Here is a 57458-nt window from a genome sequence, read left to right as displayed (position 1 = left end):
CTTCGTGGTGCAGATCGATCGGACGAGCGGCCAGTCGATCCAGCACCCCGGCGAGGACGTGACGCTGGAACAGGGCGACAAGGTCATGCTCGTCGTTCGCGGCAGCAGGCTGTCAGCCGGGGCGGTGTTCAGTGCCGCGAAGGCACCGGTGCGGCATGGGCGTTCGTTTGTGGGGTAATTGAACGCCCACCCCTTTCCCGCAGGCGGAAGGGGTCGGGGGTGGGCTTTTTCCTGTTACCCGTGGGCGCCGAAGTAGTTGGCAATGGCTACGGCGACGCGGATGTTGAGGGCGTGGGCGCGGTCGATCGGGTCTATGAAGCGGGCGCGGATGGCGCCGTAGTCCTCGCCGCGATGGTCCGGATAGTCGGTCGGCTCGTCCACCGGGAAATCGGTGATCTCGGGCTCGATCACCGGATAGGCGCGGCGCAGCTGGGCCAGCGCATCGTCGACGCGCAGCGAGAGGACCATCTCCAGCACGTCCTCGCGGCTGACGTCGTTCGAACGGGCGAAGGGCGGGACCTGCACGGCGCGAATGAACATGTGCATCAACAGGGCGAGACGCACCGATTGAAGCAGGCCGATGTTGCGGCGGTCAGCGTCCTGCGCGGCATCGCGCCCGGCCTTCTGCCCCGGCACCAGCGAGAGCAGGCGGTGGAGCTTCATCCAATCGACCCGCAGGCGCGAGGTCAGGCGGCGGAATACTCCGGCCCTGTCATCCTTGGTTAGATATTCGGCAAGCGCGAGGCACGCGCCCTCAAGCGCCGTTTCGGTGCCACGATAGGGGCGGCTGGCCCAGTAGGCGGAGTTGAACAGTTCACCGTACGCAGCCACGGTCTTGATCGAGGCGAGACCGTTGGCAGCGCGCAGCAGGCGGACCAGCTGGTTGCCGCGTTCAGACCGTCCGAGCAGTTCGGCGACCGATTCCATCTCCTCGCCAGCCGCAGTCCCCGCCCCGGCGACAACGTTCACCGGGTAGCCGATCTGCTGAAGGATGGCGTTGTGCGGGATCGCCCGGATCTGGCGCAGGCTCATCGTGCGGTCGGCGCCGATATCGGACTGGCGGCGCGAGACGCGGCTGCCGGTGCCCTTGAGCAGGCCGAGGCCGAAGGCGGTCAGAGCGCGCGAGTACGTGGCGCTTTCGAGATGTTCGCGCTGAACGCGGCGGATCGAGCGATAGAAATCGAGGCTGAGATCGGTGCGATCGTAGAACGGGTCCTTGGCCGACAGGTCCTGATCGCGTGCCTCGTGCTCGGCAATGCGGGTGAGCGTGGCGAGGGCGAGTTCATCGTTGCGGAAGAACAGGTAGCCGTCACCACCCTGGAAGCTGGCTTCCGGCTCGATCGTCACGCCTGCGCGGGCGAAGCGACGGCGGGCCCAGCCGGAGAGCGGCCACGTGAGACGGTCGGCAAAGCCCGAGGGATGCGCGCCGCGGCCCATGGATTCGCCATGAGTGTTGAAGATCAGCGCGGCGACGTCTGTCAGGCCATTGGCCTTCATCGCTTCGGCAAGGCGGCCCTGCAGGCGTTCGATGGCGAGCGCGGCGGGGATCTGGCCCATGAAGCGGCCGGCGTCGGAAAAGCCGGTCTGGATCGAGACGCGGCCGCGCAGGCGGGCGTAGCTGCGGTAGGATTCTTCCGAAAGCAGCGCTTCGAGGAAACGACCGCCATGTTCCAGCGCGGCCTCTGTCTCGAACAGGGGCGAGACATCGACCTTGCCTTCGATGCCGAACAGCTTGGCGAAATAGAGCGCGGCAAGCACTGTCTGCGGCTGCTCGCATTCGGCGATCAGCATGCGGATCGGCGCGTCGGCGTCGATGTGCTGGAGCATCTTCGCCATGACCAGAAACTGGCGCATCGCGGTGCTGGTTTCGATCGCCAAAGCAGCGAAGTTGACGCGCAGCGGCTTCACGTCGGCCAGCAGCTCGCGCAGACGCGACAGCGCGCTCTTGCTGCCGAGGTCCAGCGTGCCTTCGGGGTCGATCCGGCGGCGCAAGGCGTTGAGCAGCTGCGACGAGTTCACGCGGAAGTGGATCCAGCCGATGCCGAGGCCATCGGCGCGCATGGCAGCAGCGAGCGTGGCAAGCGGGATGGCCTTGGCCTCGTCCGCATTCCGTGCCTCGGTTTCCAGCGCCTCGATCAGCGGAGCAAGGCTGAGAAGCTTGGCCTCGTGGTCCGCGCTCAGGCGGTTGGCGGCAGCGGCAAGCGCTTCGGGGCTGTCGAGCGGCGAGGAGAACAGCTCGGCCATTTCCGCCGAATGGGCGTGCGCCGCATCGAGCGTGGCGAGGAGCGGGTGTGCCTCGTCGATGCCGCGCAGGGAGGCGGCGTAGCTGCCAAGGCGCAGCGCCTTTTCGCGCAGGCGGAAGGCGATGGAAGTGGTCCAGCCAATGTCGGTGCGGCCGTCCATGTCGTAGCCGACCCACGTGGCGAAGCGGAACGGCAAAGGCTTGAAATCCAGCCAGCGCCCGGGCCAGCGCTGGCGGGCGTGGCCGAGAAGCGTGGCGTTGATCGCGTCACGTGCCTTGGCGGCACGCTCGATCGCGTTGCACACCTCGACATGCTCGAATTCGAGCGTGATCTTCGGCCCCTCGTGCGGGACGGTGCAGACGGTCGAGGCCTGCGGATCGTCGGACAGGGCGGCCGTCGCCACCGCATCGGACTGTGCCGGGCTGAGCAGGAAAGTCGGGTGCGCTGTGAACACCGCGTGGAGCAGCGGCTTTTCCCAACGCTGGCGGAATTCCGAAAAGCCCGCCTCTTCCGGGTTCAGCGCCTCGATAGTGGCAAGGTTCTCGGTAGCCGCTGTGGGCGCGACGAGACGCTTGAGCCGGGCCGCGCGGCTCTTCAGCGCCTCGCATTCCAGTTCCGCGACAAGGGCATCGATGTCTGACAGCGAAAGGTCGCCACCCTCCAGCGACCGCGAAAGATCGTGGCTGAGCTGGAAGACCGGGTTGAACAGCGGCGTTTCCGCCGTCCGCTCATGGAGTTTCTGCAACCTGGCCTTGAGCTTGGCGACCGTCTTCATGGCCCTTGTATTCCCTTGAATTCGTTACTTCCCCAAAGCCGAGGCTTCGCGCGCTGCGGCTTCGATCGCTGCTTCATCGGGCGTGCCCTTGCCGACCACCCAGCTGCCACCGACACACAGGACCGGGTCGAAACCCAGCCAATCAGGCGCGGTGGCGGCGGTAATGCCGCCGGTGGGGCAGAACTTGCACTGATAGAACGGCGCAGCGAGCGCCTTGAGCGCGGGAAGTCCACCCGACGTGGAAGCCGGGAAGAACTTGAAGTGGTTCAGGCCGAGGTCGAGACCGCGCATGATGTCGCCCGCAGAGGAAATGCCGGGCAGGAAGGGGATGCCCGATGCCACGGCGGCCTTGCCAAGATTCTCGGTCAGGCCGGGGGAGACGATGAATTCCGCGCCTGCGTCGATCGCGGCCTTCAACTCATCGGGGTTGGTGACAGTGCCCGCCCCGACGATGGCGCCTTCAACCGCCTTCATCGCATGGATGACGTCGAGAGCGGCGGGCGTGCGCAAGGTAACCTCGAGCACGCGCAGGCCGCCCTTCACGAGCGCGCGGGCGACAGGAAGCGCGTGGTCGACGTCCTCGATCACCAGAACCGGGATGACCGGCGCGGTGCGCATGATGGATTCGATCGGCTTCATGGCGTCTCCCCTGGCGCAGAACGGTTGCGCGCTTCGTTTGGTGAAGCGGACTTAACGCGACTCAGCCGGATTGTGCACCTGCTAAGGGCAGGCGCATAGCTATTCTTGGGGAACGCAGAACAACTGGAACTTCACACTGCCGAGCTGAATTGCCGCTCACCGGTGCGATAGGCGTCGAACACCGAGGCGATCGAACGGGCGTAGGGCTCGTTGCCCGACAACAGGCTCAGCACGTTGCCTTCGAGACGGGCGAGGCCGCGTGCGATAAATGGCTCCAGCCGGCTGCGGTTCATGGCCAGAAGATCGGAGTCGATCTGCGCCCTGCCCCGGCAGAGGATGTCGTTGATGATCGCGCCGCGGCGGTGATCCTCGGCCGTGCGGACCACGCCCTTCCGTCCCGGCAACTGATCGGCGCCGACCAGCATGCGATAGCGGCCGGCGTTCTTCTCGGTCTGCACGTAAAGCTCGGGGAATTCGCTGATCGATGATGCGCCAAGGCCGATGAGCACTTCGGACTGGTCTTCGGTGAAGCCCTGGAAATTGCGGCGCAGGGTGCCCGCGCGCGAGGCGATGGCAAGGTCATCGTCCGGCAGGGCGAAGTGATCGAAGCCGACGGCCTGGTACCCGGCACTGATCAGGCGCTGATAGCCTTCGGCGGCCATGCGGAAGCGCGCGCGCTGGTCTGGCAGTTCGCTGGCATCGATCCGCTGCTGGCGCGGGATCATGTGGGGCACATGGGCATAGCCAAACAAGGCGAAGCGATCGGCACCCATGGCGATCGACTGGTCCAGCGTCTGGCTGAGGATATCGTCGTTCTGGAACGGCAGGCCGTACATGAGGTCAAAATTGATGGAATCGACGCCGGCCTTGCGCAAGCCTGCAACCGCGCGATCGATATCGTCACGCGGCTGAACGCGGCCAATCGCCTGCTGGACGCGGGCATCGAGCGTCTGCACGCCGAGGCTGGCCTTGATCACGCCGATGCCGCGGATCGCCATGAACCAGCCGGGCTCGAGCGTGCGCGGATCGAGCTCGATCGACAGCACCGGATTGGCGAGGCGGAAGCTGAGGGTCAACTTGTCGACGAGGCGGACGAAATCGGTCGGCTTGATGGCGTTGGGGCTGCCGCCGCCGAAGGCGATGCGCGAAACCTTGACCGACGAGTGCAGCAAGCGCGAGACCAAGTCGATCTCGTGATGCAGCGCTTCCATGTAGGCGGCGAGGCGCTGGGTCTTGTTGGCTGCGCCAGTGTTGCAGCCACAGTACCAGCATATCTCACGGCAATAAGGGATGTGGAGATAGAGCGAGACCGTGCCGCGCAGGGCCTTCAACGCTTCACGCTGCCGGTCCTCGAAGCTCTCCTCGACGAACTCGGCAGCGGTGGGATAGCTGGTGTAGCGCGGAACCGGGCGTTCGAGCAGCTCTGGCCAGTAGGTCCATTGGCCGAAGACTTCAGGCCCCGTCATCATGTCAGCAGCCATCGCCTTCACCTTCTCCGTCGTCTCCATTTCCGCAACAGCTATCGGTGCCCGTGCGCTTGCGCATTGAGATATGACAAACCTTGCAGCAGGGCAGATTTTTGCTGCCATCATCCTTGGCAGGGATGCGGATCGGTATCGGTGCGCCGGTTCCGCCGCACGACGCAACCATCATGACGCTGGCGTGGCCGGGCGACGGCATGGCCATCTGCAGCACGGCCAATGGCGCGAACAGGCGCATGAGGCGGTTCATGGCTGATCCTCTTCCTCGATCAGGATGCGCGCGGCGGCGCCATCGAGATCGCTGAATTGCCCGCGCTTCAAGGCCCAGAAGAACCCGGCCAGTCCGAACAGCCCCATGCCGAGTGCGATGGGGAGCATGAAGGCGATGCCGTTCATTTCGTCTCTCCGGCAAGGCGCAGCGAATTGGCGACGACGATCAGCGAGCTGGTCGACATGGCGACGGCGGCGATCAGCGGGGTGACGTGGCCGAGGATAGCCAGCGGCACAGCCAGCACATTGTAGCCGATGGCGAGCGCGAAGTTCTGCCGGACCACGCGCATGGTCGCCCGCGAGACGCGGATCGCGCGAGGGACGGCGAGGAGCGAGTCTCCGGTGAACACCATGTCCGCCGCCTGCCGCCCGACATCGCTGGCCGAACCGGGCGCGATGGAGGCGTTTGCTGCCGCGAGCGCCGGGCCGTCGTTCAGGCCGTCGCCGGCCATCATCACCTTCCAGCCGACGCGTTGCAGGCGCTGGAGAGCCTCCTGCTTGTCGGCAGGAGAAGCTGCGGCTTGCGCCGTCAGACCGGTGGCGCGGGCTACCGCCGCCACTGCCGGGACCGAGTCTCCGGAAAGGATCGAAGGATCGACATTCAGAGCCTTCAACTGCGCCAGAGCCTCATCTGCATCGGGGCGAAGACGGTCAGCAAAGGGAATGACGCGGACGGCATCGCCTTCGATGCGGAACGCCGTGGCCATGCCCTGCGACGAGGCAGGACGGCCCAGCGCGACCGCCAGACCGTTCCAGCGGGCGGTGATGCCCTGCCCTGCTTCCTCGCGCACATCTTCGACAACTGCGGCCCGCACGCCGCGGGCACCAAGGGCTTGCACCAGGCCGAGCGACAGCGGGTGGCGGCTATGGCTGGCAAGGGCCATGACGACCGAGCCTTGCGCTTCCGTCAATGCGCCGAGCGCGACTTCGTCCGGCACGGGGCGTCCGAGCGTGAGCGTACCGGTCTTGTCGAGCAGGATACGGTTGACCTCGGCCATGCGTTCGAGCGCGGAGCCGTCCTTGACCAGAATGCCGCGCTTCAGCAGCGCGCCTGCCGCTACGACTTGCGCTACCGGGACGGCAAGGCCGAGCGCGCAAGGGCAGGTGATGATCAGCACCGCAATGGCGATGACCAGCGACTGGTAGACGCCAGCGCCCGCGATCATCCATCCGGCAAAGGTGAGCGCCGCCAGCGTGTGGACAGCAGGGGCATAGAGGCGCGAGGCGCGATCGGCGATGCGCACGAACTTCGAGCGCGATTGCCCGGCCGCCTCCATCAGGCGGGCGATTTCGGACAGGGCGGTATCTTGCCCGATGGCGGTAACGCGCACGTCGACCGGTGCATCGACGTTCAGTGTCCCGGCGTGAACGACCGTGCCGGGCGCGGCTTCGACGGGCGCACTTTCGCCGGTCAGCAGCGACTGGTCGAAGCGCGTGGTGCCGCGCAGGACTTCCCCATCGGCGGCAAGACGCTCGCCCGCCGCGACGCGCATGAGCATGCCGGGCTGCAGGGCTTTCGTGTCGAGCCAGCGGGTTGCGCCATCCGCCTCAACGACCATCGTGCCACTGGCGACCTGGCGCAACAGGGCATCGACGCCCGAACGCGCGCGATCGCGCATCATCGCATCGAGCACGCGCCCTGCCAGCAGGAACATCAGCAGCATGAGCACGCCGTCGAACCAGGCCTCTGCCCCGCCGGTCAGGGTTTCGTAGAACGACAATCCGGTGGCGATGGTCACGCCGATGGAGATCGGCACGTCCATGTTGGTCCTGCCATGGCGCAGCACCTTCCAGGCCGAAGCGAAGAACGGGCGGCCGGCATAGACGATGGCGGGCACCCCGATCATCGCCGAGACCCAGTGGAACAGCGATCGCGTCGTCCCGTCGGCGCCCGACCAGACGCTGACCGACATGAGCATGACGTTCATGCAGGCAAAGGCGGCGACGCCGAGTGGGGCGAGAAGTGGCCTGACGGCCGAAACGGGTTCGGCCTCGATCTCGCGCGGCTGCGCATCGAAACCGGTAGCTGCGAGCGTCGCCACGAGCGTTGGCGGCTCGACCTCCGGGGCGTGGATGACTTCCACCGTCCGTGCGGTCAGGTTGGTTCTTGCGCTGGCCACCCCGTCGAGCGCGGCGAGCGCGCGCTCGACCTTGCCCATGCAGCCGGCGCAGTGCATGCCCGGCACGGCGAGGACAGTGTGGACTGCATCGTCAGGGACAGCGCGAAGGCGGGCGGCGACGGTCACAGCACTTCACCCACGGTGCGCCACACCTTGCCTTCGGCCTGGACCATGACCCGCAAGCGCCAGCGACCGGCTTCGAGCGGGGCGGCGTAAGTGCCCGGTGCAAGTTCGTGCAAGGTCAGGTCGGTCTCCGGACGCTGGCCGAGCGGATGTTCGGCAACGGCAGAGACCTTGGCGGCAGCGATGGCGCTGCCCTTGCTGTCGCGCAATGTGATCGCCGCCCTGCCCTGCTCGTCGCGGGCGATGTCGGCTTTCCAGCCGAGCGCCTGCTCAGCGCTGGCTTCCTTGAGCCAGCCGTTGAACTGCTGGCTGGCAACGTAGGAATTCTCGACCACCACCCCGCCGAAAGTTTCCGTGGCAAGCCGCGCCATGAGGACGTTGACCGCGATGACCACGCCGAAGAAGCTGACGAGGATCAGGGTGATGTGCTTGCCGGTGAACGGGCGAGCGGTACGGCTGTTCTGGGTCATTCGCCGTGTCCTTCAGGGAGGGTGAAGCTGGTTTCGCTGCGGTCCATGCCGCCTTCGTCATCGGGGGCCGTGAGGACGAAGGCGAATTCGCCGTGGCCCCTGTCATGATGGCCCTCACCGTGGCCGTCGCGGCGGTGTTCGCCATGTTCACCACGGCGCCGGGCAACGACGTAGATGCGCAGGCGCTGCGTGGTGTCGGCGGGGACGCGGAAGGTGAGATCGCGCTTGGCAGCGGCTGCGTCCATCTCGTCGGTGAACATGGCAGCGCCTTCAAGGCCTTCCAACGCGACGCGGAAGGTGCGCGGGCGCTCTTCCATGTTGCGCAGCTTGATCGTGTAGGCGTTGCGGATTGTCCCGTCAGACAGCGTCACGAACTCGGGATTGCGGTCCTTGGCCACCGAAATGTCGAGACGGGCGCGCTGGCCAAGGGCGAAGAGCATTGCCGCGCCGATCGCCGACCACACACCGAGATAGATCAGCGTGCGCGGACGGAAGATGGTCTTGAGGACCGGGGTGGGCTCCTCGCCCTTTTTCTCCTTTTCGGCATCGACCAGCGTGCAGTAGTCGATCAGTCCGCGCGGGCGGCCGACGTCGGCCATGGCCTTGTCGCAGGCGTCGATGCACAGCGCGCAAGTGATGCAGCCGATCTGCGGCCCCTCGCGGATGTCTATGCCGGTCGGGCATACGGCGACGCACTGCATGCAGTCGATGCAGTCACCCAGCGGAGTGGCAGCCTTGACCGCGCTCTTGACCGAGCCGCGCGGCTCGCCGCGCCAGTCCTTGTAGGTGACGATCAGGCTCTTCTCGTCGAGCATCGCGGTCTGGATGCGCGGCCAGGGGCACATGTATACGCAGACCTGTTCGCGCATGAAGCCGCCGAAGATGAAGGTCGTCATCGTCAGGACGAATGTGGTGGCATAGGCGACAGGAGCGGCAGTGCCGGTCCAGAATTCGTATTGCAGCGTCGGTGCGTCGGCGAAGTAGAAGATCCAGGCCCCGCCCGTGGCGAAGCTGATGGCGAGGTAGATGGTCCACTTCAGCGCGCGCTTGCCGATCTTTCCGGCTGTCCACGGCGCCTTCTGCAGGCGCAGCTGGGCGTTGCGGTCGCCATCGATGAAGCGATCGACGTGCTGGAACAGGTCCGTCCACACCGTCTGCGGGCAGGCATAGCCGCACCAGGCGCGACCCACCGCCGAGGTGACGAGGAACAGGCCGATCCCGGCCATGATCAGCAGGCCTGCCACGAAGTAGAATTCATGCGGCCAGATTTCGATATCGAACATGAAGAACCGGCGGTGCGCCAGATCGATCAGCACCGCCTGGTCGGGGGCATAGGGGCCGCGGTCCCACCGAATCCACGGCGTGCCCCAGTAAATGCCCAGGCACACGATCATGACCAGCCACTTGAAGCGGCGGAACGGTCCGTTGATAGCCTTCGGGAAAACGCCTTTCCGCTTTTCGTAGAGGCCGATTTCGTTCGAGTGGTCCGCGCGAAGTTTGGGATCGTGCGCAGTCATGACCGTGTTGTCCTGTGTTCGGGTTATTTGGCAGCGGCAGGGGCTGCGGCAGGAGCGGGAGCTTCCTCGCCGCCGCCCAGCGAATGGACGTAAGTGGCCAGCATCTTCACCGTCACCGGATCGAGACGCGTGCCCCACGATGGCATCACGCCGTACCGGGCGTTGGTCACCGTCTGGGTCAGCGCCTTGCGGTCACCACCGTAGAGCCAGATCGCATCGCTGAGCTTGGGCGCGCCAAAAGCCCGATCGCCTTCACCGCTGGCGCCATGACAAGCGACGCAGTTTGCGGCGTAGATCTCGGCGCCGCGCTGCGAGGAACCGCTCGGCTTCTCCTGCGCGCTGATCACGCGGACATGGCTGACCACGTCCTGCACTTGGGCCGGCGTCAGGATGCCATCGCGCCCGAAGGCCGGCATCTGACTCATGCGGGTGACGTCGTCGCCGGGCTGGCGCACGCCGTGGACGAGCGTCTGGTGGACCGTGGCGACATCGCCGCCCCACAGCCAGTCGTCGTCATTGAGGTTGGGATAGCCCGCACTGCCAGCGGCGCCATTGCCGTGACACTGGATGCAGTTGACCTTGAACGCGGCGCGTCCACCGTCGATCGCGGCGCGGCGCAGGCGCGGATCAGCGGCGATCTGTTCGATCGAGGCCTTGTCGAGTTCGGCCAAGAGCCCCGCCTTGCGCGCGGCTTCTGCCTTCATCTCCTGGTCGAGCTGGCCGCGGCTGGTCCAGCCGAAGGTTCCCGCCGTCGCCTTGTCGATCATCGGCCAGGCCGGGTAGACCACGCAGTAGGCGATGGAGAAGACGATCGTGGCGTAGAAGGACCACAGCCACCAGCGCGGCAGGGGATTGTTCAGTTCCTCGATGCCGTCCCATTCGTGGCCGACGGTTTCGACGCCGGTTGCGTCGTCGATGCGCCCTCCGGCGGAGGCCGGAATCTTGTTAGACTCAGACATCGGTTTCGTCCTTGAAGATCGAGTTCGCAGCCTCGCGGTTCAGCGGCTTGGCGCCGGGGCGGAACGGCCATGCGCTCAACCCCACGAAAATGGCCGTCATCACCAGCAGGCCCCAGCTGTCAGCGAGATGCCGCAGCATGTCGTAAGTGGAGTGGGTGCTCATCGGCCCTTCTCCTTGGCGAGCTTCTCCTGCGCGGCAGGGGCGTTCACGTCGACAAGCGTGCCCAGCATCTGGAGATAGGCGACAAGCGCATCCATCTCGGTCAGACGCGTCGGATCGCCGTCAAAGTCGCGCGCCTGCGCCTTGGGGTAGCGCTTGAGCAGATCGGTCGCGTCTGCGTTCGGATCGGCCTGGGCCTTGAGGTCCTCGTTGGCCTTCTCGATGTCGGTCTTCGAATAGGGCACGCCGACCTGGTAGAGCGTGCGCAACTCTGCCGTCATGTCGCCCGGGTTCAGGTCATGCTCGGCAAGGTGCGCGTACGTCGGCATGATCGATTCCGGCACCACGGCGCGCGGATCCTTGAGGTGCTGCACGTGCCATTCATCGGAATAGCGATTGCCGACGCGGGCAAGGTCAGGCCCGGTACGCTTCGAGCCCCACTGGAACGGATGGTCGTACATCGATTCCGCTGCAAGGCTGTAGTGGCCGTAGCGTTCGACCTCGTCACGGAACGGACGGATCATCTGGCTGTGGCAGACATAGCAGCCTTCGCGGACATAGATGTCGCGTCCGGCCTGCTCGAGCGGGGTGTAGGGGCGCATGCCGTCCACCTTCTCGATCGTGTTGTCGATCCAGAACAGCGGGGCGATCTCGACGATGCCGCCCACGGTCACTGCCGCGAAGGCCGCGAGCCCGAGGAGCGTCACGTTGCGCTCCAGTTTCTTGTGCTTTTCCACGATTGTCGTCATGGGATTTTCTCCGGATGCGTCTGATCAGGCTGCGGCAGGCGCGGCGAGGATCGGACGGTCCTTTTCGGGATCGTAGGGGGCGTCGCTCATCGGTGCTTCGTCACGCAGCGCCCCAAGGATCGTGCGCCAGACGTTGACGGTCATGACCACGGCTCCTGCGAGATAAAGCAGGCCACCGAAGGCGCGCAGGAAGAACATCGGCTTCAGCGCAAGGACGGTTTCGGCAAAGCTGTTCACCAGGTAGCCGTCGGCACCATATTCGCGCCACATCAGGCCCTGGGTGATGCCTGCCACCCACATCGAGGCGGCGTAGAAGACGATGCCCACGGTCGCGAGCCAGAAGTGCCAGTTGACCATGCGCAGCGAGTAGAGCCGTTCACGGTTCCACAGGCGCGGCACGAGGTAATAGACCGCCGCGAAGGTGATCATGCCGTTCCAGCCCAGCGCGCCGGAGTGGACGTGGCCGATGGTCCAGTCGGTATAGTGCGACAGGCTGTTCACCGACTTGATCGACATCATCGGGCCTTCGAAGGTGCTCATGCCATAGAAGGCGAGCGCCATGACCATCATGCGGATGATCGGATCGGTCCGGACCTTGTCCCAGGCGCCGTTGAGCGTCATCAGGCCGTTGATCATGCCGCCCCAGCTCGGCATCCACAGCATGACCGAGAAGACCATGCCCAGCGTCTGCGCCCAGTCGGGCAGCGCGGTGTAGTGAAGGTGGTGCGGACCCGCCCAGATGTAGAGGAAGATCAGCGCCCAGAAGTGGATGATCGACAGGCGGTAGGAATAGACCGGGCGTTCGGCCTGCTTCGGAACAAAGTAGTACATCATCGCCAAGAAGCCGGCGGTGAGGAAGAAGCCGACCGCGTTGTGGCCGTACCACCACTGCACCAGCGCGCCCTGCACACCGGCAAAGATCGGGTAGCTGCGGCTGCCGACGAAGCTGACCGGCCAGTTCAGGTTGTTGACGATGTGCAGCATCGCCACGGTCACGATGAACGACAGGTAGAACCAGTTGGCGACATAGATATGCGGTTCGGTGCGCTTGACGATCGTTCCGACGAAGACCGCGAGGTAGGCCACCCAGACGATGGTCAGCCACAGGTCGACGTACCATTCGGGCTCGGCATATTCCTTGCCCTGCGTGATGCCGAGCAGATAGCCGGTTGCCGCCAGCACGATGAACAGCTGGTATCCCCAGAACACGAAACGGGCGAGGCCGGGGAAGGCCAGCCTCGCCCGGCAAGTACGCTGCACGACGTAGAACGACGTGGCGATCAGCGCGTTGCCTCCGAAAGCGAAGATGACCGCAGAGGTGTGCAGCGGGCGCAGGCGGCCGAACGCGGTCCATTCAAGACCGAGGTTCAGGACCGGCAGCGCCAGCTGCAGTGCGATGTAGAGCCCTGCCAGGAACCCTGCCATGCCCCAGAAGACGGTCGCGATCACGCCCCAGCGGATCACGTCGTCGTCGTAGCGGCCCTGATCAGGTGCGAGGATGGCCTTCGACAGATCCACCCCGCGCAGCGTGACGATCAGCCCGATGATGCAGGCCAGTGCCACGATGCCCATGTGGATCGCGAAACCCGTGTCGACGGCTGCAGCGCAGGCGGCGACGGCGATAAAGAGCGCAACGAGCCAGAGGCCCGAGCGCGATAGTGCCGATTCCATGGAGCCTTCCCTTCCATGAGTGATGTGCATGCCGCGCTGCACCCAAGGGCGGGGAGGAACATTGACCAGAGTCAAATCGCGCAAAATCAGCCTTATACTTTGGTCGTAGATCGCGTTTTCGCATTTTTGCGCTTCGTCAATGTCTCGTGATTCGGTGCTGTGCATCAAGCTGTCCAAGCCACGGACGATCTGGGGCCAGCGAGGGGCTGGCCATCCGTGGTGCAGGACAAGACCGATGAAGAAGCTGATTACCGCCGCCCTGCCCCTGGCCTTCGCAGCCGCCGCTCTTGCACCGGCACCGGCCCTTGCCGGCTCGGCCGAAGGCAAGCTGCAGGTCAAGGTGCTCGGCACTGGCGTGCTTCCGGACGGCAAGATCGTGGAAGTGAAGAAAGACCCCCTGGGCCTGACCACCGGCGCGCAGACCAAGGCCAACGACAACTATGTGCCGACGCTGGCGGTCGAATATTTCCTGACGCCCAACGTCTCGGCCGAGACGATCTGCTGCTTCACCCAGCACCATGTCAGCGGCGTTGGCGCCCTGGCGCCAGCTACCAACATCGTCGACCACGTGCTGGTCCTCCCTGCCACGCTGACACTGAAGTATCACCTGCCGATGGGCGGCGGGATCAAGCCCTATGTGGGCGCCGGTCCGTCGATGTTCCTGATCTTCGGTGAAAAGCCTGGTTCGAGCATCACTGGCCTGGGCGTGACCAAGGTCAAGATGTCCAACGAAGTGGGCTTTGCCCTTCAGGCTGGGGTGGACATTCCGGTCAACGACAAGGGTCTCGGTGTCAGCATCGATGCCAAGAAGTATTTCCAGGACACGACCGCCCACTTCTATGCCGGAAATGCCGAAGTCCTGACCACCAAGCACTCGCTTGACCCGTGGGTCGTGAGCGCGGGACTCGCATACCGCTTCTGACGAAATCCCCTTCCCGTCCGGCGCCCCCACGCGCGCCGGATCAGGGGACGGCGGGCAGGAAATCACGAGGTTCTGGGATCGCCTCGCTGGTTTTCTGCCCGCCACTTTTTTGTTTGTTCAACTTACAAATCCCAACAATTCCGGGCATTTCAGGCCTGTTGCGCCGCAGCCACAGGTGTGGCTGAATAGGCGGAACTTCCCCAAAGCCTGATTGCGCCGAACCGTTGCTCTAGCGCATGGGAACTCCAGCACTTGTCAACGAACAAGTTGCCATCGCAACTACAATTGCGCCATTTCGGGAGGATACAACAATGGCTAACCCAGCCCGCATTCGCAGGATTCTGCTCTCGTCCGTCGCCTCGCTGGTGATCGCGACGCCCGCCCTCGCCCAGTCCGCCGATGAAGCAAAGGCTGAAGACGGCAGCACCGGCAACGAAATCGTCGTCACCGCAACCAAGCGCGCCCAGACGATCCAGGAAGTGCCGTTCTCGGTGAACGCGCAGACCGCAGCCGACATCGAGAAGACCGGCGCCAGCTCGATCGAAGACATCTCGCGCTCGGTCGCCGGCCTCACTGTCCAGAACCTCGGGCCCGGCCAGAGCCAGGTTTCCGTGCGCGGCGTATCGGCAGGCCAGATCGTCCGCGACCAGCCGGGCGTGAAGGAACAGGTCGGCATCTATCTCGACGAATCCGTCACCTCGCTGTCGCTGTTCACCCCCGATTTCGACCTGTTCGACCTCAACCGCGTGGAAACGCTGCGCGGGCCGCAGGGCACGCTGTTCGGTTCGGGTTCGGTGGGCGGCACTGTCCGCTACATCACCAACCAGCCCAAGCTGGGCCAGACCGAAGGCCAGGTCGCCGCTGACGTCAACGTTCTCGACGGCGGCGATGTCGGCTATTCGGCCAAGGGCGCCGTCAACGTGCCGCTGGGCGAGAACGCCGCGCTGCGCGTGGTCGGGTATGGCGAGCACTTTGCCGGCTTTATCGACGCAGTCGGCCCGGCGGCCGGCAAGAACATCAACGACGGCGAACGCTACGGCGTTCGCGCAGCAGTGCTGTTCGAACCTGTTGCTGGCGTGAAGATCACGCCGCGCATCGTCTACCAGGACATCAAGACCAACGGCTTCAACCGCGCGGACGTGTACCACTTCTACCAGAGCCCGCTGGCTGGCGCTCCCGCGCTGCCGGAAAACACGCAGTATCTGAAGCTGCGCGAAGGCTTCCGCGACAAGACCACCTTGGCTGACCTCACGATCTCGGCTCCAGTTTCGGATTCGATCGAGGTCACCAGCGTCACGACCTATATCAACCGCGATATTCTGGTTAGCCGCGATGCTTCGGCCCTGACCGGCTCGGTCTCGGTCTCGTTCGCCGGTTTGGAACCGCTTGTGGCGCCGGGCGCAAACCTGCCTTCGAACCTGCGCGATGGCACCAAGCTGAAGACCTGGACCCAGGAAGTGCGCCTGGCCTCGTCAGGCAAGGGCCCACTCCAGTGGGTACTTGGCGGGTTCTACAGCAAGATCGACCGTAAATACGCCCAGCGCCTGCCCACCCCGGGTTACGACGCCTTCGGCAACCTGTTCCTTGCCGCCCTGTGCCAAGCCGAAAACACGTGCCGCGTTCCCAACGCCAATCCGGCGTTGCGGACCCCGTTCGTGTCGACCGACGCTGCGATCGCCAACGGGTTCCCCGCGAACTCGCCTTACAATGCCGATATCCCATACGACATCGAGCAGTTCGCGATCTTCGGTGAAGCCAGCTACAAGATCGGCGACTTCAAGATGACCGCAGGCGGTCGCTACTACGACTTCAAGGAATCGCGCGATTTCATCTCGGGCGGCGTCTTCGCCAACGGTGACCGCCGGATTGCCGACAAGACCAAGAGCGACGGGTTCAATCCCCGCTTCATCGTCAGCTATCAGCCGAGCCGGGATCTTTCGATCAACCTGCAGGCTTCGAAAGGCTTCCGCCTTGGTGGCGTGAACGACCCGCTGAACCTGCCGCTCTGCTCGGCCAACGACAAGGTCATCTTCGGTAACAGCCAGACCTACAAGGACGAGACCCTTTGGAACTACGAGGCCGGTGTGAAGCTCGCCAGCGGCCCCGTCACCTTCAATGCGGCGGCGTTCTACAACGATATCCGCAACCTGCAGGTCACGGCCGACGCCGGAAGCTGCTCGTCGCGCGTGGTGTTCAACGTGCCAAAGGCGCACACCACCGGTGTCGAAATGGAACTCGCTGCCGACCTCGGCATGGGCTTCTCGCTCGCTGTCAACGGCTCGGTGATCGAATCGCAGTTCGACAGCAGCGTCAAGGACGGCACTGGCGCGATCATCGCGGGCATCCGTGACGGCAACCGCCTGCCGACCGTGCCGAAGTTCCAGATGTCGGCAACAGCCGGTTACACCACTGAAGTGTCTAGCGGCATGGAGTTGTCGGCCAATGCCAGCTTCCAGCATGTCGGCAACCGCTTCACCCAGCCCTCGGATCAAGAGGCCGGCGCAGGCGTGTTCGGCAACTCGCTGTTCTTCAATCCGGCAACCGGCGCCTACGGCAGCGGCGCCTACAACTTCGGGTCGTACCAGCTGCCAAGCTACAACCTCGTCAACATCTCGGCGGGTCTGAACTGGGAGAACGGCCTGTCGGTTCTGGTCTATGCCAACAACCTGTTCAACGAAACGCCGCTGCTCTCGCTCGACCGCGAACGCGGTGGCCGCGCACGCCTCGGCTACAACGTCGGCACGCCGCGCAAGATCGGCATGACCGTGCGCAAGTCGTTCTGATCCTTCGGGGATCGGACAAGAGAATGGCCGGTCCCGCAAGGGGCCGGCCTTTTCCATTTCCAACGCTGGAGCCGGATTCAACCGGCGAGCGAGACCAACGCCTGCCGGTTCAGTATCTCCACCTCGCGACGCGAGGGAAGTTCGATCACGCCTTCATTCTTGAGCTTGGTGAACTGACGGCTGACCGTTTCGATCGTCAGTCCCAGAACGTCAGCAACTTGCTGGCGGGAAAACGGCAGTGAAAAACGGCGTGCAGGCCCGAAAGCTGGAGTGCATCCCGTTTCCGCCAGGCGATCGGACATTTCCAGCAGGAATGTCGCGATCTTTTCCGATGCGTTCTTGCGCCCGAGGAGCATCATCCACGAACGCGTGCGGTCGAGTTCCGCAAGAGTGCGCTCCAGCAGCTTGTGCTCAAGCTCGGGATGTTCGCGGGCGAAGCGGTCAAAATCGTTGCGCGAGAACACGCAGACACGCGCATCGGTCAGCGCGACCACGCTGGCGCTGCTGGTCTGTCCGAACGGACGGCCGATGAAATCCGATGGATAGGCAACGCCGACGATCTGCTCGCGCCCGTCCTCCGTGCTGGTGGTCAGCTTGAGGACGCCTTCGATCACATTGGCGACGAGCAGCGAATCATCGTCTTCCCAGATCAGCGGTTCGCCCGCCGTCACCACTCTGCGTCGACCGATCTGATTGAGCGCTTCAATCTCACGGTTGTCGAGTCCGGCGCAAATGGCACGATTGCGGACGACACAGGTATCACAGGAAGACATGGTGCTTCGTTATCATTCCGAACCATTTCGGGCAATTGGTGAAAAGGATCGGTCTTCGGGCTCTCCGAAGCACGAAAAAATTGGGCGGTCCGTTTCTGCCGGGCCGCCCGAGTTGGGGAGAAATCGCCGAAGCGGGGCGGAGGCCGGTGGGGTGCATCCACCCCGCTTCGTCGAAGTCATGACTATCCGCGCGCGCCCGAGCCCGCGTTGACGGAAGTCAAAAACACCAACAATTTTTAGGATTGCTGCAGAATTCAGAGCGCGGGAAGCTGCGTCACGTCGTGATACTGGCCCCGGAAGAACAGCAGCGGTGTGCCGTCTTCGCGACGGTCCAGCGCCTCGACTGCGCCAACCACCAGAAAGTGATCGCCGATGTCCTCGACCCGCTCGACCGTGCAGTCGATCCAGGCAATCGCGTCCTCGAGAAGCGGCATGCCGGACGGCGTGTGATCGTGCGCAAGCTCGGCAAACTTGTCCTCAGCCTTCGCTGCAAAGCGCTTGCACAGCTCCAACTGGTCAGCGCCCAGCACATTCACGCAAAACCGGCCCGTCTCCGCGATCTTGGGCCATGTGCTCGATCGCTTGTCCGGGAAAAATCCCACAAGCGGCGGATCTAGCGAGATCGAACTGAACGAGCCCACGACCAGACCGTGCCGCGTTCCATCCGGCTCGACCGAAGTGATGACGCAGACACCTGTCGGCCAGGTACCGAGGACGTTACGGAAATGGCGGGGATCGATCATGCGCGCCTGCCTGTCGCCATTTCGCGCGGGCGTCAACCGTCCCTGAAGGTCTGGCGGGCTATTCGAAGTACGCGATACAGCGCACTTCGATGCTTTCCCGGATCTTCGCATCGGGCAGGCTGGTATCGTGAAACGCGGTGTGCGGGCAGCGCCAGGTGACCGAGTGATCGCTGTCCTGAAATTTGAACAGCAGCACGTCGTCTGCCTGCATGTTCGAGAAGTACCACCAGCGGTGGCGCTCGCGATGGCGGAAGATCGTCGCGGCGATCATCTGGTCCTCCCCTTCGATAGGAGCGGTCAGGGCGTCGCCGGTAGGGAATTCATCGACCACGAACAGGGTGTTCGAGGCGGTTTCCTCATCACTCACCGTGCGTCCGTCGCATACTGCCAGCGGCCAGTCCTGCGGCCCGGGCGAAAACGTCCGCCACAGCGAAAAGCAGATATAGCGCTTGTACCCCGGACCATCGGCAAACCGATCGGCATAGACCCGCGCGGCGGCGCGTTGCCCGGTAATCTCGTTATAATCGACGTGCGCTTCGCCTGCCGGTGGCTGGATTCCGCCGGAGTGCTGATAACCCTCGACCTTCTGTTTCGCCCTGGCCGACAGATCAGCCGACGTCCGGATCATCCACCCTTGAGCAGCGGTTCGGTTTGCCCCGGAAAGGCGCGTCACCAGGTCCTCGACTTCAGCCAGATAGGCGGCGTCGACCGCGGGCTTATCGTGGAAATCGGCAATGGCAGAGCGATGCTTGCCGAGCACGAAGCCATGCGTGTCGAGCGTGAAGTGATCGCGGATGGTCATCCCGTCGCGCACTTCGCAAGCGTAATCGAAATAGTCGCCGGTGTTCATCTCGGCGCCCTGCGAGACATAACGCCGCGTGACGTAGTCCCCCTCGCCCAGATACCGGATCAGCGCGGGAGCGCGGCGGACAGATTCCTCGATCGGCTCAAGCTGCGCAGTGACGTTCATCTGCCTCTCCCAAGGCCTTGTTTCTGATCCGGCCGACCTTCACATATGTTAGCCTGCCTAATCAAGTGGTGCCTTGAAAAGAAATGCAAGCCAAACGCGTAAAACACGTGTAGGGGCCGCCGCACAGGTATCGCCGTGCACTGTGTGGGAACGGGCTGAGGCGATTCGTGCCGGGGAAGTACCCCGGCCACCCAGCCGATATTGGCCCAACACATATGCGAATGTCGCTTCGGCGGCAGGAATGGCGATTTTGACGATGACTTTTGCACACCTCCCCAGCCCGCTCGCGCAGGCACTCGAAGCGCATGGCTATACGGCGCTTACGCCCGTCCAGGCTGCCGTTACCGAACCCGAAGCTTCGGGGCGCGACCTTGTCGTGTCGGCGCAGACGGGCTCGGGCAAGACCGTGGCTTTCGGCCTTGCCATGGCGCCGGAACTGATCGGCGACGAAAGCGCCCTCCCCTTCGCCACCGCGCCGCTGGCCCTGGTCGTGGCGCCAACCCGCGAACTCGCGCTGCAGGTCAGCCGCGAACTGCAGTGGCTCTATGCGCCGACCCGCGCGCGCATCGCCACCTGCGTCGGCGGCATGGACCCTTCTCGCGAACGCCGCACGCTGCAGGGCGGAGCGCATATCGTCGTCGGCACGCCGGGCCGCCTGCGTGACCACCTCGAACGCGGCGCGCTGGACCTCTCCGCGCTCGCCTGCGTCGTGCTCGACGAAGCCGACGAGATGCTCGACATGGGCTTCCGCGAAGACCTCGAGGAACTGCTCGACGCAACGCCGGAAAACCGCCGCACGCTGCTGTTCTCGGCGACGATGCCAAAGCCGATCGAGGCATTGGCAAAGCGCTACCAGAAGAACTCGCTGCGCATCTCCACCGTTGGCGAAAATCGTGGCCATGGCGATATCGCCTACCGCGCCGTCGCCGTTGCTCCTGCCGAGATCGAAGCCGCCGTGGTCAATCTGCTGCGCTTCCACGAGGCCGAAACCGCGATGCTGTTCTGCGCCACGCGCGACAACGTCCGCCGCCTCCATGCCACGCTGGTGGAACGCGGCTTCACCGCCGTCGCGCTTTCGGGCGAGCACAGCCAGTCCGAGCGCAACAACGCGCTGCAGGCCCTTCGCGACCGCCGCGCTCGCGTTTGCGTTGCCACCGACGTGGCCGCGCGCGGCATCGACCTGCCTTCGCTGAGCCTCGTCATTCACGTCGAGATTCCGCGCGATGCCGAAACGCTGCAGCATCGTTCGGGCCGGACCGGTCGCGCCGGCAAGAAGGGCACGGCCGTGCTCATCGTGCCGTTCCCGCGCCGCCGCCGCGTCGAGATGATGCTGCGCGGGGCCAAGATCAACGCCGAGTGGGCCGAAGTGCCGACGCCGGAAGCGATCCGCGCGCAGGACCGCGAACGCCTGCTCGAGACGATCCTCGCACCGGTGGAGCCGGACGAGGCCGATCTCGAAATCGCCCGCACCCTGCTCGAACAGCGCAGCGCCGAGGAACTGGCCGCCGCTCTGGTCCGCGCCCATCGCGCCGCCCTGCCCCAGCCCGAAGAGCTGCTCTCCGGCACCGACGAAGGTCGCAAGCAGGCCGCGCACCGCCCCGGCTTTGACGATGTGGTGTGGTTCCGCATGGACGTGGGCCGTCGCCAGAACGCTGATCCGCGCTGGATCCTGCCGACGCTGTGCCGTCGCGGTCACGTCTCGCGCCAGGAGATCGGCGCGATCCGCATCGCGCCGAACGATACCTGGTTCCAGGTCCCTCGCGCCATTGCCGACCGCTTCGCCGATGCCGTGCGCCGCACCGCCGATCCCAAGGGCGAGGACGAGAACGGCATCCACATCGAAGCCGCGCCAGATGGTCCGCGCGAAATGGCGCGCGACAATCGCCGCGGCGCCAATGACGGCCCGCGCAAGTTCCAGCGCAACGACGACCGTCGCGGCGACGACCATCGCGGCCCGCGCCGCCCTCACCCGGCCGGCCAGCGTCCGCAAGGCAAGCCGCATCGCAAGGGCCCTGCGCAGCCTCGCTGATCAACCTCGTGGAACGGAATCGCCTGCTCCGGCTTGGACATGATGTTCGAGCCGGAGTTTTCACATGTCCCTGATGCCCAAGCCTGCCACCTTCCGCCTGATCGGGGCGCTGGCCCTGCCCTTTGCACTGATGCTCGGTGCGTGCGACGCGGCGGATACGCCGACACAGCCCATGGACGCCAAGGATATTCCTGAGAACCAGGGCATGGGCGGCGCCTATGACGGAAACCCGACGGGGACTCCGTCAGGCACCGGCGCGGACACGCCTGTGAACTCACCAGCCGAGGACCGCTCCTCGGCTGACGGCACAACGCCAATGCAGTCGCAACCGCAGTAAGGCGGTTTATTCCTCGCCCATCCGCAGGGCGGCGATAAAGGCTTCCTGCGGGATCGAGACGTTGCCGTACTCGCGCATGCGGGCCTTGCCCTTCTTCTGCTTTTCCAGAAGCTTCTTCTTGCGGGTGATGTCGCCGCCATAGCACTTGGCGGTAACGTCCTTGCGCATCGCCGCGATCGTCTCGCGGGCAACAACCTTGCCGCCGATGGCTGCCTGCACCGGGATCTTGAACAGGTGGCGCGGGATCAGGTCCTTGAGGCGCTCGCACATGTGGCGTCCGCGCGCCTCGGCCGCGCTGCGGTGGACAATCATCGACAGCGCATCGACTGGCTCGTTGTTGACGAGAATGCTCATCTTGACAAGATCGCCCTCGCGCAAGCCGATCTGCTCGTAGTCGAACGAGGCATAGCCACGGCTGATCGACTTGAGGCGGTCGTAGAAATCGAACACGACTTCGTTCAACGGCAGTTCGTAGGTCACCTGCGCACGCCCGCCGACATAAGTCAGCCCGGTCTGCACGCCGCGCCGGTCCTGGCACAGCTTGAGCACCGAGCCGAGGTACTCGTCCGGCGTGTAGATGGTGCCCTTGATCCACGGTTCGTCGATCTGTTCGATGCGGCTTGGATCGGGATAGTCGGCCGGATTGTGCAGCAGGATCTCGCGCGCATCATCGTTGCGGCTGGCGCGCAGCTGGATGCGGTAAACCACTGAAGGTGCAGTGGTAATCAGGTCAAGATCGTACTCGCGGCTGAGACGCTCCTGAATGATCTCGAGGTGCAGCAATCCCAGGAAGCCGCAACGGAAACCGAAGCCCAATGCTGCGCTCGATTCCATCTCGAAGCTGAACGATGCGTCGTTCAAGCGCAGCTTGGCGATGCTTTCGCGCAGCTTTTCGAACTCTGCAGCATCGACCGGGAAGATGCCGCAGAACACGACCGGCTGCACTTCCTTGAAGCCCGGCAGTGCTTCCTTGGCGCCCTGCTTTACCGTGGTGATCGTGTCACCCACGCGGGCCTGCGCCACTTCCTTGATCTGCGCGGTGATGAAACCGATTTCGCCCGGACCCAGTTCGTCGAGCGTCTCGATCTTTGGCCGCATGCAGCCGACGCGGTCGATCAGGTGTTCGGTCCCCCCGGCCATGAACTTGACCTGCAGGCCCTTCCTGATCACGCCATCGATCACGCGAACGAGGATGACGACGCCGAGGTACGGGTCGTACCACGAGTCCACCAGCATGGCCTTGAGCGGTGCGCTGCGATCGCCCTTCGGCGGGGGAATGCGCTCGACCACGGAGTCCAGCACTTCCTCGATGCCGATGCCCGACTTGGCGCTGGTCATCACGGCGTTGCTGGCGTCGAGGCCGATCACGTCCTCGATCTCGGCCTTGACCTTTTCGGGCTCGGCGGCGGGCAAGTCGATCTTGTTGATCACCGGCACGATCTCGTGATCGTGCTCGATCGACTGATAGACGTTGGCCAGCGTCTGCGCTTCCACGCCCTGCGCCGCGTCCACGACCAGCAGCGCGCCTTCACAGGCGGCAAGGCTGCGGCTGACTTCATAGGCAAAGTCGACGTGGCCCGGCGTGTCCATCAGGTTGAGCTGATAGGTCTTTCCGTCCTTGGCCTTGTAATCAAGGCGCACGGTCTGCGCCTTGATCGTGATGCCGCGCTCCTTCTCGATATCCATGTTGTCGAGCACCTGCTCAGACATCTCACGCTCGGAAAGGCCCCCGGTGTACTGGATCAGACGATCCGCCAGCGTCGACTTGCCGTGGTCGATATGGGCGATGATGGAGAAATTGCGGATCAGCGAAAGGTCGGTCATGTCGGTCTTTGAATGAAAGCGGTGCGGTGCGCACCGGAGCGCCGTTAGCAGGTGTGATCCAGCGAGTCACGATGGCCCGAGTCTGCATCGGTGAAAGCCCCGAGACGCGATTCTTTTCAGATGTGCGTCAGTTTCTCGACATCGGACACAAAGCCGAAATATTATTTTTCCATTGAAATTCATATGGATAAATCGAATTATACGAAACGGAATCTGCCATCGCGTCAACTGGCTGTCACAAACTCGTCATTTTCAGCGCCTAGCGGCTCCGGCAACACAGCGAACGGAGAAGCAAAGTGTCGGCAAGCAAGGCGTTCAAGGCGGCGTTGGCAGCAACCGTCTTCCTGTCTGCGCCGCAGATCGCGGCAGCGGCGGAAGATCAGGACGCAAAGATCGCCGATCTTCAGCGCCAGGTCGATGAACTGAAGGCCATTGTCAAGGCGATGCAGGCGGCCCAGGCGGCTCCGCAGATCGCGGCCGCGCCGGCCACCACCACGCCTCTTGCCCCGGCAGCGCCCGTACCGACCAATCCTGCTGCCACGGCGCCGACGGCCACGCCCGTTGCCTTGGCCAGCGCCGCACCGGTCGAGAAAAAGAAGAAGGCCTGGCACGAGAAGCTGATGATCCGGGGCTACACCCAGATGCGCCTCAACGAGATCGTCAGCGGGCCGAAGAACGCGCCTGCAGGAGTATCAAGGCTGCGCTCGGTGCAGGACAGCGGGATCAGCGAGAACGGGAACTTCACGCTGCGCCGTGCTCGCCTTGTCGTGCAGGGTGAAATCTCCGACCGCGTCTCGCTCTACATGCAAGGCGATATGGCGGCTGCGGTCAGCAACCAGTCGGCAAATGAATCGCGCCAGCATTTCTTCCAGATGCGCGATGCCTATGCAGACGTGTTCCTCGACAAGGCCAAGACATTGAAGGTGCGTCTTGGCCAGTCGAAGGTGCCCTATGGCTGGGAGAACCTCCAGAGCTCCTCGAACCGTGTGCCGCTGGATCGTACCGATGCGATCAACGCGCCCGTTCCCGGTGAACGCGATCTTGGCGCCGTCATCTATTACACCCCGCCGAAGATCCAGAAGATCTGGGACGAGCTTACCCAGGATGGCCAGAAGCTGTTTGGCAATTACGGCGCCTTCGCCATTGCCGCGTACAACGGCCAGGGCATCAACAAGGTTGAACGCAACGGCGGTCTGATGACGGTCGCCATGGCGACGGTGCCGTTCCGGCTCGACGGCATCGGCCTCGACGGCCAGGTCGCGGAATTCGGCGTAACCGCAATGCGCAACCAGTTCCGACCCGAAGTCCGCACGGGCGGCGTCTCGACGATCTCCTATGACGACAACCACGTGAACTTTCACGGCATGATCTATCCCAAGCCCTTTGGCATCCAGGCCGAATGGACCTTCGGGACGGCACCGCAATGGGACCGCACGCTTGGCGCCATCCGTTCGCAGCGGGCGTCCGGCGGCTATGTCATGGCCATGTACCGCATGCCGGAAACCCCGATCGGCCAGCTCATTCCGTTTGCGCGTTGGCAGAAGTATCGCGGCGGCTGGAAGAGCGCGATCAACGCGCCACGGCTCGAAACGGACGAGTACGAGGTGGGCGTCGAGTGGCTCCCGTTGAAGGAACTGGAAGTCACGCTCAACTATGCCAACGTCTCGCGTACCGAAGCAGACGAGAGACGGACCGGGCAGGCCAAGGGCGATGTCATCCGCGCGCAGGTGCAGTGGAACTATTGATCATGTGGGCCTGAATGGTGCCGGTCGGTCCGGCACCGCGAAAATGCCTGTCCTTGGGCGTCCGCTTATCGCAGGCAAGAGGCGGATCGTCGCTTGCCGCGGTGATGCCGTGCCTGTTCATCCGACGTTGTGGATCGTGTCGCAAGGATCGCCGTTGTCGCAGCAAATCGGATCAACCGAACTGCAAGCATCGTTTCGACTACGGGAGCATCCCATGAGAAAGACCATTCTGGCCGCAACCCTGGCAGCCATCGCTCTTCCCGCCGCACCGGCGCTGGCAGATCCCCCGCACTGGGCTCCCGCCCACGGTCACCGGGCAAAGCATGACCGCATCTATGACAGCCGTGGCCGCTACCTTGAGCCGCGTCGCATCAGCAGCCGCGATACCGTGTGGCGCGGTCGTGACGGACGCTACTACTGCCGTCGCAACAACGGCACGACTGGGCTGATCATCGGCGCTGCAGGCGGCGCGCTGCTGGGCCGCACCATTGATACGCGAGGCGATCGCGCTCTGGGTACGATCCTCGGCGCAGCGGGCGGCGCACTGCTCGGGCGCGAGATCGAACGGAGTGGTGGTCGCTGCCGTTAAGCGAATTCAGCTTCAAGCATCAGGGCGGCTCGCAAGGGCCGCCCTTTTGCTATTTGCGCGCCAGTTCCTTGACCAGCGCGGGCGCAGGGTAGATCACGTCCAACGCATGCTGGATCGCTGCGGTGCTGACGACGACGGTTCGGTTGACTTCACCTTGATAGCCGTAGTTGCCACCGATCGAATGGATATTACCGTCGAACGCCGCGCCGATCACGCTGCCGTCGCGGTCGATTACCGGCGATCCCGAATTGCCACCGATGATGTCGTTGGTCGTGACGAAATCGAACGGCAAGGACTTGTCGATCTTCGCCTCGTTCGCCGCAAATGCACTGGCCAGATCGAACGGTTCGGCACCGGTCGCCCGGTCGAAGGCACCTCCGATGGTGGTGACCGGCGCAACGTCCTGCCCGCGCTCCTTCCAGCCCTCGACCTTCCCATAGCTGATGCGCAGCGTGAACGTGGCGTCGGGATAGACACTGTTGCCATAGGCCATGAACCGCGCATCGGCGAGCCGGGCTCCTGCTTCGGCCAGAGGTCCGGCATAGCGTTCGTCCACCAGCTTCTTCAGTTCCCGCTCTCGGGCGTCGATCTTGCGGGCATAGACGATCATCGGGTCGGATGACGCCTCGATAGCCTTGCGGCCGCCTTCCCACAGCGCCTTGCGAACCGCCGGATCGGCCAGCGTCGTCCCGCCAACCAGTCGCTCGGCCAAAGCCTCCGGCGACTCCTTACCCAGCAACAGCCGGGTGTCAGCATCGTCGGCACCAAGATACTCGCGCGCCTTCGACAGGCTCCATGCCAGTTCCAGCTGCTCCATCCACGGATACACCGGTGCATCGTCGAGCAGCGTCTTGGCCGTGAGTTCGAGGCTGGAATCGCGGAATTCCGGCAGGCGCTCGGCATTGGGCTTCTCCCGCTCTGCCGCGCCTTGCACCAGCTTCATGGCCTGATCCATCAATGCGGAGTGCGGCACGATGAAGCGCCACGGCACATAGATGTCGCGATAGGATTGGACTGCCTTTGCCGTATCCGCCCATGGATCGCCGATCCCCGGTTTGCCCTTGGTCTTCGCCTTCAGGTCCGCCTCGGCATCGCCAAGCATCTTGAGGAATGCCGGATCGTTCAACGCCTTCTGCCGCCCGATATAGACCTTGAGGCTGTTCTCGATCCCGAACAGTTCGTCAGCGCCCTCGCGCTTCTGCTGCGGGCTCTTGTCCATTGCCGCAATAAGGCGCCCGCGCAGTTCGGACAGGACGGTCGTTGTCAACGGAAGTCCGACTTCGCGCTGGAAGGCGATCTGGTCAGTGGTGAAAAGCCTCTGCGTTGCCCCCGGATTGCCAACCACGAACGTCGCTTCGCCTACCTTCGGCCCGCGAGAGTTCCATGAGAGATGGGCAGGAGTTGGAACCGGTTTGCCATTCTCGTAGGCCCGCAGGAACGCGGCATCGAGCGCATAGCGCGGGTAGTTGAAGTTGTCCGGATCGCCCCCGAAGAACGCCGCCTGAAACTGTGGCGCCCAGGCCAGGCGCACGTCGGAATACTTTCGATAGGTATAGAGCTTGTACTGGCCGCCGCCGAACAGCGTTACAACCTCGCATCGCGTGGTCTTGCCGTCCTTGCACCCGTCTTTCTCGATCCGTGCAACTTCGGCATCGCGCGCCTTGACCAGCGCTTCGCCGGTGGAATTGCCGATCGCCGCCTTGACCCGTGCGGTCACGTCGGAAATTGCGGTCACCACCTCGGCCTGCTGGCCGGGGCACTTGAGTTCGTCTTCGCGCCGGGCGGGCACGAAGCCGTCCTTCAGAAGATCACGCTGGTCGGTCGAGTTGTCCTGCGCGCATTCGACGACGCAATGGTGGTTCGTAAGGATCAGCCCTTCGGACGAGACGAAGCTGGCCGAACAGCCGCCGGTCAGGCGCACTGCTGCTGCCTGCACGCGGGCCAGCCACTTCGCATCGGGTGCCCACCCGTAGTCCTTCTGCATCCTGGCCGTCGGGAATGCATCGAAAGTCCACATGCCCTCGTCAGCCAGAGCCTGCGCAGAATGGAATGACAACGACAGCAGCGCGGCGGAAGCGGCAAGACGGAATTTGGCCATGGCACCCGGTCCTGAAAGTTACAATTGCAATCGCATTGACCATCGCACGACATGAACGGATTTTAAAGTGACAATGTTACATGCAATCTTCGTCAATAAACCCTTGCGACAGGATCGGCTTCGCATAACCTGTGGGCATGTGGCTGCTAGACCAGATGCTCAAGAGGCTGATCCGCAAGGGTAAGCTTGTCGTAATCGATCATGATGGCAAGGAGTACGCCTACGGTGAGCCAACCGCTCCGCCCCTGAAGATCCGATTCACGGACAAGGGCGCGGCCATGCACGTTGCCAAGGACCCGCGAGTCGGCGCGGGCGAAGCGTACATGGACGGACGCATGGTCATCGAACCGCCGCATGACGTGCGTGATTTCGTCCTGTTCGTCATGGGCAATGCCAGCAGCGCCGGCGGCATCGACCGCAAGGGTCCGGTCCGCAAGGCGCTGTCCAGGGTCGTCTCGCGCATCGACCAGATCAACCAGCGGGCGCAGGCCTCGAAGAACGTCGTTCACCACTACGACCTGACCCGCCAGTTTTACGAGCTGTTCCTCGACGAGGACCGGCAATACACCATGGCCTACTTCCGCGATCCTCAAAACACACTGGAGCGCGCTCAGGTCGACAAGAAGGCGCTGATCGCCTCCAAGCTCCGGCTGGTGCCGGGGCAGAGTTCAGGGATGCGCGTGCTGGACATCGGCTGCGGCTGGGGCGGTCTTGCGCTCTATCTCAACCGCCACTTCGGCTGCGAAGTGCTTGGCGTAAGCCTTGCGCCCGATCAGGTGAAATTCGCGCAGGAGCGCGCCGAAGAAGCTGGCGTCGCCGACAAGGTCAAGTTCCAGCTGATCGACTATCGCGATGTGCAAGGCCAGTTCGACCGCATCACCAGCGTCGGCATGATCGAGCACGTCGGCGCACCCAACTTTGGCGAATACTTCGCGAAGACCAACGAGCTGCTCGATCCCGATGGTATCATGCTGACCCACACGATCGGCCGCAAGGGCGCGCCCGGCACGACCGACAAGTGGACGCGCAAGTACATCTTCCCCGGCGGCTACATCCCGGCGATGAGCGAACTGGTCTCGGCGCTGGAGAGGACCGGCTGGGAAGTGGGCGACATCGAAGTCCTGCGCTACCACTATGCCTACACGCTCGCCGAATGGTACCGCCGCGCCACCATGCACCGTGACGAGATCGTCGCGCTTTATGACGAGCGCCTGTTCCGCATGTGGCAGTTCTACCTTGCCGGAGCCGAGCAGAGCTTCCGCCACGGCGGCATGGTCAACTTCCACATCCAGAGCGTGAAGCGTCGCAGCGCCCTGCCCATGACCCGCGACTACATGCAGCAGGAATGGGCGCGGCTGTCAGCTCTGGACGAGGCGCCGGAGTGGCATCTGGAGCGCAAGGCGGCGGAGTAGGCGCGGAAAGCGTCAAGCAATGCCGATTGCGCTGTCCGGGCAAATCGAGTGAACTGCCTCTTATAGACAGAGAGGACATCGCTTGAGCTGGGAACCCGAGGTCGAAGAATTGCGCCGCCGCGCGGCGCTGGCCGAGCAGATGGGCGGCGCCGAAAAGGTCGCCCGCCAGCATGGCCGTGGCAAGCTCGATGCCCGTGCCCGCATCGCCGGTCTTGTCGATGCCAAATCGTTCCGCGAGATCGGCAAGATCGCCGGCAAGGGCGCTTATGGATCGGACGGCGAATTGCTTGACCTTGCTCCGTCCAACCTGATCTTCGGCCGCGCGAACATCGAAGGGCGCCCGGTCGTTGCCTCCGCAGATGACTTCACCGTGCGCGGCGGGGCGGCGGACGCCGCCATCGCGCGCAAGTTCATCCAGTGCGAGCAGATGGCGCACACGCTCAAGATCCCGCTGATCCGCATGATCGACGGCACCGGGGGCGGTGGATCGGTGCGGACGCTGGAAGATATCGGCGCAACTTACGTTCCGGCGACGCCGGGCTGGGGTCATGTCGTCAAGAACCTCGACTCCGTTCCGGTCGTCGCGCTTTCGCTCGGCCCAACTGCAGGCCTAGGTGCGGCGCGCGTTGTTGCCAGCCATTACTCGATCATGGTCAAGGGCCTGTCGCAGCTATTCGCCGCCGGTCCAGCGGTTGTATCGGCCATCGGCGAGGATCGCAGCAAGGAAGAGCTCGGCGGCAGTGCCATTCATACCCGCAACGGTGTGGTTGATGAGGAAGTCACGAGCGAAGCCGAAGCCTTCGCCCGTGCGCGCAGGTTCCTCTCCTACCTGCCGAGCAATGCCGGTGCTCCCGCCCCTCGGCTTGCCTCGAACGATCCCGTCGAACGAAGAGCGGATTTCCTGATCGATCTTGTCCCGCGCGAGGCGAAGCAGGTCTATTCGATGCGCCGTCTGCTCGATGCGGTAGTCGACAAGGGCTCACTGTTCGAGATGGGCCGCCTTTGGGGCCGCGCGGTCATCACCGCTTTTGCCCGGCTTGACGGCTGGCCAATCGCGGTGCTGGCCAGCGACCCCAGCTATCTCGGCGGGTCGTGGGATGCGCGCAGCAGCGAGAAGGCCGAACGCTTCATCAAGCTGGCGGACCAATTCCGTCTGCCAGTCGTCCACCTTGTCGACAACCCCGGCTTCATGATCGGCCACACCGCCGAAAGCACCGGAACGATCCGCTATGGCGTCCAGGCGATGAACGCCATCTACAAGGCCACCGTGCCGCTCTGTTCGGTTATCGTCCGTCGCGCCTACGGAATCGCCGGCAGCGCGATGAGCAACGCCGAAAGCTTCCAGTACCGTTTTGCCTGGCCATCGGGGGACTGGGGGAGTCTGCCGATCGAAGGCGGCATCGAAGTTGCTTACAAGTCCGAGATCGAGGCGGCCGAGGACCCGGCAGCTCACCTTGAAAGCATCCGTGACCGGTTGAACCGGGTACGTTCGCCCTTCCGCACTGCCGAGCGTTTCGGCGTGGAGGACATCATCGATCCGCGCGACACCCGCCCCCTGCTGTGCGAGTTTGCCGATCTGGCGTGGCGAACCCTGCCCTGAGCCATCAGGTGAAATGCGCGGTGGGCTGGGGCGGTCAACATCGCTGAGACGTTGCCATTCGCGGGGCGGTTCGTTAGCTAGGCTAACGAACAAATCTCAGCAGGGTGCTTTTCGATGACCGCTCCTACCGCCGCCGACCTTTCCGCCGACATCCAGCGCGTGTTCGCGCTCCAGCAAGCGCATATGTGGGAAGCCAAGGCCTCGAGCGCCGATGTGCGCAAGGAAAAGCTCGCGCGCCTCAAGGCTGCGGTCGAAGCCCATGCCGACGACATCGTGGCAGCCGTGCTGGAGGACACCCGCAAGCCGGTGGGTGAAATCCGCGTTACCGAAGTGCTCAACGTCACCGCCAACATCCAGCGCAACATCGACAATCTCGATGAGTGGATGAAGCCGACGGAAGTCCAGACCTCGCTCAACCCGGCAGACCGCGCCCAGATCGCCTATGAAGCGCGGGGCGTCTGCCTCATCCTCGGGCCGTGGAACTTCCCGCTCGGTCTTGCGCTCGGGCCGGTCGCCGCTGCGATTGCGGCGGGCAACACCTGCATCGTCAAGCTTACCGACCTGTGCCCTGCCACCGCGAAGATCGCTGCGGTGATCATCAAGGAGGCCTTCGACGAGAAGGACGTCGCCCTGTTCGAAGGCGATGTTTCCGTGGCAACTGCGCTGCTGGACCTGCCCTTCCACCACATCTTCTTCACCGGGAGCCCTCGCGTCGGCAAGATCGTGATGGCGGCAGCGGCCAAGCACCTTACCAGCGTGACGCTGGAGCTTGGCGGCAAGTCTCCGGTGATCGTCGACGACAGCGCCGATATCGACCAGATTGCGGCACAACTTGCCGCTGCCAAGCAGTTCAACGGCGGACAGGCCTGCATCAGCCCTGACTACGTGTTCGTGAAGGAAGACAAGAAGGCCGCGCTGGTCGAAGGCTTCCGCGCCAACGTCGCCAGGAACCTTTATGACGAAAGCGGCGCGCTGAAGAAGGACAGCATCGCCCAGGTCGTCAACAAGGCGAACTTCGACCGGGTGAAGGCAATGTTCGACGATGCCGTTGCCAAGGGCGCAACCGTCGCCGTTGGCGGCACGTTCGAACCAGATGACCTCACCGTCCACCCAACGATGCTGACCGACGTCACCCCGCAGATGACGATCCTGCAGGACGAGATCTTCGCGCCGGTCATTCCAGTGATGACTTACGACACCCTCGATCAGGCAATCGGCTACATCGAGGCCCGCGACAAGCCGCTGGCGCTCTACGTCTACAGCAAGGACGAGGACAACATCGAGAAGGTCCTCGCCCGCACCTCTTCAGGCGGCGTCACCGTGAACGGGGTGTTCTCGCACTACCTTGAGAACAACCTGCCGTTCGGCGGCGTCAACACCAGCGGCATGGGCAGCTATCACGGCTATTTCGGCTTCAAGTGCTTCAGCCACGAACGGGCGATCTACCGGCACATGTAAGGCGCACTCTGCGTCGTTCGGCCTATTCCTGATCGCCCGGTGGCTTCCTAGCCTGTCTGAAACAGGCATGAGGGACGACATGGCGATCAGGAGAGCACTTGCGGCAATCGGGCTCTTGCTCGAGACGGTGACGACTGTTCACGCGGGCGAAGTCCGCGTCCTGCCAATCAACGATCACCTCATCGCCTTCTATGACGGTCGTCCGGAAGAGAAAGGCGTCGATCTGTCGAAGGCCACCTGGGCGGACCATGGCGCGAATTTTGTCGGCGTCGCTACCTATGCCGTGGTCGATGGCGCCGAGGCGCTGGTCTACGACACCTACCCGAGCATCGAGCAGGCGCAGCAGGTGCGCGCCTGGCTTGAAAAGCGCGGCGTGAAGCACTTCATCGTCGTCAACAGCCACTGGCATCTCGATCACGTCGGCGGCAATGCGCTTTATGCGGACAGCACGGTGATCGCGACGGAGAAGGCCCGGGCACAGCTGATCCGGCACAAGGCGCAGATCGAGGATGGCACCTTGCAAGGCCCGCCAGCCATATCGCCGTTGAAGGTGCCCGAAGTTGGCATCACTGAACCGACAATGGTCAGTGTCGGGCGTTACACGGTTGAACTGCGCCCGGTGAACATCCACTCCGCCGACGGCCTCGTCGCGTGGCTCCCGCAGGACAGGCTCCTGTTGGCGGGGGATACGCTTGAAGATACCCTGACCTTCATTGCCGAACCGGAAAGCCTTGCGGAACAGTACCGCAACCTCGGCGCGATGAAAGAATGGGCGCCGGTGGGCATCCTGCCCAACCATGGCGATCCGGCGATCATCGCCAAAGGCGGCTATCACACCGACCTGATCGACATGACCCGCAACTACATTCGGAGCATGGCCGAACACGCGCACGACAAGGATTTTGCCAACCAGCCCATCGAGCGATTCATCCCGGCCGAACTGAAGGCAGGCACTGTCAGCCTGTGGTGGGCCTATCGCGAGGCGCACCACGAGAACCTGCAGAAACTGGCAAGCTACTACAAGGACAGGCCCCTGCCCGCCTTTGCGCCCTGATCGTCAGGCAGCCACATCCCGGCAAACCTTGCACCCCCGCCCCCTCCCTGTTAGGCGCGCGGCGCGTATTTCACGGGAGTCGTAGCGCTCATGTCCGATATCAAGAAGGTCGTCCTCGCCTATTCCGGTGGCCTCGACACCTCCGTCATCCTCAAGTGGCTGCAGGTCACCTACAACTGCGAAGTGGTGACCTTCACCGCCGACCTCGGCCAGGGCGAGGAGCTGGAGCCTGCGCGCGCCAAGGCCAAGCTGATGGGCGTGCCCGACCATCACATCTACATCGACGACCTGCGCGAGGAATTCGTGCGCGATTTCGTCTTCCCGATGATGCGCGCCAATGCCCGTTACGAGGGCGACTATCTTCTCGGCACTTCGATCGCCCGCCCGCTGATTTCCAAGCGCCTGATCGAGATCGCGCGCGAAACCGGCGCTGATGCCGTCGCCCACGGCGCGACCGGCAAGGGCAATGACCAGGTCCGCTTCGAGCTCTCGGCCTATGCTCTTGAACCCGGCATCAAGGTCATCGCACCGTGGCGCGAATGGGACCTCACCAGCCGCACCGCGCTGATCGCCTGGGCCGAAGCGCACCAGATCCCGGTGCCGAAGGACAAGCGCGGGGAAAGCCCGTTCTCGACCGACGCCAACCTCCTCCACACCTCCTCCGAAGGCAAGGTTTTGGAGGATCCGTGGGAAGAGACCCCGGACTACGTCTACTCCCGCACGGTCAATCCCGAGGACGCGCCGGACGCGCCCGAGTACATCACCATCGACTTCGAGAAGGGCGATGGCGTTGCCCTCAATGGTCAAGCCATGTCGCCGGCGACCCTGCTGACTGCGCTCAACGACCTTGGCCGCAAGCATGGCATCGGCCGTCTTGACCTCGTCGAGAACCGCTTCGTCGGCATGAAGAGCCGCGGCATGTATGAAACGCCGGGCGGCGAGATCTACGCTCGTGCCCATCGCGGGATCGAAAGCATCACGCTCGATCGTGGTGCCGCGCATCTCAAGGACGAGCTCATGCCGAAGTATGCCGAGCTCATCTACAACGGCTTCTGGTTCGCGCCTGAGCGCGAGATGCTGCAGGCAGCGATCGACCACAGCCAGGTTCGCGTCAACGGCACCGTCCGGCTCAAGCTCTACAAGGGCAATGCCTCGGTCGTCGGCCGCAAGTCGCCCGACAGCCTCTACTCCGAACGCCACGTGACGTTCGAGGACGATGCAGGCGCCTATGACCAGAAGGATGCGGCCGGCTTCATCAAGCTGAACGCGCTCCGGTTGCGCCTTCTGGCGCAGAGAAACCAGTAAACGCCTGCGTCTTCTGGCACAGCAGGGCCGCTGATTGCTGCGCTTCGGCGCTGCACAATAGCTATCCACCGAAAGGTGCGGGGGTTGTGGATAACTCCCGCACTTTTTGCTTGCGCGACTCGAGCAACAGGCGCAGCTTTTGATTGTCGAGAGCGCACGAACCCCAAAGTTCAGGGACCAAACCTCTGAATTTTCAGGACTAAGTGCGCAACGATACGAACACGGATAGTTTGCAGCGTAACCAACCGGCAGGCACCTTCGGGCTGATATGCGGATGCGCGAAACTGCGGCCTTCGTGATCGGAAACGGAATGCGGAACGGCATCGTTTTCCACGGTACAGCGCGCGGGCAGGCTTCGGCCTCCATCAAGCGCGATGCGGCGAAGACAAGGATGACGGACAGCATTCCACCCCGGCGAACGGCGGCGTTCGTCCGGCCAGGTGCAAGCCCGGTCGGGAGCGAGCCACCAGACAAAGGGTAACGCCCACAGACGGCTTTTTCCGGATCGCTTGAAAGAGCAGCCGGGAGAGTCGCGGAAAAGCGGAGCGACGGAGGAGTGCCTGGCACTCGACCGGCGCGGATAGGCGGAAGGACGGATAGCGGCGCGACCTTGTGCGAAAGCACGGATCGGCAGCAGCCCAGGGGCTACGCGCCCCGGACGGCATCCAGCCAGACGCCCGCCAAGCGCAGAGCGCGCTCCGTCGAGCAAAGCCGCAAGGCGCATGGCCGTCAGCGATGACGGACCAGCCCGAAACGGCCGAAGCGAGACGCGACGAGAAAAGCCAGAGCGGACGTAGAGTGGGGGCCGGCAGCGATGCTGGCCCCCATTTGCTGTTTGGGCTCACACGCGGCACACTGGACTTAATTACAGTTTTTCGACATTCCGGAAAGCTGCTGCGCGTCCGATCGACGCCTAATAGCGGAATTCCTTTCCAGCCCATCTGCTACATGCTTTTTATGGCCGCGCGCCGCCGCGCCGGCTATGCTTCTCCAATGGAAGTAACGCCGCCAGCTTTAAAATGCTCCATCGCTGAAGGGGACTTCTATGTTGATGCCGATTGTTGCCTCCTGTGCGGCGTGCCAGAGAGCATCGCTCCGGAGATTTTTCGCACAGGTGAACACCATTGCTCGATAGTCCGACAACCATCTTCGCCGGATGAGTTAGACAGAACAATCCGTGCGATGTGGTCGGGCGAAGTCGACTGCGTCCGCTATCGCGGCCGTGATCTCTCCATGCTTGAAAGGCTGGCTCAAGCAGGGATGTCCAGCCAAGCTGACCACGGTAATTCGACAACAGCATCTTTGCTGCTGCGAGACCGCGTGAGCTTCGAAATGCCGGAAACTACGAACCTTCCTGGCGCGGTCCGGATCGCAAGCGAATTCCGTGCCGACATGCGCGCTCAAGCAAATAAGGTACTGCCCTCCTTGTTTGGAAGGCGATCAGTCTGGGTGTCCTGGTCTGGGAATCACTTTCATCGCGTCCGTTTCAGCTACACCAACGGAGGGCGGTTTGTTGCGCGCTTGGGCCCCTCATCGGCATATCAGGGCCTGGCATGGCTGGTTAACGACTGGCTCACTGAAAAAGGGGCGCAGGGCATGCGCTGGGAGGTAGCGGATGTCCCCTCTCCATCGATTTCGACACCCATGTGAGTCCTTGCCAGCGCGCATCTACCACCAGTCAATCCGCCGGCGGTATTCCTCGTTCCTCCTGCTGTCGAAACAGGAACCAAATCCCTCACTTCACCTCCAACTGCCCCCGCACCGCGCCCTTCGGGAAATCGGCGGTATGGACATTGACGTAATAGGCGCCCGGCGCGGCGATGATCTTCTTCAGCAGTTCGGGTTCCATCGCGATGCAATTGTCGCTGTCTTTGCCGGTGACCTCGATCGTGGCAACCGGTTTGCCGTCGCTTCCGGCGTTGCCTTCATGGACGTGGGCCATGGTCGGTTTTTCGGTTTTATCGACCCACAAGGTGAAGCAGAAGTCGCCGGTCTCGTCATCGCCATCGGCCTTGAAGCCGCCAATGCCATCAGGGTCGCCGCCCGCCGTCTCGGCTGCGCCGCCGAGCGTGGCGACAAGCGTTACTGGCTTGGCCATGGCTGGTCCGGTCGCGCCAGTGACAAGAGCAGCCATTCCGGCAATCGCTGCAATATCCGCATGCTTCATCGAGGTCTCTCCTGTTCAGCCCGCTCGCCATCGACTCAGCATGGCTTCAGGGCACCTTCAGGAGACTACACCCTCCCACCGCTTGCGGAAATTCATTGCGCGCAAGCCGTCAGTCCACGCTCCGGTCAGCCACAGGGATAGGCCCCGCCCGTTCCGGTAACCCCCGGCGTGAGGTTGCGGTTGTCGCGGATGAGAAATGCGCCCTCCTTGCGCATAACGGGATTGTCGACAAACAGATCACCCATAAGCCCCTGGTGCTGATAGTAGACTTCGACAAACATCACCGCGCTGTTGGCCGACGCGGTGATCTTGGTCGGTCCACTTCCCATTCCGGCCAGCGCCGTACCGTTCAGCCCGTTTCGCGTGCTGTCATTGCCATAAGCGGATTGCCGCGAGAGCTGTCCGTAGCAGCGCTGCCAGCGAATGTACTGCTTGCCCGTCGCTGCGTCGCGTTCAAGGCTCGACAGAATGATCCTGCCTCGGGTTGCGAATTCAAGCCCTGCCGCCTGCTCCTGCGCGCCACGCATGACCTCGTTGATGTCGGCCTCGCTCACTGTCGGCGTGACCACGCTGTTGTCAGTCTGCCCGATGCGCGAAGCGTTGTCCGCAAGCGAGAGCGCTATCTCGCTGATCTTCATGTCGACAGAGTTCATGTAGGCCACTTCAAGCCCGTAGAGCGCAATCGACAGGATGAACGGCGTGATGATCGCAAATTCGACAACCGAAACGCCTGAGCGATCCCGGGCGAGGCCCTTGGCGCAATGGCCAAATCTGGCGGCAAATGTCTTCAGCATACGCGCGGTGTCGATCCGTAACTGCCGTCCTGCAGAGCGAAAGGCTGGTTGCGTTTCACCGCCGTCGCGGAAATCTCGCGGCGGCTCCAGTCAAGCGGCAGGAGAGGAACGGCAAAAACGGGATCGTATTGCACCCGCACCGTGTAGACGATCACATCGTTAGCGCCGCCATTGCCGGACCGCCCCAGGTCTTCGTCCCACGATTCGTTACCGTTCTCGTCCGTATACCCCTCGCCCGGTGAGCACGCCCCATCGCCGTTCTTGTCGTCTAGCGGCTCTCCCTTGTTGGTGCGAGCAAAGTCATAATAGCTCTTGCGGGTGGAAGTCACCTGCGCACCGGGCACGATCGGGCGCATGGCGCTGACGACCTTGGCGTCGGCGACGGAAGTGTCGCCGGTCTCCAACGTGGAATCGCGTGCTGCCTTCTCGACCGCGCCATCGAGAACGCCCTTGGCGTAAACCATCTGGCCCAGGTCAAGGCAGCCCACCAGCGCCAGCAGGAACGCCGGGACCACGATTGCAAATTCGATGGTGGTAACGCCGGCGTCCTCGCCGCGCAGGGTACGAAGGTTCTTCATTGGTACACCCGCAATTCGCCCACGTTCTTCGCGATTTCCTGGAAGGCACTGTTCAGCTGTGTAGCGTTGGTGGCCAGAAACGAGCTGTTGCTCGATGCACAATAGGTCAGATCGGAAGTGAGGCTCGAAGCAAAGGCGATCACCCACACGCGGAACCCCTTGTCCTTGGCGTTGTCGCATAGGGCGCGGAAGCGCAGCGTGTGGCGCGCAGCCTGGTTGCTCGAGCCATCGTCGGTTATCCGGCGATCATGCCATTCTATGCCATAGCTCGATTGGATCGTGGTGCTTGGCTCCATCTGCCCGTCGGTCATGAAGATGATGTGGCGCGAAACCTTGCCACCGTTGGTCGGCGCGATGTTCACGGTGTCGGCCCATGGTCCCTGCGGCGAACTCAACCGCAGCCCCCACAGCATGCCCAGATCGTGGTAGGTCGAACCGGCAGCAGCAAGGGCATCGGCATAGCTGTAGAACGCCGACTGGTTCATGGTGGACAGCAGTTGCGCCTGATGGGGGCAATAGGACGAGGCCTTGCTCCCTTGCGAGGTCTGCACGGCATCGGTGAGATATGTTGTGCCCCATACCGTCGTCGTTCGATAGTAGGCCAGTTCAGGCCACATCGGACCCCACTTGGTTTCAGGATTGCCATCCGGAACTAGATCGACGTCAAGGTCCAGCGCCGTCGAAGGCGACATGCCCGTGACGCTGGAGTAGCTGATGCTGCTCGTGGCATCGCTTTCGCGCTCCTCGATGCAGCCTCCCCAGGTGTAGCTGGCTGCTGTCCCGTTGCTGCCGTTGGGTTTGCTGACCGCCGTGAATGTCTTGTAAACGCTGGTATCGACGTTGCTGACTTGCCGGTAAGCCCAGTTCGAGAATTCCTGCCGGGTGCGCGTCTCGTAGATCGGATCCGAAGTGGCATAATTGCGCGTGATGAAGTTGCGTGTTGTATAATAGTAGAACACGCGCCAGCGGTTGTTGTTCTGTTGCTGGCAGACATATGTGGTCTTGCGCTGAGGTTGGGTGGTTGTGGTGGTGACAACCTGCTGCCCCGCCCCATTCGTCGTCGTGCTGGACGAACTTGTCGCGCTGCCGTTGTTGGCCCAGGCAACATCGGCAGGGCGCGCGTTGTTGCAGGTGGCCTGCGAATTATAATTGGTCGAACTGTGCTGCGATGTGCTGCCGATCGTCTCGGTGGAGTATGTCTGCTCGCTGGTATTGACCGCTGCAGACCAGCCGGTGAAGACCTGCTCGGTAATCGTGTTGAATACCGGCTCGCGCGTCTGGATCGGCCACGTGTCGGCCAGATATGCCGGGTTGAGATTGTAGATCAGGCGCCCGACGTTTACCGACGAGCTGTAGGGAACAAACGAATAGCGAATTCGCGCGTTGGAGCCTTGCGTGGCCGTGGCAACCGTATCGTAGAAGTTCTTCATTGCCACGCGCAGCGCCTGAATGCGGGTCTGGCTGGTGCCGGAAAGCGTGTTGCCCATGGAGCCGGTGGTATCGAGCACCATGGTAATGTCGCTGTTGCCCACACCCATCGTGGCGCTGCAGGCCACGCTGACAGGGATCGTGTCCACGCCGAGCAGATTCATTACTGCCGTCTGGACCGTCGTCGCAGCCGTTCCCGAGATCAGATTGCCGCCATTGGTCGACGCCGTGGTAAACGTCGTCCCGGTCGCGCCAAGCTCACCTTCCACGAAGTTGGTATTGAAGTAGGCATTCGCCTGGTTCCGGGCGGCAGCGTCATAGCCATTGGTCGTAACGGCGCGGCGGCCAGCAAGCGTGCCGGCATCACAGGCTGACTGCAACCGGTTGCGCGCCTTGTAGACGCGGTTGATATCAAGCCCGCCGCCGATCAACGCGACGATGACCGGCACGCTAGCAGCGGCGATCGGCAGCACGCTGCCGACATTGCTCGCAAAAAGCCTTTCGATGAACCTTGCCATGCCGTCCCGCTTGCCCCTGCCATTTCTGACATTGGCTAAAACGGCGCTCGACGGTTTCCAGAACCTTACCTTTATCGGGAATTCATAGGAGCTTTAGTCGGATTTAATCCGTAGTTTTATCAATAGAAACAAACAGATATCTTAACCATCTTTTGTGCGTGAAAAGGCCTGCCATCCGTAAGCTCTGATCTCTTCACTATCGGCGCCAGCCAAGGGAGGGAAAGAGACAGATTTACCATTTTCGGAAACCTCGAAGCGTACAGGCGCGGCCTGCTCGAAATAGGCGCCCTCAACCGGGTGCTCGCGTCGGCGGAAGAAGCGTGTCTCCTGAAGATGGGGATCATTCATCACGTCTGCCAGATCGCGTACGGCTTGCGCAGGGATCTGGGCAGCATGACACCGCGCCAGTAACTCCGCAGTCGGCAAGGCCGGCGTGAAACGCGCTATCGCCTGGTACAATTCCGGCTGCGCCTTGAGCCGAAGCTGCGGCGTCGAGAGATGCTCCTGATCGAGGAAGTCCGGCTGCCCCAGCAGCGTGAAGATGCGTATCCACGCATCGTCGGTATAGGCAACGATGCTGATCCAGCCATCGGCTGTCGGGAAAGGCTGGCGATCGGGATCGACCTGCCGTGGGTATCCTGCGGGTCCATTGGGCGGATCGAATGTCAGGCCACCAAGGTGTTCAAGCAGCATGAAGCTTGAAAACACCTCGAACATCGGCACTTCAACCCGTTGTCCTTCGCCCGTCCGCTGCTTGTGCACGATGGCAGCCATTGCGGCATAGGCGGCATGCAGTCCTGCCACCTTGTCAGCGATCAGCGACGGAAGATAGCGCGGGCGCGGGTTGCCGTCGACCCGAGGCAACAGCGTGGCGGTGCCGGTGGCCGCCTGGATCACGTCATCATAGGCCTGCAGGTCTGCATAAGGACCATCCTGGCCAAAGCCGACGCAGTGGACATAGATCAAACCGGGATTGATCGCCTTGAGCGCCTCGTAATCCAGCCCGATCCGCTCGAGCGCCTTGCCCCGCACGTTCACCACGAACACGTCTGCATCGCGCAGCAGGTCGAGCATCACGGCCCGGTCGCCCTCGTCCTTCAGGTCGAGCGCAACGGACTTCTTGCCACGGTTGAGCGCCATCCACGCCGGTGCCATGCCCGGCGTGACAGCCGCTCTTGCCGACCAGCGAAACGCATCGCCAATGCCTGGCGCTTCGACCTTGATCACGTCCGCACCCAGATCCGCCATGATCTGCGTGGCGTATGGGCCGAAGACCACGGTTGTCAGGTCAACAACACGGATGCCCTCGAGGAGAACCGGATTTTCCGCCACCTGCCCTGTCCCTTCAGTCGAACGCAAAGCTGTTTGCCTTTTCACCCGTCGTAATGACCACGGGTCTGCCAAGCGGATCGCGCTCCAGCATCGCTGCAACGGTGGTGGCATCGCGTGTGGTGGCAACGAAGCGTCCGCCAGTGTCGAGTTCACCGATCACGATGGCCTGCTCCGGCACGCCTTTGGCGAAGGTCACCGTATATGTGCCGATGCGGCCGTTCCCTTGCGGCGCGAGCGCCATGGCGGCCTTGGGGACTGCATCGAGTTCAGCTTGCAGTTCCGCACTCAGGCACCCCGGCCATTCACGCGGGTCGCTGGACAGCACCGCTGCGCCGTACTTGGACTGGAAGCCGCCGTTCATGCCTACCAGGCCCTTGGCTCCAGGCTTGCCTCGCAAGATTTCGACCATGCTTGCCAACGCATGCGTGGAGTAGTTGTTGCCGGCTCCGCCGAAGTAGGGGAGACCGCCAGTAACCGTCAAACTACGCGGGTCATCTGCAGCAAGGCCAAGGCCGTCGATCGCGGCATTGAACACCGGGACGGGGAAGCAGGAATAAAAGTCGAAAGCTGCGATTGCATCGGCCGTCACGTTCGCCTGCGACAAGGCGGCGGCAATGGCGGCATTTGCAGCGGGATAGGCCCCGATATCCGGCCGCTCCAGCAGTTCCCGCTCTTTGGCCAGGGCAGCCCCGTGAAGATATATCCACCTGGTCTCAGGCACCCTCGCCGCGCGGGCGGCCTTGATTGACATCAGCACGAGCGCTGCCGCCTGATTGACCTGGTCGCGCGAGACCAGCTTGAGAGGATAGGGATCGCTGATCATCCGATTGCGCTCGCCGGGAGTGGCGATTTCATGCGCACTCATCGGCTTGACCGCGGCTGCGCTGTAACGGTTTGCTGCCGCAACTTTCGTGAACGGCGCGAACAGTTTCCCCATCGCCTCGGCATAGGCCTCGCGCGATAGGCCAAGACGGGCTCTCCGGGCATTCTCGCACAATGCGTAAGCCGTTACCGGCGCACGAATGCCATGGGCAATGCTGGCTGCCGAAAGGGTGCCCTCAAAGCCCCTGCCCTTGTCGATCCACTCGACGCCGGTGGCATCGGGATCATCGCTCTCGGCCCAATCCCGCGTCTCGCCCTTGGCCACGAGATGGCGCACGGTCGAGATCGCCTCGCTGCCGAACATCAAGGCTGCCGACACGGCACCTGTCGCGATGCGGTTCCCAAGATCGGCCAGCAAGGCCAGCGGAGACTGTCCCCCCACCTTCTCGAGGATGGCGACTTTCGGCTTGATGCCCAGCCTTCGCGCAACTGCCAGTGGCAGCTTGTCCGCCCGCCCGAACGGGACTTGCATCGCTCCGGATTCCTCGAACGTCCTGATCGAACCGAGGGCCTGCACCTGCGCTGCAACTGCCGCACCTGCCTGCGTGTCGGCAAGAGCCTCCCGGGCGGCCGCAGCGGCCAGATCGGCAAACGACAGGCCGACATATCCAGGATTGTCGACCCGTTCGACGAACTGGCCGACACCGACAATGACCGGGGTATTCTCCGACAGGGGCATGGCATCCTTTCGCTTTTTCCCGCCAAGCTAAAAGCGCCGGACCGCACCGTCCAATCGATTTAATCTTTCGATTTATAGAGTGTTCGAATATATCGAGTTCATGCAGCCCGATGTCGATCTGAAAGCTATCCGGTGCTTCCTCGCTCTTGCGCAGGAATTGAGCTTCGGCCGTGCGGCGAAGCGCATGAACCTGACGCAGCCCAGCCTTTCGGCACAGATCCGCAAGCTCGAGGAACAGATCGGCCAGCGCCTGTTCGACCGGACAACGCGCGCGGTCCAGCTATCGCCCGTTGGCACGGCACTGCTCGACCAGGCCGGTACCTTCGTCGCCCAAGCCGATGCCTTCGCCGCCCAACTTGCCGCTTGGCGGGATCGCCCTGATCGCCGGATCGTCCTCGGCGCGCCAATCTATACGTTCGAACTGCCTCAGCACGGAGCGCTGCTATCGGCGATCGCGCGCGAGCTTCCGGACATATCGCTGCGGGTGGACAACGATTTTGCCTATTCGCTTTGCGAGGGGCTGATCAAGGGCACCGTCGATCTTGCCATGGTGGTTGCCGCCGTCGTGCCTCACGACAAGTATTTGGCCGACATGGCCCGCCAGCAATGCGGCGAACTCGAAATTCCGGATGGTTTGCCTCGCCTGACTCTCAGCCGCGAACCGATCGGCCTGGCCATTCCGCAAGAGCACCCTCTCGCCCGGTTCGACGTCGTGCCGCAGGCAGCTTTGTCCGGATCGGTCATCGCGATGCTCGCCCCGCTGCACGGCAAGAGTCTGTATCAACCGATATCGACGTGGCTTGCGGCTGCCGGGGCGACGGGCTTCCTCCCGCCCGAAGCACACGCCTTTGCGCTGGAACGATATTGCCGCGAATATCGCATTCCGGCGATCTCCATCGCGCAGTTTCGCCCGAAGGATCACGGAAACGTCGTTTATCGACCCGTCGGGGGCCTTTCCATCCTCACCGAACTGGCGGTGCTGCGAAGCAACCGTCAAATGCGCGCGGCAAGCGAGATGCAGCTCTGGAAAATTGCAGAATCCCTTGTGCCTCAGGCATTTGCCGACTGACCATCGGGTGCCTTGCGCGGGCGCGTTTGCGCCATAAGGGCTCGCGCGCCGGTGGACATATGCTGACGCAGGAAGCGGCTTGCCGCGCTGGCGTCGGTATAGCCGAGGCGATGCGAAAGTTCGGTCAGGTTGGGTCGTCGCGCGGTGCGAAAGTATTCGTCGGCAGTATGCTTTCGCACCTGTTCGAGAATCACTGCGAAGCTCGTGCCCCTTTCGGCAAGGCGGCGCTGGAGGCTCTGCGGAGAAAGGCCGGCAAGCCCGGCAACATGCGGCAGGTTTGCCCGCCGCTCCGTCAGGTTGGTGGCGATGAAGTAGCGCACCTGCTGCATGAGATCGCCCGGCCATTGGCTATCGGCCTGGGCCAACTGCTTTTCAAGGTAGCGAACCATGTTGGGATTGGCCCGCTGCGAAGGCCGATGCAGATCCGACTTGCGGAAGACCAGCGCACAGCGATCCGACCCGAACTCGATCGGACAACGAAACACCGCCTGATGATATCGCCAACTCTGCGGCGCGGGATGATCCAGCTCCAGCCTGATCGGCGTCCATTCCTCACCAAGGAGCATCCGCATGATGCGTAACTGGAGTGTCAGCGTGGCCTGCAGGAATTGCGAGCCGCCAAACCGCGCAGGCACCATGAGAACATGGCGCAAGGCCGCCTCATGCCCGGTAATATCCGTGCTCGAACGCATCGCCGCACTTTCGAGGTGCATGTAGCGTCGCGTTATCCGTGACGCCTCGTCAAGAGTGGTGCAATGATCCCAAAGCAGGCTGATCGGGCCGAAGCCGCGCACATTGCACCACATGGAGAAGGCCACGCCAAGATCATCGCGGCCGGATGCGATCGCGGCAGCCTGCAGAACGTCTACGTGCGCACTTGCCGGCAGCCATTCCGCCTCGTTCGCCTGTTCCACGTGGGCAAAGACGTCGGGAGGGCAAAGGCTCCTCAGATCAAGCCCCGACACTTCCGCGAAGTGGGCGAACTGGCGCATGGCGCTGGCATGAGCGAGACCGCTTTCCGATTCCATCATGATGCAATCTGACAATACTGTGCCGCGATCCGTCAAGATCAATTAAACGATTAAACGCACAATGCCGCTGCAGTCAGCTTCTGTCCAGTCCGGGACAGCGTCTGGAACACCAATTACAGCCGCCACAAGGCGGCGCATGGGAGGCAGCCTTGAAAGCATTGTACTTGCGTAACGCAGCACTGGCCGCAATCGCGGCTTCGGTCACTTTGCCGAACCTGGCGCACGCCCAGCAGGCCGAAGAGCAATCTGCCCCCGGCCTTGCCGAGATCATCGTAACGGCACAGCGCAGGACCGAGAATCTTCAGGACGTGCCGATCGCGATAACTGCGGCCAACGCCGAAACACTCGCCCAGGCGCGCGTCGAGAACGTCGCGAACATCCAGGCCATCAGCCCCTCGATCAGCTTCCGCGTCACCAACATCGCAACCTCGAGCGCGAACCTCATCATCCGTGGTCTGGGCACGACCGGAAACAGCCGCTCGTTCGAAGGCTCGGTCGGCGTCTTCATCGATGGGGTCTATCGCACCCGCGCGGCAGCGGCGCTGCAGAACTTCCTCGACATCGACAACCTTCAGGTGCTGCGCGGCCCGCAGGGGACCCTGTTCGGCAAGAACACCACCGCCGGCGCCCTGTTGCTCGCCTCGGCATCACCCTCCCTCAACGACGTCAATGGCGCCGTTGAAGTGACCTACGGAAATTACGACACCCTGATTGCCCGCGGCGCCGTCAATGCTCCACTCTCGGACAAGGTTGCATTCCGCATCGCCGGGCTCGCCTCGTCGGCCGATGGCTTCTTCACCGACAGCACCACCGGCCAGAGCCTCAACGACAACAAGACCCGAGCGGTCAAGGCGCAGCTGCTGTTCGAGCCGAGCGAGAACCTCACCGTCCGCCTGATTGGCGACTACTCGCACAGCCAGGGCAACTGCTGCTACGCCACCTCGGCCTTCATCGACGGTCCCACCCAGCCGATCATCGATCTGCTGACGCTCTACCAGCCAGCCAGCAGCCAGCAGTTCCTTGGCGTGCTTGCCGGCCTGATCCCGGCCTCGTCGATGACGCCGACCGGTCGCAAGCTTCCTGCCCGCGATCCCTCGAAGTTCGAGCAGACCCTGAATGGCAATGGCCAGCAGGAGATCGAGGATTACGGCGGAACCATGCTGATCGACGCACAGGTCGGCGAAGGCACGCTGAAGTCGGTCACGGCATTGCGCCAGTTCACCGTCGACCAGCGCGATCTCGACCCCGATTTCTCGGGCGCCGACATCTTCCGCTACAATGAAAGCTTCTCCAGCCGCTTCATCTCGCAGGAACTGACCTACAACACGAAGATTCCGGCGCTCAACGCCGAGGCAGTCTTCGGACTGTTCTTCTCCGACGAGAAGCTCAAGATGGGCCGCAGCCTGCCATGGGCGAACCAGGCGCAGTTCTACTGGGATGCGATCTTCGCCAGCCTCGGCGTCGCCCCGGGCACTGCATACGCTGCTCCCGGTACATGGACCACCGAGCGCATGGGCGGCACGGCCAAGTCCTACGCAGGCTTCGCCCACCTCGATTTCGCGGTGAATGACAAGTTCAACGTCATTGCTGGCGTGCGCTACTCGATCGAGAAGAAGCGCGGCTTCTTCAACAACGCCTTCTATCGCCCGATCCCGACGGATGTATTCACCCTGCTCGGTATCGCCCCATCGCCGGCATACGACGCCACGACGACCAACAAGGCGCTCTCGGGCACCCTCGGCGTCCAGTACCGCCCGACTGACGACATCATGCTCTATGCGACGTACAACCGCGGCTTCAAGGCGGGCGGCGTCAACATGGACGTCAATGCGGCAGGCACGCTGATCAACAACGCCGCTGTCTACAATGCCCTGCCTGCCGCAATCCGCATCGGCTTCTTCGGCAATGCGCCAGCACAGGCACCGCTGAACCCGCGCTACAAGCCGGAGAAGGTCAACGCCTTCGAAGTCGGCGGCAAGTTCCAGTACCTCGATGGACGGGCTCGCACCAACATTGCGTTCTTCTACTATGACCTGTCCGACCTCCAGATCGCGCAGTTCATCGGGCTGCGCTTCACAGTGCTCAATGCCAAGTCGGCGAAGGACTACGGTCTCGAGATCGAGAACCTGTTCCAGATCACCGACACCCTGACGCTCGGCCTCGATGGTACGTGGATCCCGCATGCCCAGTACGGGAAGGATAGCAACATTGACCCCGTCCTGTCGGACTCGCGTTTCCGCTTCAGCCCGAAGTTCTCTGGCAACGCCACGCTGAACCTCGATCAGCCGATCAACGACAACCTCAGTGTGCTGGCTCGCGTGCAGGCACAGTATCAGAGCCGCCAGCTGATCAGCACCGCGACTACGGCTGAACAGGGCCCGGTCACCCTGGTCAACGCCAACCTCGGGTTCAAGCTGCCGAAGACCGGCCTGCTGATCGAAGGCTGGGTGCAGAACCTGTTCGACAAGACCTGGTTCACCCAGTCATTCCCCACCCCGCTCCAGACCGGCGATCAGAACGCCTATCCCGGAGCGCCTCGCACCTACGGCATCCGCGTCCGCGCCTCGTTCTGACGTTGCAGGAATGGATGCAAAGACCCTCGCTATCGGAAGACAGCGAGGGTCTTTTGCGTGGCGACCGGACCGTTAAGCTGATTGCACAGAGTGGCATGCAGCGGCCGAAAGGGAGAGCGATGATCGACGATACAGACTTCACCGGCAGGCATGTCCTTGTCGTTGGCGGCTCCAGCGGCATTGGCAACGGCATCGCACAAGCCTTTCGTGCACGCGGCGCCGCAGTCCACGTCTGGGGAACCCGGCCTGGCGCAGAAGACTATGATCCTGCCGATGGGTCTGATCTCTCCGGTCTCGGTTACACCTGCGTCGATGTCGGCAATCCCGATGCCATCGCGGCAGCCCCTTTTCCTTACTCCAGCCTCGACGTACTCGTCCTCTGCCAGGGCACGGTGGTCTACAAGCGCGGCGAGTTTGCGCGGGAGGGCTGGGACAAGGTCATGGCCGTCAATCTCGACAGCGTAATGCACTGTTCGATGAAGTTCCGCGCGCAGCTTGGCGAAAGCAACGGCTCGATCATCGTCGTCAGTTCGATCTCCGGTCTCAAGGCCAATATCGGCAACCCGGCCTATGCCGCGTCAAAGGCCGGCGCGATCAGCCTGACCAAGACACTTGGGCAGGCGCTCGCTGCCGAGGGCATCCGCGTCAATGGCCTCGCCCCCGGTCTGGTCGATACAAAGCTGACCAAGGTCACCACCGCCCACCCGCAGCGCCTCGAAGGGGCCCTTGCCAGCATTCCGCAGCGCCGGATGGGCACTCCTGCCGACATGGCAGGTGCCGCAATCTTCCTCGCCTCCCCGCTTGCCTCTTACGTTACCGGCCACACCCTCGTGGTCGACGGCGGCCTCTCGCTCTGAAAGATTGCCGGATGCACTTCGAACATACCGACAAGGTCAAGGATCTTCTTGCCCGCCTCGAAGCCTTCATGGACGAACACGTCTATCCGGCCGAGCAGGACTATTACGACTTCGTCCATGACCAGCAGAATCTCTGGGCCGAATGGCCGGGGATGGAACCGCTCAAGGAAAAGGCCCGCGCGGCCGGCCTGTGGAACCTGTTCCTTCCTCACGAATATGGTGCGTGGTCGCCCGGCCTCACCAACCTTGAATATGCGCCCTTGGCCGAAGTCATGGGCCGCGTGCCGTGGTCCAGCCAGGTGTTCAACTGCTCTGCGCCCGATACCGGCAACATGGAAGTCCTCGCCAAGTTCGGCAGTCCCGAACAGCAGGAGCGCTGGCTGCGCCCGCTCCTCGAAGGCACGATCCGTTCCGCCTATGTGATGACCGAACCGCAGGTGGCCTCGTCGGACGCTACCAACCTTGAACTCTCGATCATTCCCGATGGCGATGACTACGTGATCAACGGGCGCAAGTGGTGGATTTCCAATGCCATGCACCCCCGCTGCGAACTCATGATCGTCATGGGCAAGACCTTCTTCGACGGACCGCGCCACAGCCAGCACTCGCAGATCCTCGTTCCGCGCAATACGCCGGGAGTCACCGTGGTCCGCCACCTCAAGGTCTTCGGCTCGCACAATTCACCGGGCGGCGAGGTCGAGCTGCGCTTTGACAACGTCCGCGTGCCCCGCGCAAACATGGTCCTCGGCGAAGGACGCGGCTTCGAGATCGCCCAAGGTCGCCTCGGGCCGGGCCGCATCCATCACTGCATGCGCTCGATCGGCCAGGCTCAGCGCGCGCTCGAATGGATGGCCCGCCGCGCCGACAGCCGTGTCGCCTTCGGCAAGAAGCTGGCCGACCAGTCGAGCGTGCGGCAGGACGTCGCCCGCTCGTTCTGCCAAGTGGAGATGGCGCGGCTGCTCACGCTCAAGGCTGCCGACGCGATGGATCGCAAGGGCAACAAGGAAGCGCGAGACCTGATCGCCGCGATCAAGGTCGTCGCTCCCTCGATGGCGCAGCAGGTCGCTGACCGCGCGATCCAGGTCCACGGCGGCATGGGCGTCAGCGAGGACGGCCCGATGGCCTATTTCTTCACGCTCAATCGCTACGTTCGCCTCACCGACGGGCCGGAGGAAGTCCACATGAGCCAGCTGGGCAAGCTCAAGATCGCCGAATACGTCGCCTCGAACGCCCGCTGAAGGACCCGCTGTCATGAAAGCCCTTCGCTACTACGGTGCCCGCGACATCCGCCATGAAAGCATGGACGATCCGCTGCCGCAGTCTGACCGGGACGCAATCGTCAAGGTCGATGCCTGCTCGATCTGTGGCTCCGACCTCCACATCTACCACGGCCACGGCTTCTCCGAAGACGTCGGCTTCTGTGTCGGCCACGAAGCCGTGGGTGAAGTGGTCGAGGTGGGCCGCGGCGTCCATTGCCTGAAGGTCGGCCAGAAGGTGATGATTCCGGCAGCGGTCGGCTGCGGCGCCTGCCGCTCATGCCTCGCAGGCGTCGTCAACACTTGCGAGAACAACGGATCGGGCTGCTACGGCCTTTCGGCAAAACTCCAGGGCTCCCAAGCCGAAGCGGTGCGCGTGCCTGCCGCCGATGCCAATGCCGTTGCGATCCCGGACGGGATCAGCACCGATCAGGCACTGATGATGACCGATGCCCTCGCCACCGCATGGTTCGGCGCGCGGCAGGCTGACATCCGCCCTGGCTCGTCGGTCGGCGTGATCGGCCTCGGCCCGATTGGCCTGATGGTGGTGGAAAGCGCCTTCGTCATGGGTGCGCATGTCGTCTACGCGATCGATCCGGTGCCCGAGCGCCGCGCAATTGCCGAAAGCCTCGGCGCGATTGCCCTGCACCCGGACGAGGCCGCTGCGCGGATAAAGGAAGACACGCACGGCAAGCGGCTGGACTGCGTTGTCGAAGTCGTGGGCGCCGATGCCACGGTGGACATGGCGCTGCGTCTGGTGCGCGTGCGCGGCACTGTCTCGGTGATCGGCGTCCAGCAGTCGCGACGCTTCCCCTTCCCGCTTGAACGCGCCTTTGCTGGCGGTCTTACCTTCCGCGTCGGCACCTGCTCCGTGCCCGAGGAACTGCCGGCGCTTTTCCCGCTGGTCGCCTCCGGCCGCCTCAAGCCAGAACGCTACATCAGCCACCGCTTGCCGCTGTCACAGGGCGCCGAAGCCTACCGCCTGTTCGAAGCGCGCGAGGCAGGTGCGCTCAAGATGGTGCTGACGCCAGACTAGCGCTTGCGCCGTGCCGCAAACCACGGCCCGATCCGGCGCATCGCCTTTTCCACCAGAGGCGTCGAAACCGCGAAGCTGAAGCGGATGAAGCGTTTGCCGTTGACCGGATCGAAGTCGATCCCCGGCGCGGTCGCAACGCCCGTATCGCGCAGCAGCTCTTCGCACAGCGCCAGGCTGTTGTCGGTGAACTCGCTCGCATCGGCATAGATGTAGAACGCGCCATCGGGCGGCGCGATGCGCCCCAGGCCCATCGGCGGCAGCGCTTCCAGCAGGATCGAGCGGTTCCGCGCATATGTCTCGACATGCCCGTCCAGCTCGTCACGACACTCGAACGCCATGAGACCGGCCTTCTGCGCCAGCACCGGCGGCGTCAGGAACAGGCTGCCCATTCGCGCCCGCGCCGCGTCGATGAGCGAGGCCGGCACGACCAGCCAGCCGAGCCGCCACCCGGCCATGCTGAAGTATTTCGAGAACGAATTGACGATCACTGCGTCGGGCAGATGCTCGAGCATCGACGCCGCCTTCGCGCCGTAGCTCAGCCCGTGGTAGATTTCGTCGGAGATGACCTTGATACCCTTCCGGCGACAGACCTCTGCGATCGCGGCCAGTTCTGCCGGCTCTATGATCGTCCCCGTCGGATTGGCCGGGCTCGCCACGATCAGCCCATCGGGCACCGGATCAAGCGCTTCGACAGCGGCAGCGGTGACCTGAAACCGCTCTGCCGGGCCGCAATCCATCTCGACCGGCTCGAGGTACATGGCTTTCAACGAATTGCGGTAGGCAACATAGCCCGGCCGGGCCAGAGCAATGCGCGCACCCGGCCGGAACAGGCACGACAACGCCATGACGAAAGCCGGCGAAGCACCGCACGTCAGGATCACCTGCTCGCGCTCCACCGTCACGCCATAGTTCTCGGCATAGCTCAGGGCGATGCGGTCCTTCAGGGCCACGCTTTCCCAATAGCCCATCGCCTCGCTGTCCAGCACCGCGTGCGCCAGCGCAATTGCCTTGGCCGGAGCGCCGGTCGAAGGCTGGCCGAACTCCATGTGGATGACACTGTCGCCCGCTGCCTCCATATCGTGCGCGATGCGGGAAACGGCGATGGCGTGAAACGGTTCGACTTCGGCGATCATGGCAGCGTGCTAGTTGCCGCCGAAACAAGTTGCAACCCTGCCGGCCGCGCCGATAACCTGCCGCCGATGCAGCGCCTCAAACTGAAGATCCAGCTCTACTGCGGCAACGAGATCGCGATGGGTCCCGGCAAGGCCGACCTGCTTGATGCGATTGACCGCGAAGGCTCCATTTCCGGCGCCGCGCGCGCCATGGACATGAGCTACCGCCGCGCGTGGCTGCTGGTCGATGCCATGAATCGCTGCTGGCGCGAACCTCTGGTCCAAACCTCTCCCGGCAGCGCAAAAGGCGGCGGAGCCAGGCTGACTGCATTGGGCATTGCCGTTCTGCACCACTACCGGGCGCTGCAAGAACGCCTGCAAGGAAGCTCCGAATGCGCAGCTTATCTGGCCCTCGCAGAGGCGCTCCTGGCGGAACCGAAGGCAAGCCGCAAAGGTGACAGGACTTGAAATCGCACACGAATTGCCGCTGCGCAGAGCTCGGCAACCTGGCAGTCATTGGCATGGGCTCTGAGCCAGACGAGGAAGTGCTAGGTTCGCTTGATCTTGTTAGCGAACACGGAGGCCTGCAATGGTGGCTCTACATGTCCCGGTGCAACCAATGCCAACAGTTCTGGATGATCGCGCAAGAAGAAAGGGTTCATGACAATTTCTGCCTGAAGCGCATTGATGCCGAGGATGCAGCACGGATCGTCACGGATGCTATCTGGCCTGAAGACTTTCTTGAGTTTGGCGCGGTGCTACGACTGGAACGTGAATGCGGACAGGTTGCACACTTCCTGGATCCGAACTGCCACGCATTGGTGGCCACCGCTCACGAGCTGAAACGTGAACGACCGGACATCACATCGGACGAAATTGGCTACTTGCTCGCCATAAGGCCATCACATGCCGCCAGATTGCTGGCCCAGAAGCCTTGATAACTACCTAGCGCCCCACCGGCCCCTTCCACAGCACGCCGTCCTTCATCACCAGCGATACCTTGCGGATCGCGGCAATGTCGGTGAGCGGATTACCCTCGACCGCCACCAGATCGGCCAGCATTCCCGTCTTCACGCTGCCCAGCCGGTCACCGATGCCAAACATCTTCGCGTTGCCCGATGTCGCTGCGATTGCCACTTCGGCGGGCGTCATGCCCCCCTTCACCATCAGTTCGGCTTCCCGCGCGTTGTCGCCATGGGCGTAAACGCCGACGTCTCCGCCCATGCAGATGGCGACACCGGCCTTGCGCGCCTTGGCGAGGGCCTCGAACCCCTCCTGCACGCCCTTGGGCACCGGCGCCTCACCATTCCATCCGCGATAGCGTGCAATCGCATCGCCTGCGGCAAGCGTCGGACAGAAGCCCACGCCCTTGGCCTTCATCGCCGCGAACACGTTAGGCGTCCCTTCGTCGCCATGCTCGATCGTGTCGACACCGGCTGCGACGGCACGACGCATCCCCTCTGCCGTGCTGGCGTGGGCGACAACCTGCCGTCCGGCACCGTGCGCAGCCTCCACCACAGTTTTAAGCTCCGCTTCCGTAAAGGTTGGCCTGCTCGGTTCGCCAGGTCCCCAGCGATAATCGGCATAGACCTTCACCAGGTCCGCCCCGGCGCCGATCTGCCGCCGCACGGCATTGATCAGGTCTGGCCCGCCAGCCTCCTCCGCACCAAGCGGCACCGTCACCCCCGGCTCGAACCCTCTGGGACCATAGGCCCCCGGCGCAACGATGGCGCGCGTCGCCACCAGCATGCGTGGCCCGGGCACGATGCCCTGCTCGATCGCCTGCTTCAGTCCCACATCGGCATAGCCAGCGCCTTCGGTGCCGAGATCGCGCACCGTGGTGAAGCCCGCCAGCAAGGTCACCCGCGCGTGAACCGTGGCGCGCGCCGTACGCAGCGCCAGAGACTCATGCAGGACCTGATCGTCCCACGGCGTTTCGTTGTAGGGGTGCAGGAACAGGTGCGAGTGCCCCTCGATCATGCCCGGCATCAAGGTGGTGCCTGGCAGCGCAATGACCGAAGCCTCGACTGGCGCGACAATGTCAGGACCGACCGCTTCTATGCGGTTGCCCCTTACCAGAACCGCCCAGCCCTTGCGCAGCACTCCGGTCTCACCGTCGAATACGGCGTCAGGCCGCAACAGGGTCAGCGCCTCGGAACGCTCGCCGGCAAACGAAGGAGCCGCAACGGTCAGCGTCAGGGCAGCAGCAAGAACCTGTAGGACAATCCGCATTCGCCATCCTTTCGAATGGCGCCATCATACCTGCGCAACAAGAAGCGGCAACAATCTGCGCCGTCCTTTTTCCTCAATCCGGGTTCAGGCCGCTTCCTCGTGCCGCAGTTCTGCAAGCTGCGCGTCGGTCCGAGGCAAAATACCCATGCCATTTATGGTCCGACGATCGAGATGCTGGAGCTGTATGTCAGGACTTTGGCGGGTAAGATCGCGTAAGTGTTGCACACGGATCACGGCCATCACGCAACCCAGCGTCGCGATCGAAACGCCCAGGCGCCACATGGCGAATTGCCCGCTTTGCACGGTCGACAGGAATTCGGCAAAGCACTGCCATACGGTTGCAGCGCCAAGCAGCTCGGTCGCGCGTTGGCGTGGCGCCGCCAATAGCAGGGAGCACGCGAGGAAGAACGAGCCGACACCGGCCGTCGTCACGCTGAGCTGGTCCGTCACATAACCGAAGCCGAGCGCAACCGCGCTGGCTACTGCGACAACACGGGCGGTGCGGGAAATCTGACCAGGGGTCAGCATGTCGAGTGGGCTACGCATGCGCAGGATCATTGCCCAAGCCTCTCAACAATTCGTTACGGCACGAAAGGTCCAGAAATGATCTCAATAAATCCAAAAATTACAGTCCATAGCAGGACCGACAACGCCAGCGGCAGCCCGAGGCGAACCCAGCCCGAGGCAGTTTCCGTTGGCGAATCACCCTCCGCCTGCCCGAATCGCCCGGCCATCAGTTCTTCCTGTAACTGATGGACGGGTGAACGAACCGGGGCGTCCTCCTGCCGTGCAGGACGGGGCACCGCGATGTTTGGCGCGACGCTCTCGGCTACACCTGAAGGCAGTTTGGCAGACAGTACCGGCGATCCCGACATGGTGGCTCCTCGGCATCACTCTGCCATGAGGTCACCAACGACAGCTCACCACAAACCTAGGGATTTACGCTTAGCCCCGTTGCGCCATTTCGAGCGGTTCGCCACGGACCGGGTAACCCAACCCGTCCGGGATCATCAGCCAGCGACGCCCCTCCCGCTCTTCCACAAACGGACTGATCGTGCCGATCGGTGTCGTCTCGGCATGATTGCGCGCTTCGTCGAAATTGCCGAACAACGCCAGGCGTTCAAGATTCCGCCGCGTCGGAAAGATGACCTTGATCTTGCCTTCTTCGGCAAGATCGAGCGCTTCGCGCGCACTTGCCCAGAAGAGGTGCCGGTTCTCGGTGGCATCAACCTCGATATCGACCGCCCCGGTGCCCAGATCGGCGAGATAGAAGCGGGTGTCGAAAATTCTTTCAGTCCTGTGTTTCGGCCACCAGCGAGCGAAGGGCACCAGCCGATCAATCTCAAGCTCCCAGCCAAACTCTGCCAGTACCGGCGCAAGATCACCGCCCGAGATCAGCATGCGTCGCGCTTCGGCCGCAAGCCTGCCATCGACCTCGCCCGAAATTCCAACCACCAGGCCGGTCTCTTCCAGGGTTTCGCGGACAGCAGCCACTCGCGCCGCCAGATCGCCTAGGTCTCCCCCAGCGCTCTGTCCCAGGCTTTCCGCCAGCGAAAAGTCCGACGGATCGATCTTGCCGCCCGGAAAGACGGTGGCGCCCCCTGCAAACTTCAGGCTGGCATTGCGCTCCACCATGAGAATCTGTGGCGCGCCACCGGCAGGAGCATGCCGAAAGATGATGACGGTTGCCGCCGGAGTGGTCTTGCTCAGCCAGTTTTCGGGCTCGATATCATGCGTTTCCATCCTGGCGATCATGTCCCGCCCGAGCGCGCTTGCCAAGTCTCGAGAAAGTGTCGGATCACTTTACATTTGCCGCTTCAGCCTGATGGTTTCAGGCGCGGACAATCCCGAAAAACAGGCCTTTTCCGCAAACTGGCACGAAGAATGCTTAAGTCATAATGTCCCGAAGAGTAGCTTCTTCTCGAGGCGGAGCCAGTCCCCCCGGTCTCTATGGCTCCGCCTCTCCCGGGACCTCCCTCAAACAGGCAGAGCACAAAAAAACGTATGGCCCGCCCCGTCTGCAAGGGGGATTTTGAAGTGTTCTGATCAGTCTGCGTCAACGTATGCGGTCTCATGGGTGACCCCATGGCCAAGATGGACATCCGCACGTCTGGAGCCACAATAAAGACGCCGGCAACGAGTGCCATTTTTTTGGCCGGGCTTTCCAGACGCCGATCGACTGTCAGGCCATCTTCACGATCCTTCCTGCAAACATCGTTGGCCTATGCACGAAGATGCGTGCGGCCGATCCGGTTATGCCGCGACTGGGTAGCCGCGTTCGAACGTCGCGTCCTTGCGCAAGGCCGCCCATGCGATCCGCGCCAGCTTGTTGGCCAGCGCGACGACGATAGCATTGCGGTGGACTCCTCGCTCGATCATTCCTGTCAACCAGCGCCCCAACGGGGTCTCGCTTCGCGCCAGCGACGGCAATGCTGCTCGGGCACCGTGGATGAGCAAGGTGCGCAAGTAGGTGTTGCCTCGCTTGGAGATGCCGAGCAGCCGCGGCTTGCCGCCGGTAGTATGCTGACGGGGCACCAGACCGAGCCAGGCACCCAGGTCTCGGGCTTTGGCAAAGCTGCTGGCATCGCCCACGGCTGCAATCAGGGCAGTTGCGTTCAGCACCCCGACGCCGGGGATGGATGTGAGCCGCCGGGCAGCCGCGTCATTGCGCGCCAGCTCGACAAACTCGCCGTTCAGCGTTTCCACCCTGGTATCGAGTTCGCGCCATTCGGCACGCAGTTCGGCCACCAACTGGCGCAGACGCGGTGACAAGGTCGTATCCTCATCGGCCAGCAGGGCATCGATGCCGAGTTCCAGCTTGCGCCGCCCAACCGGGAAAATGGTCCCGCGCTCCAGCAGGATCGCCCGCAACTGGTTGGTCAGGCTCCTGCGCTCAGCCACCAGGCGCGAGCGAACCCGGTGGAGCGTCTGGATGTCCAACTGCTCCTGGGTCTTGAGTTCGACGAAGCGCATCGTTGGACGCGAGGCGGCCTCGGCGATCCCCTCGGCGTCGCGGTCATCGTTCTTCTGTGCTTTGACTAATCACGAGGTCCCCATAATGCGGAGGAACGCGGCCTGATTGGCGGATTTTCGCC

At 63.2% G+C, this 57458-nt stretch carries 49 protein-coding genes and 1 pseudogene (1 of these 50 running past the window's edge); 20 read left to right on the top strand and 30 right to left on the bottom strand.

Going from position 1 to position 57458, the window contains the following annotated elements:
- A protein-coding gene (locus AC1Q5P_RS11930; protein ID WP_492519048.1) for a potassium channel family protein crosses the window boundary here: on the top strand, positions 1-178 show its 3' end. Its footprint begins 920 nt before the window's first position; only the last 178 of its 1098 coding nucleotides appear in the window; the start codon falls outside the window, past its left edge; the stop codon is at positions 176-178.
- Positions 179-234: 56 nt separating this feature from the next.
- Here AC1Q5P_RS11930 and AC1Q5P_RS11925 read toward each other — a convergent pair whose 3' ends face one another.
- From AC1Q5P_RS11925 to ccoN, 12 genes are all read right to left on the bottom strand, one after another.
- Positions 235-3018: a phosphoenolpyruvate carboxylase gene (locus AC1Q5P_RS11925; protein ID WP_193827998.1), complete on the bottom strand. Its 2784-nt coding sequence runs from the start codon at positions 3016-3018 to the stop codon at positions 235-237.
- A 24-nt stretch (positions 3019-3042) separates the two neighbouring features.
- A complete protein-coding gene (gene eda, locus AC1Q5P_RS11920) occupies positions 3043-3657 on the bottom strand; it encodes a bifunctional 4-hydroxy-2-oxoglutarate aldolase/2-dehydro-3-deoxy-phosphogluconate aldolase (protein ID WP_039335137.1) in 615 nt (204 codons plus the stop codon).
- A 131-nt stretch (positions 3658-3788) separates the two neighbouring features.
- Positions 3789-5138, bottom strand: a complete 1350-nt coding sequence (gene hemN, locus AC1Q5P_RS11915) for an oxygen-independent coproporphyrinogen III oxidase (RefSeq protein WP_492519047.1) — start codon at positions 5136-5138, stop codon at positions 3789-3791.
- Complete coding sequence (locus AC1Q5P_RS11910; protein WP_039335139.1) at positions 5128-5388, bottom strand: hypothetical protein; 261 nt, start codon at positions 5386-5388, stop codon at positions 5128-5130. The genes hemN and AC1Q5P_RS11910 overlap by 11 nt, the downstream gene beginning before the upstream one ends.
- The gene (gene ccoS / locus AC1Q5P_RS11905; protein ID WP_039335141.1) at positions 5385-5534 is read right to left on the bottom strand and encodes a cbb3-type cytochrome oxidase assembly protein CcoS; all 150 of its coding nucleotides are present in this window, start codon (positions 5532-5534) and stop codon (positions 5385-5387) included. Before ccoS ends, AC1Q5P_RS11910 begins: the two co-directional genes overlap by 4 nt.
- Positions 5531-7654, bottom strand: a complete 2124-nt coding sequence (locus AC1Q5P_RS11900; protein ID WP_492519046.1) for a heavy metal translocating P-type ATPase — start codon at positions 7652-7654, stop codon at positions 5531-5533. The genes ccoS and AC1Q5P_RS11900 overlap by 4 nt, the downstream gene beginning before the upstream one ends.
- A complete protein-coding gene (locus tag AC1Q5P_RS11895) occupies positions 7651-8121 on the bottom strand; it encodes a FixH family protein (protein ID WP_492519045.1) in 471 nt (156 codons plus the stop codon). The genes AC1Q5P_RS11900 and AC1Q5P_RS11895 overlap by 4 nt, the downstream gene beginning before the upstream one ends.
- Positions 8118-9638 carry a cytochrome c oxidase accessory protein CcoG gene (gene ccoG / locus AC1Q5P_RS11890; protein ID WP_492519044.1) on the bottom strand — a complete coding sequence of 507 codons (1521 nt, stop codon included), beginning with the start codon at positions 9636-9638 and terminating at the stop codon, positions 8118-8120. Before ccoG ends, AC1Q5P_RS11895 begins: the two co-directional genes overlap by 4 nt.
- 23 nt (positions 9639-9661) lie before the next feature.
- On the bottom strand, positions 9662-10597 hold the full coding sequence (ccoP, locus tag AC1Q5P_RS11885) for a cytochrome-c oxidase, cbb3-type subunit III (protein ID WP_492519043.1): 936 nt from the start codon (positions 10595-10597) through the stop codon (positions 9662-9664).
- Positions 10590-10760 (bottom strand): cbb3-type cytochrome c oxidase subunit 3, encoded by a 171-nt coding sequence (locus AC1Q5P_RS11880; protein WP_039335150.1) that lies wholly within the window; start codon positions 10758-10760, stop codon positions 10590-10592. Before AC1Q5P_RS11880 ends, ccoP begins: the two co-directional genes overlap by 8 nt.
- Complete coding sequence (ccoO, locus tag AC1Q5P_RS11875) at positions 10757-11506, bottom strand: cytochrome-c oxidase, cbb3-type subunit II (RefSeq protein ID WP_039335152.1); 750 nt, start codon at positions 11504-11506, stop codon at positions 10757-10759. Before ccoO ends, AC1Q5P_RS11880 begins: the two co-directional genes overlap by 4 nt.
- A gap of 24 nt (positions 11507-11530) precedes the next feature.
- Positions 11531-13177 carry a cytochrome-c oxidase, cbb3-type subunit I gene (gene ccoN / locus AC1Q5P_RS11870; RefSeq protein WP_062343625.1) on the bottom strand — a complete coding sequence of 549 codons (1647 nt, stop codon included), beginning with the start codon at positions 13175-13177 and terminating at the stop codon, positions 11531-11533.
- A 235-nt stretch (positions 13178-13412) separates the two neighbouring features.
- On the opposite strand from ccoN, the gene AC1Q5P_RS11865 reads away from it, so the two are divergent.
- Positions 13413-14099, top strand: coding sequence for an OmpW/AlkL family protein (locus AC1Q5P_RS11865; RefSeq protein ID WP_062343624.1), 687 nt, complete (start codon positions 13413-13415; stop codon positions 14097-14099).
- Positions 14100-14410: 311 nt separating this feature from the next.
- Positions 14411-16882: a TonB-dependent receptor gene (locus AC1Q5P_RS11860; protein ID WP_492519042.1), complete on the top strand. Its 2472-nt coding sequence runs from the start codon at positions 14411-14413 to the stop codon at positions 16880-16882.
- Positions 16883-16959: 77 nt separating this feature from the next.
- Here the strand turns inward: AC1Q5P_RS11860 and AC1Q5P_RS11855 are convergent, their stop codons facing one another.
- From AC1Q5P_RS11855 to AC1Q5P_RS11845, 3 genes are all read right to left on the bottom strand, one after another.
- Positions 16960-17655, bottom strand: coding sequence for a Crp/Fnr family transcriptional regulator (locus tag AC1Q5P_RS11855; protein WP_039335157.1), 696 nt, complete (start codon positions 17653-17655; stop codon positions 16960-16962).
- A 254-nt stretch (positions 17656-17909) separates the two neighbouring features.
- Positions 17910-18398, bottom strand: a complete 489-nt coding sequence (locus tag AC1Q5P_RS11850; protein ID WP_039335159.1) for a flavin reductase family protein — start codon at positions 18396-18398, stop codon at positions 17910-17912.
- 58 nt (positions 18399-18456) lie between these two features.
- Positions 18457-19368: a CmcJ/NvfI family oxidoreductase gene (locus AC1Q5P_RS11845; RefSeq protein ID WP_492519041.1), complete on the bottom strand. Its 912-nt coding sequence runs from the start codon at positions 19366-19368 to the stop codon at positions 18457-18459.
- A gap of 256 nt (positions 19369-19624) precedes the next feature.
- Here AC1Q5P_RS11845 and AC1Q5P_RS11840 point away from each other — a divergent pair, with 256 nt between their 5' ends.
- Positions 19625-21397, top strand: a complete 1773-nt coding sequence (locus tag AC1Q5P_RS11840) for a DEAD/DEAH box helicase (protein WP_492519040.1) — start codon at positions 19625-19627, stop codon at positions 21395-21397.
- 64 nt (positions 21398-21461) lie between these two features.
- A complete protein-coding gene (locus tag AC1Q5P_RS11835) occupies positions 21462-21734 on the top strand; it encodes a hypothetical protein (RefSeq protein ID WP_492519039.1) in 273 nt (90 codons plus the stop codon).
- Positions 21735-21740: 6 nt separating this feature from the next.
- On the opposite strand, the gene lepA is transcribed toward AC1Q5P_RS11835, so the two are convergent.
- A complete protein-coding gene (lepA, locus tag AC1Q5P_RS11830) occupies positions 21741-23558 on the bottom strand; it encodes a translation elongation factor 4 (protein ID WP_039335165.1) in 1818 nt (605 codons plus the stop codon).
- A gap of 296 nt (positions 23559-23854) precedes the next feature.
- On the opposite strand from lepA, the gene AC1Q5P_RS11825 reads away from it, so the two are divergent.
- Positions 23855-25303, top strand: a complete 1449-nt coding sequence (locus AC1Q5P_RS11825) for a porin (RefSeq protein WP_492519038.1) — start codon at positions 23855-23857, stop codon at positions 25301-25303.
- Between the two features lie 214 nt (positions 25304-25517).
- Positions 25518-25892 carry a glycine zipper 2TM domain-containing protein gene (locus tag AC1Q5P_RS11820; protein ID WP_039335167.1) on the top strand — a complete coding sequence of 125 codons (375 nt, stop codon included), beginning with the start codon at positions 25518-25520 and terminating at the stop codon, positions 25890-25892.
- Between the two features lie 49 nt (positions 25893-25941).
- Here AC1Q5P_RS11820 and AC1Q5P_RS11815 read toward each other — a convergent pair whose 3' ends face one another.
- Entirely contained in the window at positions 25942-27990 is a 2049-nt protein-coding gene (locus AC1Q5P_RS11815; RefSeq protein WP_492519037.1) for a S46 family peptidase, read from the bottom strand.
- A gap of 137 nt (positions 27991-28127) precedes the next feature.
- Here AC1Q5P_RS11815 and AC1Q5P_RS11810 point away from each other — a divergent pair, with 137 nt between their 5' ends.
- The 6 genes from AC1Q5P_RS11810 to AC1Q5P_RS11785 all read left to right on the top strand — a co-directional run bounded on the left by AC1Q5P_RS11810 (position 28128) and on the right by AC1Q5P_RS11785 (position 36469).
- Positions 28128-29402 (top strand): SAM-dependent methyltransferase, encoded by a 1275-nt coding sequence (locus AC1Q5P_RS11810; RefSeq protein WP_062343616.1) that lies wholly within the window; start codon positions 28128-28130, stop codon positions 29400-29402.
- Positions 29403-29484: 82 nt separating this feature from the next.
- Complete coding sequence (locus tag AC1Q5P_RS11805) at positions 29485-31002, top strand: acyl-CoA carboxylase subunit beta (protein WP_492519036.1); 1518 nt, start codon at positions 29485-29487, stop codon at positions 31000-31002.
- Between the two features lie 114 nt (positions 31003-31116).
- A complete protein-coding gene (locus AC1Q5P_RS11800; RefSeq protein WP_492519035.1) occupies positions 31117-32460 on the top strand; it encodes an aldehyde dehydrogenase family protein in 1344 nt (447 codons plus the stop codon).
- A gap of 79 nt (positions 32461-32539) precedes the next feature.
- On the top strand, positions 32540-33514 hold the full coding sequence (locus AC1Q5P_RS11795) for an MBL fold metallo-hydrolase (RefSeq protein ID WP_492519034.1): 975 nt from the start codon (positions 32540-32542) through the stop codon (positions 33512-33514).
- A gap of 90 nt (positions 33515-33604) precedes the next feature.
- The gene (locus AC1Q5P_RS11790; RefSeq protein WP_492519033.1) at positions 33605-34819 is read left to right on the top strand and encodes an argininosuccinate synthase; all 1215 of its coding nucleotides are present in this window, start codon (positions 33605-33607) and stop codon (positions 34817-34819) included.
- Between the two features lie 735 nt (positions 34820-35554).
- On the top strand, positions 35555-36469 hold the full coding sequence (locus AC1Q5P_RS11785; protein WP_492519032.1) for a ferredoxin: 915 nt from the start codon (positions 35555-35557) through the stop codon (positions 36467-36469).
- Positions 36470-36554: 85 nt separating this feature from the next.
- Here the strand turns inward: AC1Q5P_RS11785 and AC1Q5P_RS11780 are convergent, their stop codons facing one another.
- The 6 genes from AC1Q5P_RS11780 to AC1Q5P_RS11755 form a co-directional block, all read right to left on the bottom strand.
- Positions 36555-36986, bottom strand: a complete 432-nt coding sequence (locus AC1Q5P_RS11780; RefSeq protein ID WP_492519031.1) for a CHRD domain-containing protein — start codon at positions 36984-36986, stop codon at positions 36555-36557.
- Positions 36987-37111: 125 nt separating this feature from the next.
- Positions 37112-37780, bottom strand: a complete 669-nt coding sequence (locus AC1Q5P_RS11775) for a TadE/TadG family type IV pilus assembly protein (protein ID WP_492519030.1) — start codon at positions 37778-37780, stop codon at positions 37112-37114.
- Positions 37774-38358: a TadE/TadG family type IV pilus assembly protein gene (locus AC1Q5P_RS11770; protein ID WP_492519029.1), complete on the bottom strand. Its 585-nt coding sequence runs from the start codon at positions 38356-38358 to the stop codon at positions 37774-37776. Before AC1Q5P_RS11770 ends, AC1Q5P_RS11775 begins: the two co-directional genes overlap by 7 nt.
- Positions 38355-40304, bottom strand: a complete 1950-nt coding sequence (locus AC1Q5P_RS11765) for a TadE/TadG family type IV pilus assembly protein (protein WP_492519028.1) — start codon at positions 40302-40304, stop codon at positions 38355-38357. Before AC1Q5P_RS11765 ends, AC1Q5P_RS11770 begins: the two co-directional genes overlap by 4 nt.
- Positions 40305-40445: 141 nt before the next feature.
- Entirely contained in the window at positions 40446-41663 is a 1218-nt protein-coding gene (locus AC1Q5P_RS11760) for a CaiB/BaiF CoA transferase family protein (RefSeq protein ID WP_427464735.1), read from the bottom strand.
- Positions 41650-43197, bottom strand: a complete 1548-nt coding sequence (locus AC1Q5P_RS11755; RefSeq protein WP_492519027.1) for an acetyl-CoA acetyltransferase — start codon at positions 43195-43197, stop codon at positions 41650-41652. The genes AC1Q5P_RS11760 and AC1Q5P_RS11755 overlap by 14 nt, the downstream gene beginning before the upstream one ends.
- A 79-nt stretch (positions 43198-43276) precedes the next feature.
- Between AC1Q5P_RS11755 and AC1Q5P_RS11750 the strand changes: the two genes are divergently transcribed.
- Entirely contained in the window at positions 43277-44266 is a 990-nt protein-coding gene (locus tag AC1Q5P_RS11750) for a LysR family transcriptional regulator (protein WP_492519026.1), read from the top strand.
- Here AC1Q5P_RS11750 and AC1Q5P_RS11745 read toward each other — a convergent pair.
- Positions 44248-45297: an AraC family transcriptional regulator ligand-binding domain-containing protein gene (locus AC1Q5P_RS11745; protein WP_492519025.1), complete on the bottom strand. Its 1050-nt coding sequence runs from the start codon at positions 45295-45297 to the stop codon at positions 44248-44250. The genes AC1Q5P_RS11750 and AC1Q5P_RS11745 overlap by 19 nt on opposite strands.
- A 149-nt stretch (positions 45298-45446) precedes the next feature.
- Between AC1Q5P_RS11745 and AC1Q5P_RS11740 the strand changes: the two genes are divergently transcribed.
- The 4 genes from AC1Q5P_RS11740 to AC1Q5P_RS11725 all read left to right on the top strand — a co-directional run bounded on the left by AC1Q5P_RS11740 (position 45447) and on the right by AC1Q5P_RS11725 (position 51019).
- Positions 45447-47870, top strand: a complete 2424-nt coding sequence (locus AC1Q5P_RS11740; RefSeq protein WP_492519024.1) for a TonB-dependent receptor — start codon at positions 45447-45449, stop codon at positions 47868-47870.
- 119 nt (positions 47871-47989) lie between these two features.
- Positions 47990-48727 (top strand): SDR family NAD(P)-dependent oxidoreductase, encoded by a 738-nt coding sequence (locus AC1Q5P_RS11735; RefSeq protein ID WP_427464743.1) that lies wholly within the window; start codon positions 47990-47992, stop codon positions 48725-48727.
- 11 nt (positions 48728-48738) lie between these two features.
- Positions 48739-49965, top strand: coding sequence for an acyl-CoA dehydrogenase family protein (locus AC1Q5P_RS11730; RefSeq protein ID WP_492519023.1), 1227 nt, complete (start codon positions 48739-48741; stop codon positions 49963-49965).
- Between the two features lie 13 nt (positions 49966-49978).
- A complete protein-coding gene (locus AC1Q5P_RS11725) occupies positions 49979-51019 on the top strand; it encodes an alcohol dehydrogenase family protein (RefSeq protein WP_492519022.1) in 1041 nt (346 codons plus the stop codon).
- Here AC1Q5P_RS11725 and AC1Q5P_RS11720 read toward each other — a convergent pair.
- Positions 51016-52152 carry a pyridoxal phosphate-dependent aminotransferase gene (locus tag AC1Q5P_RS11720; RefSeq protein WP_492519021.1) on the bottom strand — a complete coding sequence of 379 codons (1137 nt, stop codon included), beginning with the start codon at positions 52150-52152 and terminating at the stop codon, positions 51016-51018. The two genes, AC1Q5P_RS11725 and AC1Q5P_RS11720, sit on opposite strands and share 4 nt — an antisense overlap.
- Positions 52153-52218: 66 nt before the next feature.
- Between AC1Q5P_RS11720 and AC1Q5P_RS11715 the strand changes: the two genes are divergently transcribed.
- Both AC1Q5P_RS11715 and AC1Q5P_RS11710 read left to right on the top strand, forming a co-directional pair.
- Entirely contained in the window at positions 52219-52599 is a 381-nt protein-coding gene (locus AC1Q5P_RS11715) for a winged helix-turn-helix domain-containing protein (RefSeq protein ID WP_062343667.1), read from the top strand.
- The gene (locus tag AC1Q5P_RS11710) at positions 52596-53069 is read left to right on the top strand and encodes a hypothetical protein (RefSeq protein WP_156135792.1); all 474 of its coding nucleotides are present in this window, start codon (positions 52596-52598) and stop codon (positions 53067-53069) included. Before AC1Q5P_RS11715 ends, AC1Q5P_RS11710 begins: the two co-directional genes overlap by 4 nt.
- A gap of 7 nt (positions 53070-53076) precedes the next feature.
- On the opposite strand, the gene AC1Q5P_RS11705 is transcribed toward AC1Q5P_RS11710, so the two are convergent.
- The 5 genes and pseudogenes from AC1Q5P_RS11705 to AC1Q5P_RS11685 all read right to left on the bottom strand — a co-directional run.
- Positions 53077-54363 (bottom strand): metal-dependent hydrolase family protein, encoded by a 1287-nt coding sequence (locus AC1Q5P_RS11705; protein ID WP_492519020.1) that lies wholly within the window; start codon positions 54361-54363, stop codon positions 53077-53079.
- Between the two features lie 84 nt (positions 54364-54447).
- Entirely contained in the window at positions 54448-54921 is a 474-nt protein-coding gene (locus tag AC1Q5P_RS11700) for a hypothetical protein (RefSeq protein WP_039335193.1), read from the bottom strand.
- 23 nt (positions 54922-54944) lie between these two features.
- Entirely contained in the window at positions 54945-55238 is a 294-nt protein-coding gene (locus tag AC1Q5P_RS11695; protein ID WP_492519019.1) for a hypothetical protein, read from the bottom strand.
- Positions 55239-55308: 70 nt separating this feature from the next.
- Positions 55309-56118 (bottom strand): NUDIX hydrolase, encoded by an 810-nt coding sequence (locus tag AC1Q5P_RS11690; RefSeq protein WP_492519018.1) that lies wholly within the window; start codon positions 56116-56118, stop codon positions 55309-55311.
- A 498-nt stretch (positions 56119-56616) separates the two neighbouring features.
- Positions 56617-57399, bottom strand: a pseudogene (locus tag AC1Q5P_RS11685) (IS110 family RNA-guided transposase); the annotation flags it as partial.
- Between the last annotated feature and the right edge of the window lie 59 nt (positions 57400-57458).

The organism is Novosphingobium sp. GW835-FHT14H07 (assembly GCF_058793515.1).
Note: the sequence above shows the minus strand (reverse complement) of the source record. Positions and strands in the feature narration are given on the sequence as shown.

Bases quoted from the DNA above. Each gene is read 5' to 3' on its own strand.
- AC1Q5P_RS11745 (WP_492519025.1), bottom strand. From the start codon at position 45,297: ATGATGGAATCGGAAAGCGGTCTCGCTCATGCCAGCGCCATGCGCCAG.
- AC1Q5P_RS11855 (WP_039335157.1), bottom strand. From the start codon at position 17,655: ATGTCTTCCTGTGATACCTGTGTCGTCCGCAATCGTGCCATTTGCGCC.
- AC1Q5P_RS11735 (WP_427464743.1), top strand. From the start codon at position 47,990: ATGATCGACGATACAGACTTCACCGGCAGGCATGTCCTTGTCGTTGGC.
- AC1Q5P_RS11820 (WP_039335167.1), top strand. From the start codon at position 25,518: ATGAGAAAGACCATTCTGGCCGCAACCCTGGCAGCCATCGCTCTTCCC.
- AC1Q5P_RS11790 (WP_492519033.1), top strand. From the start codon at position 33,605: ATGTCCGATATCAAGAAGGTCGTCCTCGCCTATTCCGGTGGCCTCGAC.
- AC1Q5P_RS11720 (WP_492519021.1), bottom strand. From the start codon at position 52,152: ATGATCGCCGAAGTCGAACCGTTTCACGCCATCGCCGTTTCCCGCATC.
- ccoG (WP_492519044.1), bottom strand. From the start codon at position 9,638: ATGACTGCGCACGATCCCAAACTTCGCGCGGACCACTCGAACGAAATC.
- AC1Q5P_RS11910 (WP_039335139.1), bottom strand. From the start codon at position 5,388: ATGAACCGCCTCATGCGCCTGTTCGCGCCATTGGCCGTGCTGCAGATG.
- AC1Q5P_RS11705 (WP_492519020.1), bottom strand. From the start codon at position 54,363: ATGCGGATTGTCCTACAGGTTCTTGCTGCTGCCCTGACGCTGACCGTT.
- AC1Q5P_RS11785 (WP_492519032.1), top strand. From the start codon at position 35,555: ATGACGGACCAGCCCGAAACGGCCGAAGCGAGACGCGACGAGAAAAGC.
- ccoP (WP_492519043.1), bottom strand. From the start codon at position 10,597: ATGTCTGAGTCTAACAAGATTCCGGCCTCCGCCGGAGGGCGCATCGAC.
- AC1Q5P_RS11770 (WP_492519029.1), bottom strand. From the start codon at position 38,358: ATGAAGAACCTTCGTACCCTGCGCGGCGAGGACGCCGGCGTTACCACC.
- AC1Q5P_RS11690 (WP_492519018.1), bottom strand. From the start codon at position 56,118: ATGATCGCCAGGATGGAAACGCATGATATCGAGCCCGAAAACTGGCTG.
- AC1Q5P_RS11795 (WP_492519034.1), top strand. From the start codon at position 32,540: ATGGCGATCAGGAGAGCACTTGCGGCAATCGGGCTCTTGCTCGAGACG.
- AC1Q5P_RS11695 (WP_492519019.1), bottom strand. From the start codon at position 55,238: ATGTCGGGATCGCCGGTACTGTCTGCCAAACTGCCTTCAGGTGTAGCC.
- AC1Q5P_RS11845 (WP_492519041.1), bottom strand. From the start codon at position 19,368: ATGAACGTCACTGCGCAGCTTGAGCCGATCGAGGAATCTGTCCGCCGC.
- AC1Q5P_RS11715 (WP_062343667.1), top strand. From the start codon at position 52,219: ATGCAGCGCCTCAAACTGAAGATCCAGCTCTACTGCGGCAACGAGATC.
- AC1Q5P_RS11800 (WP_492519035.1), top strand. From the start codon at position 31,117: ATGACCGCTCCTACCGCCGCCGACCTTTCCGCCGACATCCAGCGCGTG.
- AC1Q5P_RS11755 (WP_492519027.1), bottom strand. From the start codon at position 43,197: ATGCCCCTGTCGGAGAATACCCCGGTCATTGTCGGTGTCGGCCAGTTC.
- AC1Q5P_RS11815 (WP_492519037.1), bottom strand. From the start codon at position 27,990: ATGGCCAAATTCCGTCTTGCCGCTTCCGCCGCGCTGCTGTCGTTGTCA.
- AC1Q5P_RS11700 (WP_039335193.1), bottom strand. From the start codon at position 54,921: ATGATCCTGCGCATGCGTAGCCCACTCGACATGCTGACCCCTGGTCAG.
- AC1Q5P_RS11880 (WP_039335150.1), bottom strand. From the start codon at position 10,760: ATGAGCACCCACTCCACTTACGACATGCTGCGGCATCTCGCTGACAGC.
- AC1Q5P_RS11765 (WP_492519028.1), bottom strand. From the start codon at position 40,304: ATGGCAAGGTTCATCGAAAGGCTTTTTGCGAGCAATGTCGGCAGCGTG.
- ccoS (WP_039335141.1), bottom strand. From the start codon at position 5,534: ATGAACGGCATCGCCTTCATGCTCCCCATCGCACTCGGCATGGGGCTG.
- AC1Q5P_RS11860 (WP_492519042.1), top strand. From the start codon at position 14,411: ATGGCTAACCCAGCCCGCATTCGCAGGATTCTGCTCTCGTCCGTCGCC.
- AC1Q5P_RS11835 (WP_492519039.1), top strand. From the start codon at position 21,462: ATGTCCCTGATGCCCAAGCCTGCCACCTTCCGCCTGATCGGGGCGCTG.
- ccoN (WP_062343625.1), bottom strand. From the start codon at position 13,177: ATGGAATCGGCACTATCGCGCTCGGGCCTCTGGCTCGTTGCGCTCTTT.
- lepA (WP_039335165.1), bottom strand. From the start codon at position 23,558: ATGACCGACCTTTCGCTGATCCGCAATTTCTCCATCATCGCCCATATC.
- ccoO (WP_039335152.1), bottom strand. From the start codon at position 11,506: ATGACGACAATCGTGGAAAAGCACAAGAAACTGGAGCGCAACGTGACG.
- AC1Q5P_RS11840 (WP_492519040.1), top strand. From the start codon at position 19,625: ATGACTTTTGCACACCTCCCCAGCCCGCTCGCGCAGGCACTCGAAGCG.
- AC1Q5P_RS11925 (WP_193827998.1), bottom strand. From the start codon at position 3,018: ATGAAGACGGTCGCCAAGCTCAAGGCCAGGTTGCAGAAACTCCATGAG.
- AC1Q5P_RS11850 (WP_039335159.1), bottom strand. From the start codon at position 18,398: ATGATCGATCCCCGCCATTTCCGTAACGTCCTCGGTACCTGGCCGACA.
- AC1Q5P_RS11780 (WP_492519031.1), bottom strand. From the start codon at position 36,986: ATGAAGCATGCGGATATTGCAGCGATTGCCGGAATGGCTGCTCTTGTC.
- eda (WP_039335137.1), bottom strand. From the start codon at position 3,657: ATGAAGCCGATCGAATCCATCATGCGCACCGCGCCGGTCATCCCGGTT.
- AC1Q5P_RS11725 (WP_492519022.1), top strand. From the start codon at position 49,979: ATGAAAGCCCTTCGCTACTACGGTGCCCGCGACATCCGCCATGAAAGC.
- AC1Q5P_RS11730 (WP_492519023.1), top strand. From the start codon at position 48,739: ATGCACTTCGAACATACCGACAAGGTCAAGGATCTTCTTGCCCGCCTC.
- AC1Q5P_RS11810 (WP_062343616.1), top strand. From the start codon at position 28,128: ATGTGGCTGCTAGACCAGATGCTCAAGAGGCTGATCCGCAAGGGTAAG.
- AC1Q5P_RS11775 (WP_492519030.1), bottom strand. From the start codon at position 37,780: ATGCTGAAGACATTTGCCGCCAGATTTGGCCATTGCGCCAAGGGCCTC.
- AC1Q5P_RS11865 (WP_062343624.1), top strand. From the start codon at position 13,413: ATGAAGAAGCTGATTACCGCCGCCCTGCCCCTGGCCTTCGCAGCCGCC.
- AC1Q5P_RS11895 (WP_492519045.1), bottom strand. From the start codon at position 8,121: ATGACCCAGAACAGCCGTACCGCTCGCCCGTTCACCGGCAAGCACATC.
- hemN (WP_492519047.1), bottom strand. From the start codon at position 5,138: ATGGCTGCTGACATGATGACGGGGCCTGAAGTCTTCGGCCAATGGACC.